55 protein-coding genes (1 of these 55 cut by a window edge) are annotated in these 55,984 nt (G+C 56.1%); 25 read left to right on the top strand and 30 right to left on the bottom strand.

Annotation, left to right across the window (positions count from 1 at the left end; genetic code table 11):
- Window positions 1–322, bottom strand: partial view of a hypothetical protein gene (locus VB780_RS06265; protein WP_323350287.1) — the 5' portion only. 50 nt of this gene lie to the left of the window's left edge; 322 of the gene's 372 nt are visible here — the first part of the coding sequence; the start codon lies at window positions 320–322; its stop codon lies off the left edge, out of view.
- Between the two features lie 136 nt (window positions 323–458).
- Window positions 459–3,128 (bottom strand): DEAD/DEAH box helicase, encoded by a 2,670-nt coding sequence (locus VB780_RS06260; protein WP_323350286.1) that lies wholly within the window; start codon window positions 3,126–3,128, stop codon window positions 459–461.
- Between the two features lie 440 nt (window positions 3,129–3,568).
- Between VB780_RS06260 and VB780_RS06255 the strand changes: the two genes are divergently transcribed.
- On the top strand, window positions 3,569–4,021 hold the full coding sequence (locus tag VB780_RS06255) for a hypothetical protein (protein WP_323350285.1): 453 nt from the start codon (window positions 3,569–3,571) through the stop codon (window positions 4,019–4,021).
- Between the two features lie 135 nt (window positions 4,022–4,156).
- On the opposite strand, the gene gloA is transcribed toward VB780_RS06255, so the two are convergent.
- The 3 genes from gloA to VB780_RS06240 form a co-directional block, all read right to left on the bottom strand.
- Entirely contained in the window at window positions 4,157–4,588 is a 432-nt protein-coding gene (gene gloA / locus VB780_RS06250; RefSeq protein ID WP_323350284.1) for a lactoylglutathione lyase, read from the bottom strand.
- Window positions 4,589–4,761: 173 nt separating this feature from the next.
- A complete protein-coding gene (gene pheT / locus VB780_RS06245) occupies window positions 4,762–6,402 on the bottom strand; it encodes a phenylalanine--tRNA ligase subunit beta (RefSeq protein WP_323350283.1) in 1,641 nt (546 codons plus the stop codon).
- A gap of 255 nt (window positions 6,403–6,657) precedes the next feature.
- Complete coding sequence (locus VB780_RS06240; protein WP_323350282.1) at window positions 6,658–7,185, bottom strand: Dps family protein; 528 nt, start codon at window positions 7,183–7,185, stop codon at window positions 6,658–6,660.
- Between the two features lie 205 nt (window positions 7,186–7,390).
- On the opposite strand from VB780_RS06240, the gene VB780_RS06235 reads away from it, so the two are divergent.
- Window positions 7,391–7,648: a hypothetical protein gene (locus VB780_RS06235; protein WP_323350281.1), complete on the top strand. Its 258-nt coding sequence runs from the start codon at window positions 7,391–7,393 to the stop codon at window positions 7,646–7,648.
- A gap of 307 nt (window positions 7,649–7,955) precedes the next feature.
- Here VB780_RS06235 and VB780_RS06230 read toward each other — a convergent pair whose 3' ends face one another.
- From VB780_RS06230 to VB780_RS06220, 3 genes are read right to left on the bottom strand one after another with little or no spacing between them, the layout of a single operon-like run.
- Complete coding sequence (locus VB780_RS06230; RefSeq protein WP_416349207.1) at window positions 7,956–9,416, bottom strand: AAA family ATPase; 1,461 nt, start codon at window positions 9,414–9,416, stop codon at window positions 7,956–7,958.
- Window positions 9,403–9,831 carry a VOC family protein gene (locus VB780_RS06225; RefSeq protein WP_323350279.1) on the bottom strand — a complete coding sequence of 143 codons (429 nt, stop codon included), beginning with the start codon at window positions 9,829–9,831 and terminating at the stop codon, window positions 9,403–9,405. Before VB780_RS06225 ends, VB780_RS06230 begins: the two co-directional genes overlap by 14 nt.
- An 8-nt stretch (window positions 9,832–9,839) precedes the next feature.
- Complete coding sequence (locus VB780_RS06220; RefSeq protein WP_323350278.1) at window positions 9,840–10,352, bottom strand: TIGR02652 family protein; 513 nt, start codon at window positions 10,350–10,352, stop codon at window positions 9,840–9,842.
- A gap of 161 nt (window positions 10,353–10,513) precedes the next feature.
- Here VB780_RS06220 and VB780_RS06215 point away from each other — a divergent pair, with 161 nt between their 5' ends.
- From VB780_RS06215 to VB780_RS06180, 8 genes are all read left to right on the top strand, one after another.
- Window positions 10,514–11,041, top strand: coding sequence for a gamma carbonic anhydrase family protein (locus VB780_RS06215; RefSeq protein ID WP_323350277.1), 528 nt, complete (start codon window positions 10,514–10,516; stop codon window positions 11,039–11,041).
- A gap of 62 nt (window positions 11,042–11,103) precedes the next feature.
- Window positions 11,104–11,487: a hypothetical protein gene (locus tag VB780_RS06210; protein ID WP_323350276.1), complete on the top strand. Its 384-nt coding sequence runs from the start codon at window positions 11,104–11,106 to the stop codon at window positions 11,485–11,487.
- 8 nt (window positions 11,488–11,495) lie between these two features.
- On the top strand, window positions 11,496–11,831 hold the full coding sequence (locus tag VB780_RS06205; protein ID WP_323350275.1) for a hypothetical protein: 336 nt from the start codon (window positions 11,496–11,498) through the stop codon (window positions 11,829–11,831).
- Between the two features lie 73 nt (window positions 11,832–11,904).
- A complete protein-coding gene (locus VB780_RS06200; protein WP_323350274.1) occupies window positions 11,905–12,645 on the top strand; it encodes a tetratricopeptide repeat protein in 741 nt (246 codons plus the stop codon).
- Between the two features lie 7 nt (window positions 12,646–12,652).
- The gene (locus VB780_RS06195; protein WP_323350273.1) at window positions 12,653–13,315 is read left to right on the top strand and encodes a type I restriction endonuclease subunit R; all 663 of its coding nucleotides are present in this window, start codon (window positions 12,653–12,655) and stop codon (window positions 13,313–13,315) included.
- A gap of 79 nt (window positions 13,316–13,394) precedes the next feature.
- Window positions 13,395–13,979 (top strand): TetR/AcrR family transcriptional regulator, encoded by a 585-nt coding sequence (locus tag VB780_RS06190; protein ID WP_323350272.1) that lies wholly within the window; start codon window positions 13,395–13,397, stop codon window positions 13,977–13,979.
- The gene (locus tag VB780_RS06185) at window positions 13,976–14,176 is read left to right on the top strand and encodes a hypothetical protein (protein ID WP_323350271.1); all 201 of its coding nucleotides are present in this window, start codon (window positions 13,976–13,978) and stop codon (window positions 14,174–14,176) included. The genes VB780_RS06190 and VB780_RS06185 overlap by 4 nt, the downstream gene beginning before the upstream one ends.
- A gap of 5 nt (window positions 14,177–14,181) precedes the next feature.
- A complete protein-coding gene (locus VB780_RS06180) occupies window positions 14,182–14,823 on the top strand; it encodes a GNAT family N-acetyltransferase (RefSeq protein ID WP_323350270.1) in 642 nt (213 codons plus the stop codon).
- Between the two features lie 135 nt (window positions 14,824–14,958).
- Here VB780_RS06180 and VB780_RS06175 read toward each other — a convergent pair whose 3' ends face one another.
- From VB780_RS06175 to VB780_RS06155, 5 genes are all read right to left on the bottom strand, one after another.
- Window positions 14,959–15,486 (bottom strand): DUF937 domain-containing protein, encoded by a 528-nt coding sequence (locus VB780_RS06175; protein WP_323350269.1) that lies wholly within the window; start codon window positions 15,484–15,486, stop codon window positions 14,959–14,961.
- 71 nt (window positions 15,487–15,557) lie between these two features.
- On the bottom strand, window positions 15,558–18,086 hold the full coding sequence (locus VB780_RS06170; protein ID WP_323350268.1) for a DUF4912 domain-containing protein: 2,529 nt from the start codon (window positions 18,084–18,086) through the stop codon (window positions 15,558–15,560).
- 347 nt (window positions 18,087–18,433) lie between these two features.
- Window positions 18,434–19,282, bottom strand: coding sequence for a neutral zinc metallopeptidase (locus tag VB780_RS06165; protein WP_323350267.1), 849 nt, complete (start codon window positions 19,280–19,282; stop codon window positions 18,434–18,436).
- Between the two features lie 342 nt (window positions 19,283–19,624).
- Entirely contained in the window at window positions 19,625–20,200 is a 576-nt protein-coding gene (rimM, locus tag VB780_RS06160; RefSeq protein WP_323350266.1) for a ribosome maturation factor RimM, read from the bottom strand.
- Window positions 20,200–21,507, bottom strand: coding sequence for a valine--pyruvate transaminase (locus VB780_RS06155; RefSeq protein WP_323350265.1), 1,308 nt, complete (start codon window positions 21,505–21,507; stop codon window positions 20,200–20,202). Before VB780_RS06155 ends, rimM begins: the two co-directional genes overlap by 1 nt.
- A 222-nt stretch (window positions 21,508–21,729) precedes the next feature.
- On the opposite strand from VB780_RS06155, the gene VB780_RS06150 reads away from it, so the two are divergent.
- A complete protein-coding gene (locus tag VB780_RS06150) occupies window positions 21,730–22,455 on the top strand; it encodes a ZIP family metal transporter (RefSeq protein ID WP_323350264.1) in 726 nt (241 codons plus the stop codon).
- Between the two features lie 114 nt (window positions 22,456–22,569).
- On the opposite strand, the gene VB780_RS06145 is transcribed toward VB780_RS06150, so the two are convergent.
- Together VB780_RS06145 and VB780_RS06140 are read right to left on the bottom strand one after the other, a co-directional pair.
- Window positions 22,570–23,328, bottom strand: coding sequence for a phycobilisome rod-core linker polypeptide (locus tag VB780_RS06145; protein WP_323350263.1), 759 nt, complete (start codon window positions 23,326–23,328; stop codon window positions 22,570–22,572).
- A 463-nt stretch (window positions 23,329–23,791) separates the two neighbouring features.
- Window positions 23,792–24,379 (bottom strand): phycobiliprotein lyase, encoded by a 588-nt coding sequence (locus VB780_RS06140; RefSeq protein WP_323350262.1) that lies wholly within the window; start codon window positions 24,377–24,379, stop codon window positions 23,792–23,794.
- 719 nt (window positions 24,380–25,098) lie between these two features.
- Between VB780_RS06140 and VB780_RS06135 the strand changes: the two genes are divergently transcribed.
- The 8 genes from VB780_RS06135 (at window position 25,099) to VB780_RS06100 (ending at window position 30,995) form a co-directional block, all read left to right on the top strand.
- The gene (locus VB780_RS06135) at window positions 25,099–25,617 is read left to right on the top strand and encodes a phycocyanin subunit beta (protein WP_073606857.1); all 519 of its coding nucleotides are present in this window, start codon (window positions 25,099–25,101) and stop codon (window positions 25,615–25,617) included.
- Between the two features lie 100 nt (window positions 25,618–25,717).
- Window positions 25,718–26,206, top strand: a complete 489-nt coding sequence (cpcA, locus tag VB780_RS06130) for a phycocyanin subunit alpha (RefSeq protein WP_323350261.1) — start codon at window positions 25,718–25,720, stop codon at window positions 26,204–26,206.
- A gap of 102 nt (window positions 26,207–26,308) precedes the next feature.
- Window positions 26,309–27,124: a phycobilisome linker polypeptide gene (locus VB780_RS06125; RefSeq protein ID WP_323350260.1), complete on the top strand. Its 816-nt coding sequence runs from the start codon at window positions 26,309–26,311 to the stop codon at window positions 27,122–27,124.
- A gap of 205 nt (window positions 27,125–27,329) precedes the next feature.
- Entirely contained in the window at window positions 27,330–28,205 is an 876-nt protein-coding gene (locus tag VB780_RS06120; RefSeq protein WP_323350259.1) for a phycobilisome linker polypeptide, read from the top strand.
- Between the two features lie 90 nt (window positions 28,206–28,295).
- Entirely contained in the window at window positions 28,296–28,526 is a 231-nt protein-coding gene (locus VB780_RS06115; RefSeq protein WP_323350258.1) for a phycobilisome linker polypeptide, read from the top strand.
- 41 nt (window positions 28,527–28,567) lie between these two features.
- Window positions 28,568–29,401, top strand: coding sequence for a HEAT repeat domain-containing protein (locus VB780_RS06110; RefSeq protein WP_323350257.1), 834 nt, complete (start codon window positions 28,568–28,570; stop codon window positions 29,399–29,401).
- A 64-nt stretch (window positions 29,402–29,465) separates the two neighbouring features.
- On the top strand, window positions 29,466–30,104 hold the full coding sequence (locus tag VB780_RS06105; protein ID WP_323350256.1) for a HEAT repeat domain-containing protein: 639 nt from the start codon (window positions 29,466–29,468) through the stop codon (window positions 30,102–30,104).
- 150 nt (window positions 30,105–30,254) lie between these two features.
- Window positions 30,255–30,995 carry a WecB/TagA/CpsF family glycosyltransferase gene (locus VB780_RS06100; RefSeq protein ID WP_323350255.1) on the top strand — a complete coding sequence of 247 codons (741 nt, stop codon included), beginning with the start codon at window positions 30,255–30,257 and terminating at the stop codon, window positions 30,993–30,995.
- Between the two features lie 63 nt (window positions 30,996–31,058).
- Here the strand turns inward: VB780_RS06100 and sfsA are convergent, their stop codons facing one another.
- Window positions 31,059–31,790: a DNA/RNA nuclease SfsA gene (gene sfsA, locus VB780_RS06095; RefSeq protein ID WP_323350254.1), complete on the bottom strand. Its 732-nt coding sequence runs from the start codon at window positions 31,788–31,790 to the stop codon at window positions 31,059–31,061.
- Window positions 31,791–31,819: 29 nt separating this feature from the next.
- Complete coding sequence (recJ, locus tag VB780_RS06090) at window positions 31,820–34,153, bottom strand: single-stranded-DNA-specific exonuclease RecJ (protein WP_323350253.1); 2,334 nt, start codon at window positions 34,151–34,153, stop codon at window positions 31,820–31,822.
- A gap of 329 nt (window positions 34,154–34,482) precedes the next feature.
- Between recJ and VB780_RS06085 the strand changes: the two genes are divergently transcribed.
- The 4 genes from VB780_RS06085 (at window position 34,483) to VB780_RS06070 (ending at window position 39,077) form a co-directional block, all read left to right on the top strand.
- On the top strand, window positions 34,483–35,571 hold the full coding sequence (locus VB780_RS06085; RefSeq protein ID WP_323350252.1) for a hypothetical protein: 1,089 nt from the start codon (window positions 34,483–34,485) through the stop codon (window positions 35,569–35,571).
- Between the two features lie 154 nt (window positions 35,572–35,725).
- Complete coding sequence (locus tag VB780_RS06080) at window positions 35,726–37,213, top strand: adenylate/guanylate cyclase domain-containing protein (protein ID WP_323350251.1); 1,488 nt, start codon at window positions 35,726–35,728, stop codon at window positions 37,211–37,213.
- A 19-nt stretch (window positions 37,214–37,232) separates the two neighbouring features.
- Complete coding sequence (dusB, locus tag VB780_RS06075; RefSeq protein WP_323350250.1) at window positions 37,233–38,285, top strand: tRNA dihydrouridine synthase DusB; 1,053 nt, start codon at window positions 37,233–37,235, stop codon at window positions 38,283–38,285.
- 138 nt (window positions 38,286–38,423) lie between these two features.
- On the top strand, window positions 38,424–39,077 hold the full coding sequence (locus VB780_RS06070; RefSeq protein ID WP_017300740.1) for a DUF3318 domain-containing protein: 654 nt from the start codon (window positions 38,424–38,426) through the stop codon (window positions 39,075–39,077).
- Between the two features lie 4 nt (window positions 39,078–39,081).
- Here VB780_RS06070 and VB780_RS06065 read toward each other — a convergent pair whose 3' ends face one another.
- A complete protein-coding gene (locus VB780_RS06065) occupies window positions 39,082–40,041 on the bottom strand; it encodes a CIA30 family protein (RefSeq protein WP_323350249.1) in 960 nt (319 codons plus the stop codon).
- A 521-nt stretch (window positions 40,042–40,562) separates the two neighbouring features.
- On the opposite strand from VB780_RS06065, the gene VB780_RS06060 reads away from it, so the two are divergent.
- Window positions 40,563–41,846: a glycosyltransferase family 4 protein gene (locus tag VB780_RS06060; protein WP_323350248.1), complete on the top strand. Its 1,284-nt coding sequence runs from the start codon at window positions 40,563–40,565 to the stop codon at window positions 41,844–41,846.
- A 59-nt stretch (window positions 41,847–41,905) separates the two neighbouring features.
- Here VB780_RS06060 and VB780_RS06055 read toward each other — a convergent pair whose 3' ends face one another.
- The 3 genes from VB780_RS06055 to VB780_RS06045 all read right to left on the bottom strand — a co-directional run bounded on the left by VB780_RS06055 (window position 41,906) and on the right by VB780_RS06045 (window position 43,928).
- Window positions 41,906–42,316: a biopolymer transporter ExbD gene (locus VB780_RS06055; RefSeq protein WP_323350247.1), complete on the bottom strand. Its 411-nt coding sequence runs from the start codon at window positions 42,314–42,316 to the stop codon at window positions 41,906–41,908.
- 6 nt (window positions 42,317–42,322) lie between these two features.
- The gene (locus tag VB780_RS06050) at window positions 42,323–43,015 is read right to left on the bottom strand and encodes a MotA/TolQ/ExbB proton channel family protein (RefSeq protein WP_323350246.1); all 693 of its coding nucleotides are present in this window, start codon (window positions 43,013–43,015) and stop codon (window positions 42,323–42,325) included.
- Between the two features lie 127 nt (window positions 43,016–43,142).
- Complete coding sequence (locus tag VB780_RS06045; protein ID WP_323350245.1) at window positions 43,143–43,928, bottom strand: DUF4333 domain-containing protein; 786 nt, start codon at window positions 43,926–43,928, stop codon at window positions 43,143–43,145.
- 100 nt (window positions 43,929–44,028) lie between these two features.
- Between VB780_RS06045 and VB780_RS06040 the strand changes: the two genes are divergently transcribed.
- Window positions 44,029–45,540, top strand: coding sequence for a UbiD family decarboxylase (locus tag VB780_RS06040; RefSeq protein WP_323350244.1), 1,512 nt, complete (start codon window positions 44,029–44,031; stop codon window positions 45,538–45,540).
- A 329-nt stretch (window positions 45,541–45,869) separates the two neighbouring features.
- Here the strand turns inward: VB780_RS06040 and VB780_RS06035 are convergent, their stop codons facing one another.
- The 9 genes from VB780_RS06035 to VB780_RS05995 form a co-directional block, all read right to left on the bottom strand.
- Window positions 45,870–47,063, bottom strand: a complete 1,194-nt coding sequence (locus VB780_RS06035) for a glycosyltransferase (protein ID WP_323350243.1) — start codon at window positions 47,061–47,063, stop codon at window positions 45,870–45,872.
- Window position 47,064: 1 nt separating this feature from the next.
- Window positions 47,065–48,243: a glycosyltransferase gene (locus VB780_RS06030; protein WP_323350242.1), complete on the bottom strand. Its 1,179-nt coding sequence runs from the start codon at window positions 48,241–48,243 to the stop codon at window positions 47,065–47,067.
- Window positions 48,244–48,403: 160 nt separating this feature from the next.
- The gene (locus VB780_RS06025; protein WP_323350241.1) at window positions 48,404–49,435 is read right to left on the bottom strand and encodes a glycosyltransferase family 4 protein; all 1,032 of its coding nucleotides are present in this window, start codon (window positions 49,433–49,435) and stop codon (window positions 48,404–48,406) included.
- 181 nt (window positions 49,436–49,616) lie between these two features.
- Window positions 49,617–51,035, bottom strand: a complete 1,419-nt coding sequence (locus tag VB780_RS06020; protein ID WP_323350240.1) for a hypothetical protein — start codon at window positions 51,033–51,035, stop codon at window positions 49,617–49,619.
- Complete coding sequence (locus tag VB780_RS06015; protein ID WP_323350239.1) at window positions 51,032–52,054, bottom strand: glycosyltransferase; 1,023 nt, start codon at window positions 52,052–52,054, stop codon at window positions 51,032–51,034. The genes VB780_RS06020 and VB780_RS06015 overlap by 4 nt, the downstream gene beginning before the upstream one ends.
- Before the next feature lie 33 nt (window positions 52,055–52,087).
- Window positions 52,088–52,996, bottom strand: coding sequence for an FkbM family methyltransferase (locus VB780_RS06010; RefSeq protein WP_323350238.1), 909 nt, complete (start codon window positions 52,994–52,996; stop codon window positions 52,088–52,090).
- Between the two features lie 72 nt (window positions 52,997–53,068).
- Entirely contained in the window at window positions 53,069–53,776 is a 708-nt protein-coding gene (locus VB780_RS06005) for a class I SAM-dependent methyltransferase (protein WP_323350237.1), read from the bottom strand.
- Window positions 53,773–54,843, bottom strand: a complete 1,071-nt coding sequence (locus VB780_RS06000; protein WP_323350236.1) for a hypothetical protein — start codon at window positions 54,841–54,843, stop codon at window positions 53,773–53,775. The genes VB780_RS06005 and VB780_RS06000 overlap by 4 nt, the downstream gene beginning before the upstream one ends.
- A 52-nt stretch (window positions 54,844–54,895) precedes the next feature.
- Window positions 54,896–55,807, bottom strand: a complete 912-nt coding sequence (locus VB780_RS05995) for a glycosyltransferase family 2 protein (RefSeq protein WP_323350235.1) — start codon at window positions 55,805–55,807, stop codon at window positions 54,896–54,898.
- Window positions 55,808–55,984 lie beyond the last annotated feature (177 nt).

The raw sequence follows: 55,984 nt of genomic DNA, 5'->3' as shown, positions 1-55,984 counted from the left end.
CATCGCGAACAACGATTACGTCGCCGTTGGCGCGGGTAATGCGGTAAGCGTCAAACTCGCCCTGGTCGTATTCGCCCACAACAGTGAGCTGCTCGCCTGGGATGACGGTAACTTCTTGGTACCAGCGGGGGCCAGCACCCACTATAATTTCGCCAGTATCATCGCTAAGGGTAAAGCTATTGCCAACTACGCTGCCAACGGTGCCCGTAAGGGTGATGCCCTCTTGCTGACGCAGCGACTCAATGGGCAAAGTCTGGGCCAATGCAGGAAACATGGCACCCAGCCCCAGAGTCAACAGGGCTGCTGTAGATATGAATTTCATAAACCTGGAAGATTGCTTGCAAAAATGTCTGCGCATTCTCATGCTTGTGCAGAGGCACTAAGCAGAGGCACTAACCCCTACAGATTGGAGGATTCTCAGCTCCATGCCATCTCTCATAGGGCTGAGAATTCCTACCCTAGCCGATTTCTTCGTTGACGGGGAAGCGGTTCATTAGGTCTTTGGCGTCGCGGGCCGCGGTGCGCAGGCCGTCGCTGATGTAGGGCACGTGGGGAATTTGCGATAGCACGTCCAGCGTGCGGCGCAGAATGCGAACAATGTCGCCCTCGTCGAGGCTGGTGTTGCTGCACAGAGTCACCCAATCGACTTGCAGCGCCCACTGCTCGACTAGGCCCACCAGGTCGTATTCCAGCCAGATGGGGGCGGCGATGTGGCGGCGGTGCTGCTGCTGGTAGAGCTGACGACGCAGGCTGTGCAGCCCGCCCAGTGCTTCTTCCACGGTGCCGGAGAGTTTGTAGCGGCACCAGCTGTCGGGGCGCGAGTTTTCGGTGACGAGGGCGGCGCAGGCGGCGGCCAGCTGGGCGGCATCGAGGTGGTTAAACTCGCCCGACTCTAGAGCTAAGGCCAACCACAGTTCGTTGTCGCCGCGAATGGCGGCGGCCATTTCGCCCAGCTCGGTGGGTTTGTTGTCTTCAAGGCCGCCGAAGTGCTTGAGCACATCCATAATGTGGAGAAACTCTTGCCAGTAGCGGCCGGTGTACTGGGAGAGTTTTTGCTGGCGATCGCGCCATTCATCTTCCAAATCGCGCAGCCGCCTCTGGCGCTTGAGCAATCCTTTGGCGTTCTCCCACTGGCTGGCAGGGTGGCTGGCCAGGGCCTGCTCGACCTCGCCCATGCGATCGAGCTGGTCTTGCACCTCGGGGGCCAGCATCTCAAGGGTGGGCGGGGTGGCCATGGCATTCACCAGGGCGGCGGTGTGGTCATCGCCCCGGCAGCGCTTACCGGGACTGGGCATCAGCTCCGAAGGGGGAGCCAGAGTATCGACCGACTGCAAGCGAGGAATATCGGCGTGGAGGCCGACCACATCGGCGGCGGTGACCACGCACCACTGGTTGGTTTTAGTCAGGCACACCAGGTAGGGAAACTGGCCCGACCCCTGCACCTTAGTGACCAGTACGGCGGGCACCGGCTCACTGACGGGAATATGCTTGCCCTTGAGGGAGAGCAGGGTGCCTGCGATCGCAAAGGGCACCATCTTGCCCACGTCGTCGGCCAGCACCTGGGCGGCCTGCTGCTGGAGGGTTTTAAGCAGACGGCGTTCTTCCTTCAGGCGTTCTTTGAGTTTGGCGTACTCGGCCAGTAGCCCCTCGTCGAAGGCAGCGAGCTGGGCCTGCTGATGGGCGATCGCCCCCTCCAGGCGATCGATTTCCTGCTGCTGGGGCACTAGGTGCAGGGTGGCCAGATATTGGCCAAAGCTGCGCTCGATCAGGTCTTTCGCTTCATCTAGCGTGTGGGTTTGCAGCAGGTTGAGCACCATGCCGTAGCCGGGGGTGAACTGGCTGACCAGCGGGTCTGCCCCCGAGGTAGCCAGATGCACCGCCTCCCGGAAGCCTTCAAAGGGGCTTTCGACTGTGACCACATGGCCCTGCTCATCCATGCCGCGCCGCCCGGCTCTCCCCGCCATTTGGAGGAACTCGGAGGAGGTGAGCAGGCGGTGGCCGCTGTCGGTGCGCTTCGAGAGGCTGGCGATCACAGTGGTGCGGGCGGGCATGTTGATGCCGGCAGCCAGGGTTTCGGTGGCAAATACCACCTTGATTAGCCCAGCCTGAAAGAGTTCCTCCACTAGCCCTTTCCACAGGGGCAAAATGCCCGCGTGGTGGGCGGCAATGCCCCGGTACAGCGGCCCCACCTGGCCCGCCCGGCCCGCGTCGGGGTTGTGGGCCAGAAAGGTGTCAATGCGGAGCTTGAGTTCTTGCGCTTCTTCGTCCGTTACCAGCGACAGGTGGCTGACCTCATCCACCGATTTGTCGCAGCCCCGGCGGCTAAAAATAAAGTAGATGGCGGGCAGCATATCGCGCTCTTGGAGCTGGCCCATGACAAAGGGTAAGCTCACCCGACCCCCGCCGCGCCGACCGGGCTGGCGCTGGGGAGCCCGCTGCTTTTTGAGTTGGGGGTTGACCGCTTTTTGAGACGCATCGAGCAACGGCACCAATCGCTTGCCGGTGCAGTAGTGAAACTGCAGCGGCACCGGGCGAAAGTCGGAATAGATCAGCTCGGTGGGGCCGTGGACTTTTTGTAGCCAGTCGGTGAGCTGGCCGCTGTTTTCGACTGTGGCGGAGAGGGCCAAGAGCTGAATTTCGGGCGGACAGTAGATGATCGATTCTTCCCAGACGGTGCCGCGCTGGCGATCGTTCATGTAGTGGCATTCGTCGAGCACCACGGCTTCTACCTGCTGCAGCGTGGTGCCGGTCTCGCCAATGCGGGTGCCGTAGAGCATGTTGCGGAAGATTTCGGTGGTCATCACCACGATGGGGGCGTCGCGGTTGATGGAGAGGTCGCCGGTCAGCAAACCCACATTTTCGTAGCCAAACTGGTCGCGAAAATCGCGCAGCTTTTGGTTTGAGAGCGCCTTCAGCGGGGTGGTATAAAACACCCGCTTGCCGTGGGCCATGGCCCGGTAGATGGCGTATTCACCGATTAACGTTTTGCCGGAACCGGTGGGGGCACAGACCACCACTGATTTATCGGCATCGAGAGCCGCCGCCGCCTGATACTGAAAATCGTCGAGGGGAAAGGGAAATAATTTGGCGAGGTCTAGCACGCGGTTGGCATTGAGGTACGTCACCATTCTAGTGTGCCAACAGATTGACGAAACGGATGACAATGCTGTCTTAAACTTAGCGACCTTCTAGGCAGAAAATACGGCATCTTTTGCGGGCTATTCTCAATACATTAAAGCCAGGGTTAGTGATTTTTTAGGTATGGTCAGGCTGGCGATGAAAGTACTTTTACATTTGCTGGGCCAGGTGCTGGGAGGGTAGGTCTCTATGGGCTGGAGCCAATTCCGCTGGCGGCGATCGCCCTACCTCATCTATTTGGGTCGCTCTAGGGCAATTGCCCGACTTAGCTCCTCCCAGTCGGCGAAACCTCACGGAACCTTCACCAAAGCCCCCTGCTCTATCCCAAAATTTGGCAGGATTTTGTCCTAAAGCAGCTGAAAATCAAACTAGTCAGGCGAGTTCGTTTGACTTAACCCGTTACCGGGCCCATTGTTGAGGAGGAGTGATGATGAAACTAAATGTAGCGCTGTTGTCTGCCGTGGTGGTGAGTGCGGCGGCGTCTCAAGCCCAGGCCCAGCAAGTTCCCGATTACTACGTAGGTGCAGGTGTGCGGGCCGGGTTCAACGACAGCACTTCGTTCGTGATTGACTCTAAGGCCAAAATTACCGAGTTGGGCCGTCGCACCACCCTCTCGGTGCGGCCCTCCCTCGTCTTTGACAACAGCACCGAACTGCGGCTGCCGATTTCTGTAGACTACGCCCTCGACCAGGCGCTTTATCCCTACGCCGGGGCCGGCGTGGCCTACAACGCCGACGGGCGCTCTGCCATTGACCCAATGATTACCGCTGGGCTCGACTGGGGCATTACCCGCAATGTGGTGGTCGATTTCAACGCCAGCATGTTGTTTAAGCCTAGCGATACCGATGCTGAGATCACGGCCACGGTTAACTACGCCTTTTAGGCCAGCCTAACCTCGGCTGGATGGGAGAGGGGGATCTCCATGCAGGCGGCCACGCTCTGGCGGCGGGGCGGATCCCCCAGATTATTTCGGGTCTAGAGGCTCGATTTGACCCCCTTGAAAAGGGGGGAGGTGCGTTTAGCTGACTGCCATTTCTGGCTCGGTGGCTTTGCGGTGCCCCTCGGAGCTACCCAGCTGAATCAGCTCGACTTTGTAGCCGTCGGGGTCTTGCACAAAGGCGATCACCGTCGAGCCGTGCTTCATCGGGCCGGGCTCGCGCACCACCTGGCCACCCTGGGCTTTGATGCGATCGCACGTCCCGTAAATATCATCTACCCCTAGGGCAATGTGGCCATACGCAGTGCCCAACTCGTAGGATTCTACGCCCCAGTTGTAGGTCAGCTCTAGCACTGTGTGGTCGGCCTCGTCGCCATAGCCTACAAAGGCCAGGGTAAACTCGCCGCCGGGGTAGTCTTTTTTGCGCAGCAGCGTCATGCCCAGCAGGTCGCAGTAAAACTTAAGGGAGCGATCCAAGTCGCCGACCCGCAGCATGGTGTGTAGTAGTCGCATGGTGAGTTCGCTTCCGTAGTTGACTTCTATTATTATGGCGACGCCGCTGCTAGGCGTGGCAGCGACCCCTGGCGGGTGACTGGTGACCCAGCTCTGGCGCTCGGGTTAGTGCTGTATTTCAATGAACTACTCTAACGCAGTGATAGCGCCAGTCAACTCTAAGACTTCTGCGGCTAACGCCGTAGGGCAACATTTGTCACCAGACTTGCGCTACAGTTCAATTCCCCGGCGCAGACCGGCTCAGGAAAGGAAAAATGCTCCAGTATCTGGGGATGAATCTCGCCAAATTCTCCTGCGGGTTGCCCGTCAATCAGTACCGTGGCAGCTCGTCCGGCAAGGTAGTAGGGGGCGTCGCAGCGGGCCAAGTCATAGCTAAGTTCCAGGGCTTTGAGCATGGTCTGCATGTAGGCTTTGGCGGTGGTAAACGAGGCGCGGGCGTCTAGACTGGCAAAGCTCCAGCACTGGCTTTCGTGGGGGGTGTTTGTCGCCGCGAACCGCAGCACTTCTCCGGTTTCATAGATATTGATGGGCTTGGGCGCGCTGATATTGCGGGCCAGAATATCTAGCAGGCCCGCTACCAGGGTGGTGCGGGTGGCGCTAAAGGTGCGGCTTTTAGCGTTGCCGGTCTGCACGTAGGTCGCCCCAAACAGATCGAGCATTTCAGGATCGGTGAGCACAAAGCTTTTCACCTCCATCAGCCCCATGCGCTGGGCCAGGTCGCCTACCTTAAACATCGCCTGGCGCAGGGGGGCGGCTTCCCCCAGGTGAAATTTAACGGTGAGGGGCTCGGCCTGCAAGCTGCCAATTCCCAGGGCCACCAGCAGGTCGCCCGCCAGGTCAACCTGGCTAAAAATATCGGTGCGGTAGGTGGGCACATGCACCACATCGGTGCCGCTCACGTCTAAATCCATGCGCGTCAGCACTTTCCCCAGGCTGGCTTTGGCGATCGCGGTGCCCATGATTTCGTTCAGATACTTGGCCGAAAATTGCACCGGGCGACGCGCCAGGCTGGGGGTGGCAGTGGTGCCCTGGGGCGTGACAATGGCTACGGTTTGCACCTCGGCCCCGGTGTCTAAAAAGTTGTGGGCCAGAATATTGGCCGTCTCCACCACCGTCTGAGCCAAAATGCCGGTGACATCAATTAATAGATTGCGAGTGTTGGCGGTCACTTCCCCCGCCCCAGCAGCATTGATAATCGGCGGGAGGGAGAGCACGGTGCCGTTGGCATCGCGCAAAACGGGCACTTGGCCATTCTCCGGTAGGGTGTGGCTGTAGGTCTTACCGGCAGGGTGCTCCTGCAAAATTTGCCTGGCAGTCATGGGCTCGGTGCTGTGCAACGGCACAAAGGCCAATTCATCCAGCGGTTCGGCTCCATAGGTCAAATTGCCGCCGATGCTGTCGAGGTCGTAGACGCCGATCGCAATTTTTTTGCGTTGACGACCAAAGGTTTGGGTGACTTTTTCTTGAAACTGCACCAGCACCTCTAGCCCGCCGTTCTGCAGGTCGGCCCCGCGCACTATTAAAGCGGCAATGTGGGGCCGCAGGGGCAACACCTCGGGCGACACCGCAATCTGACGACCCGAAGGTGCTAGCTGGTCGGGCACTACTCGGGCGAGGCCGTTGTAGATGTTGATGGCGCGGGTAAACCCCTCGGCGGCCAGCAGGTCGGGCCGCTCGGCGGTGACTTCAACCTCCAGGGTTTGGTCGCCCAGGGTGGCGTCTAGGCCGTAGTCAAAAGCTTGCTGGGCGAGCCGCTGGGGATCGGTGGGGGTGAGCCGTTGGAGGTAGGCGAGGGGGAAGGTGACGGTGGGCATGGGAGGGAGGGGCGTGATGGAGTGGGGGGTGGGGAAGATAGGTGAAGAGGTGGTTTATTGATCCTCCCATAGGTTGAGGGGCTTGGGGTGAGGGGCACAAAAAGCACCCCGCCCATAGGCTTCTTGAGAAGGCTACAGGCGGGGTGGTTTGCCAGATTGGGTTAGGCCTATCGGGGCATTGTTAGAGCAGTTCTAGGCAACTCATGGCTGAATCGACGCTGGCTGTCTAATGGCTGCGATAGGAGCCGCTTTATTCTATTTTTTGCCGGCTAGCTCTTTGTCGCGCTTGCCGCTGGGGGCAAACGATTCGCCGTCGAGGAAGGAGCGCAGCATCCAGGCCATTTCTTCGTGCTCTTCCATGAGGCCAGTCAGAAAATCTGAGGTGCCCTCGTCATGGAACTCTTCGGAAGTTTGGTCAACAAACTCGCGCAGATTGCGAATGATTTGCTCGTGGTCGGTGACAAGCCGCTTGACCATTTCTTCTGCACTGGGAAGATCGCCCGGATGCTCTTTGATGGAGGCATTCTTGAGAAATCCTTCAGCAGTGCCTAGGGGATAGCCGTTGAGCATGCGAACCCGCTCGGCGACGGCGTCGATGCTGATGGTGAGGGCTTCGTAGTGCTCTTTCCACAGTTCGTGAAGAGTGCGGAACTGGGGGCCAACGACATCCCAGTGATACTTCTTGGTTTTGATGAGTAGCAGATAGGCGTCGGACAAGACCTTGTTGAGGATTTCGGTAACGCCCTGGCGCTCTTGTTCAGAAAGGCCGATGTTGATGCTCATAGATGTAGTGTCTCTTTGGATTCGGTTCTCTATTTATCTAACCGCAGTAGTCCCATAGTCCCCTCTGCCCAATGCGGGAAATAGCGCAGCAAAAGTCCCTATCCTTAGGATGTTTTTTGGGCGTAAGTCTGCCGCAGGTTAGATGTGGGAGGCTGCTGACGCCCCTATTTTTGAAGAGCACCTGGACGTTTAGAGTCAATTTTTTATGGCTAGCTCATCTCCGCTGACGGGCGTAATTTTGGTGGATTGCGCAAAAGCGAATGCTACTGAGGGGCTTGCGATCGCCTCTGAACGCTGCGGCTACGGCGACGACACCGCCCAGTTTCAAGCGGCGCTGAGAGCAGCCTGTAGCGAAATGAATGTGACGCCCAGAGATCTGGCCGACCTAGTAGACGACGAACTGTCGCCGTGGAAACCGGAACCCGGCATTGAGGTTGCCCCAGACACCCTCAATGAGCTGTAAAAAGCATGGTCGCCTCGGCAATTCAGTGGCCGCATTAGCTGTTGCAGGCGTAGCATTAGCGATCTCGGGCCTGGCATCAACGATCGCGAGACTGCAACAGCGATCGCAGGCTTGACGCTAACGATCGCCGGAGCCGCATTAGCGATCGATGGAACTGCCATAGCGATCGCCGCCCCGCAATCCTGATTCCACTTGCGATAGTGCCAATCTACCGCCGCCGTCTAGCTATGCCGCCAGTGCTCCAGCCTTAGGTTGCCCGGCATGGCCAATGCGGTTTGCTCAATAGCGGCCTGGACAATTCCAGAATTCAAGAGTTCTTTGCTTTGGCTCGCTTAGTCCGTGCTGTCTTAGCCCTGGGCAACGTCATCTCTGGATGGTGCAGCGCTATTGCCTGCTGGAGGCAAGCCAGCGTTAGCAGGGGCGGCTCAGTTTGTTGGGCTAGAGCCACAGCCGTTTGGGCCAGGGTGCCAATTTCGCCGCCGGTCAGGGCGAGCTTTTGGGCGACGTGGGGCCAGGTCAGGGATCGCTCTTTCTTGACCCCCGGTGGAATGGCTCGCTTCCACAGCAGCTCGCGGGCGGCAGCATCGGGGCTGGGAAACTCGACGGTGCCCTTCATGGTCTGCCGCCAGGAGGGCTTGATGCTTTGCAGGTAGGGGCTGCTGAGCAGGGTCAGCCCCGGCTGGCGGCGGCGCTGGATCACCCATGACTGCACCAGGGCCGACTCAATAGTGGGGGTGCGGCCAAACCAGTGGGGCGCATTTTTGAGCAGCAGCACGCAGGGGGGCAGGTTGACCAAATCTTCGAGCTCGGGGATGTTGCCCTCGTCATCGGGGGCGATCGCCGCCAGGTCAACCATCACCAGCAGCAGCTCTAGCTCGGCGGCCAGCACTTTAGCGGCTAGGGTTTTGCCGGTGCCGCTGGGGCCAGCTAGCAGCACCATGGTGCCGTCAGTGGCGCGGGCGGCGGCGGCCACGGTTTTGAGCTGGGCCAGCTGGGGGTCGGGCAGCACCAGACTATTCCAGCTTTCGGCCGGGATTTCAGAGGATTCCCCGGCTGCGGCGGTGGGGGCAATGGCCCAGGCGTCGAGGGTGGCGGGGTCGGGTTCCTCCGAGAGCAGGTAGGTGGTGAGGTCTTCGGTGAGGCGCAGGTGGCGGCTGAGCAGGGTGGTGTCGTCAGCATTCAGCCATTCCACCAGGCCCAGGCTCGACAGGCGGCTGTTGGGGGCAATCAGGGGGCGCGATCGCCGCCACTCCCGGTCATTTCGGCACAGCAGCCGCAGGCACAGGTCAACCGTGGGCAAATCCCAGTCGGCCTCGTCGTGTTGGTAGTGCAGGTAGCTGTAGAGCCGCCCGAACCGCTGGTTGACCTCGGGGGCCAGGGCCAGCAGCAGCACGTTCTTTTCAAACATCGTCAGCTGGAGACGATCGCGCAGCTGGGGCAGGGCCAGCACCACCCCCTGCCGCTGGCTGGCCAAGATGCGGGCCTCAAGCTGCTGGGCGTAGCTGCCGCTGGGGCGCTGGGTCTTGGGCGGGCGGGCGTTGTCGTAGTTGGGCTGACCGCTGAGGCTGATAATGCCCTTCCACCAGTGGCGGGTGACTCGGTCTTCGCCGGAGATGGCAAAGTCGTCTAGCTCTTGCAGCTCGCGCTTTTGCCGCGACACGGCCACCATCAGCAGGCGATCGAGCCAGGCTAGCTCGGTTTTTAAATAGGCCCAGTTGTCGGTAAATGGAACCATTCTCTCGAAATCTGGCCCCTCAGGGTTGGACATAGCCCAGCACTCGAATAAATTCCAAAGGCAGCCCGTCGGCATCGGCAAGAAAGGCGACCTCATAGACGCGATCGCCGATGATTTGCTGATGGGGCTCTAGCAACACCGTCAGCCTCCCCGCCGCTGCCGCAAACCGCTCGCGCACCTCCCCTAGCCACGCGGGCAGGCTGACGGTCGCCTCGGTCAGATCAAAGGATAGATGATAGTAGCCGGTATAGTGCTCATCGCTAAAGGCATCGGCGGCGGGGCGCGGCTCGGGCACCTGGATCAGCTCAATGCGGCCCCCCAGCCCCTCCATCCAGCAGGCCAGGGTGATGCCAGTGGTAAAGCGCTCGTGGACGGTAAACCCCAGGGCTTCGTAGAACGCGATCGCGCGGTGAATATCCTGGGTGCGAATTGATGCGTGGTGGAGCATCGGGCGGGCTATTCAAATAAACGAAAGTAAGGGTAGCGCACCGGCACGCCGGGCTCTTTTTCAAGGCTAAAGTTGATCACCGCCCAGCGGGGGTCAACGTCGGCGGAGGGGCTAAACTCCACCGGCAGGCCGTAGAGCTTGGGCGCTGCGGAGGTTTCGACCTGGCCACGCCAGGGATTGTTGCGCTCTAGGTAGGCATTGACCAGCTCTTGGTAGCGCTCGGCGATAATTACCCGCGTGGCCCGGTAGCCCTGGGTATAGAGGCGATCGAGCGCCTCGTGAATCTCAAAGCGAATACCGTCGGGGTGGGTGTGCTGGCGATACCATTCGCCCTCCCACTGCCGCCAGTGGCGACCCGACTGCAGGTGTACCAATTCCTTTGAGTCGGGGTCAGCCTCAAAGGCACCGTGGCGCGTGCACAGATACGTGTCGGTTAGGGTCAAGGCCGGAATCGTTTGGCGGCAGTGAGGGCACTGGATTTCTGGGCCATAGATGGGGTACTGCAAGGCGGAGTTGACCATTGGGCTGAAACCAGACGTGTCCTCTTGAGGGCGACAAACAATAGGGCAATAGACTATAGCCGTATTATACCTGTGGGAACTCGGCTGTCTCCGTAACGGAGGCATCCCATTGCCTGAAACCGCCGATTTTTTTGAGAACTTCCCTGGAGACTCCCCTGGCTATGGCCTTTTCCCCTAGTTCTCTCTGGCCTCGACCCGACCTGTCCCAGGCTGCCTTTGTGGCCCCCAACGCCACGGTGATGGGGCAAATTACGCTCCACGAAGGCTGCAACATTTGGTACGGTGCCGTGCTGCGCGGCGATGTCGAACGCATTGAAGTCGGTGCCTACAGCAACGTGCAGGATGGCGCAATTCTCCACGGCGACCCCGGCCAACCGACGGTGCTCGAAGACTACGTTACCGTGGGTCACCGGGCCGTCATCCACAGCGCCCACATCGAGCGGGGCTGTCTGATCGGCATTGGGGCGATCGTGCTGGATGGGGTGCGGGTGGGCACCGGCAGCATTATCGGGGCCGGTGCGGTGGTGACGAAGGATGTGCCGAAGCGATCGCTCGTCATGGGCGTCCCCGGTAAAGTGGTGCGTAATATCTCCGACCAGCAGGCACTAGAACTGCTAGAACACGCCCAGAAATATCACCAACTCGCCCTGGCCCACGCCGGGCGCAGCAACGACCTGGGGTTTGTCTAAAACATTTGTTGTTATGCTTAAGGCTGAGAGTAGCGACCTAGTTCTGGTAGGCGGTATGCATAATGGATATTCTCATTGAGTCAACTAAAGGATTTGAAAAAGATCTTGACAGATTAAGCGATGATGAAAGGACTATAGCTGTCGAAACAATCAACGCATACGCTGCTCTTTTCTCTACTCAAAAAGCCTACGCCTATCGTAAACTTCACCGTCTTACTTTAGACGCTGAGTTGAACGGGTACGAATCTTCCCTCTACACCCTGAAAGTTTCGCAAAAATTAAGGGTGATTTTGACAGTTGACGAAGATCCTATTTTTAATCAAATCATTTTTACGCTTTTCCGGGTGGTCAACCTTGTTGACGTCCATATGACTTATCAAGCTGTAGCAGGATCCCTGTATCAGGAGATAGCCCATCATAATCAACAAGCCGTCCAAGCTTCATAAGTGCACCTATGGCACAAATTCTTGCTCTCTGCGATGAATATGGAGTCATCTATCAGGCCATGAAGATTCTACCTGATGACCAGTTGAAATCCAGTTTTCTCAGCGCTTTGGCCGAGCTTGAAGATGGCGAGTGTCACAGAACAAGAAAATTTCCAAAAACCAGGTTGCACAAAATAAAAGGGGTTAAACAGGCAATCTATAGAGCTGATATTGATAAAATATCGGGTTGGCGAATTCATATTCAATACGTCAATGGTCAAATTCACCTCAAGGACATTATTGAGGGTCAGAAACATGATGATGTCCTCGAAGTAATCAAATCAAAAAAGCTGCGTTATGAGTAGGCTATGTTTGCGCCAGTTTCTGTCTTTAGCTCTTCTTTGTCTGCTCTGCTTCGCAGGCTGGAGCTTGCCTGCATTGGCGCAATCTAGTCAACTTGACCTGTCGTCTCAAACAGTGCAGGAGATTGCTAACCTGCGCCAACAAGCGTTTATGGCGTCCCAAAAAGGACAATTCGCTGAGGCCGAAACCTACTGGAGCCAGCTGATCGACTACCTACCCAACGAAGCTGCCCTGTGGAGCAACCGGGGCAACGTGCGGGTGAGCCAAAAAAAGCTGACTGACGCGCTGGATGACTATAACCAGGCAGTGGCTTTGGCCCCGGAGCAGCCCGATCCTTACCTGAATCGGGGGGCGGCTCTGGAGGGACTGGGGCGGTGGGAGGATGCGATCGCCGACTACACCACTCTCCTCACCCTCAACCCCAACGATGCCGCCGCCTACAACAACCGGGGCAACGCCCAAGCTGGCCTCGGCAACTGGGAAACCGCCCTGGGCGACTACCAAAAAGCCGTCGATCTCGACCCCAAATTTGCCTTTGCCCGCGTCAATGCCGCCCTGGCTGAGTACCAACTGGGCAACGCCGATGAGGCCATTCGCCAGTTCCGCAGCCTCACCCGGCGCTACCCCAGCTTTGCCGATGCCCGTGCCGCCCTTACCGCCGCCCTCTGGGGCCAGGGCCAAAGCGGCGAAGCCGAAAGCAACTGGGTGGCCGTCATGGGCCTCGATCGCCGCTACAAAGACCTCGATTGGGTCACTAGCGTGCGCCGCTGGCCCCCGGCGATGGTCGCCGCCCTAGAGCGGTTCTTGCACCTATAGTGAGGATATGGCCAAAGTTATTGCCATTACAGAAGCATTCAAAACCCTGGCAGAAGTCGAAACTCGCCTAGGGCTAAGCCGCAGTGAAGATACGACATTTTTCTCGGAGTGGCGCGCACCGCTACCCAGCCTTAGTGCTGTGGAGAGCGACCGCCTGGAAGTCATGCGGCAGCGGCTGTTGTATCACCGGGCTGACGGAGATTTGCTAGAAGGCTCCGTCATGCTGCTGGTGGCATCTCCGCTCCTAGAGCTAGCGGGCTTCTATGACCCGCCTTTTAAGCTCAAAGCTGAAGCTGCGGTAGAAGTCGTCGTAGACGACGGAGAAGAGGTGCTGCGGGGGCGCATTGACGCGCTGATCTTGCAGCAAAGCGGGCAGCAAACCTTTTGGGTACTCGTGCTAGAGGCTAAGAAAACCACCATTTCTACCCGTTCTGCCCTACCCCAGGCCTTAGCCTACATGATGGCCAACACCCAGCCGGGCCTACCGACCTTTGGCCTGCTCACCAATGGCGACGACGTACTGTTTGTGAAGCTAGCCACTCAACCCATCAATCAATACAGCCTGTCGCGGGTGTTCTCTCTCTACACATTGCCCGAAGAATTGCAGGTAGCTTTACAGATTCTCAAGCGCATTGGTGGTGCAATTACTGCACCCGACCAAGCAGGTTAGTCAACCCACTCGTTAGCCCATACAGCGCAGCAGAAATTTCGTGCTATTTTTAAGATAACGAGCGCTCAGTTAAAAAAGAATGCCCAAGGTTGTCGATCACGATGAGTACCGCAAAGTACTGCTGGAGCAGTGCTTTGACCTGTTTGCCGACCACGGCTATGCCAGCCTGACCACGCGGCAAATCGCCAAGGCTTTGGGGGTTTCCACCGGCACGCTGTACTACTACTTCCCCAGTAAAGAAGACTTGTTTATGCAGCTGATCGAAGAGCTGACCACTCAGGATTTACTGCGGGCGACCGCTCAGATTGAAGGGCTGAGTACTCTAAGGGAGCGCATTTTGGCCCTAGGAGATTTTTTGGCCGCCAACGAAGACTATTTCATCAAGCAGACGTTGCTGATGATGGATTTTTATCAGCAGGCGGGGGTGGGGCAGTCGCGGGTGAATGAGGCTGTGCAGCGGGTGAGTATGCGATCGCGCGACGAAATTATGACCGCCCTCCAGCTCGACAATCCCCTGCTTGCCACCCACGTTCTTTGCCTAATCGACGGGCTGATCTCCGAGCGCATGGTGAACACAGAAATGGTGTCCTACCGCCAGCAGGCCGAGCTTTTGGCCGACTTGCTCACCGCCTACTTTGAAAAAAGCCCTGGAGGAGAGCGATGACTCTGCGTTCGCCCTGGGTGTGGCTGCGCTATGGTCGCCGTCGTCTCTATCCCTGGCTGGTGTTAACAGTTGCCGGGTGGCAACTGCTAGTGCAGTGCGGCGTCGATCGCGATCGTGCCGCCATTCGCTGGATGGCCACTCTGGCCAAAATCGATGGCGTCAAGCTGACGGCGTTTTTCAATGACCTGATCTGGTGAACCCTATGGAAACGTCAGCTCTGACGTCCCTGCAACCGACTCAGTTTGACGCGGCTACTGAGCTGCTGTGTGCTGCCTTTGCCGATGACCCACTGTTTAACTACCTGGTACCCGCCGATGTGGGCGATCGCAGCAAGCTGATGACCTATCTGTTTCGCCTGCTGCTGATCTGCGGGGCCGGGGGTAACCACAGCTATTGCCTCACCGATGACCGGGCAAACACCCTCAAAGGCGTAGTGATTTGGATGCCCCCAGGACAGTCTGTGGGATTGGTCGATATGCTGCGGGCTGGGCTATATGAGTTGCCCTTTCGCCTACCGCTGCCCTATTTGCCCCGCTGGCAGGCTGCCCTGGCCCTCGACCACTATCGCCACCAGTCAATGCCCCAGCCCCACTGGTACCTCATGCTGCTAGCAGTCGGCCCCAGCTACCAGGGCCAGGGCGTGGGCCACCAGCTCATGCAGCCCGGATTACAGGCAAGTGCACGTACTCAGCACCCCTGCTACGTCGAAACCTCCACTGAGGGTGCAGTGCGCTTTTACCAACGCCACGGCTTTGAGATTGTCAAAACCGGCCCCTTTGCTGAGCAAGCCCCGCCGTTTTGGACGCTACAGCGACGGGGAGGGGGTGGATGGGTAGGTGAGTGAGTGGGCGGATGAGTGGGGCAATGAATTTTGTTGCTTACTTCTTCCCTCGCATCCACACACCCACACAAAAGCGCCACCCCAGGGGCAGCGCTCAGGAGAGGTTGTAACCAACGGCGAAGCGATCGCCTCAAAACCCTACTGGGGCGGGTTCAAAAAGCGACCGGCAAACTTCATAACAGTGCCCAGGTCAGTGGTGTTAGGACTGTTGGAATCCAGGAATGCTTTGAGCAGCGGGTTGCCGCTGCTGGCTGCCCCAGGCTTAGCGGCCCCCATGCCCAGCAGCCCAGTCACCACGGGCAATAGCTTAGGCAGCAGGGTTTGAATTGTGCCTGCATTGAGGCCGCTTTTTTGGGTCATGGCGTCAATCAGCTGCTGCTGCATGTCAGGCGGAATAGCGGAGGCCAGCGCCGCTGCGCCGCCGTTTCCGGCCAGTTTGCCGAGCATGCCTTCGAGCTGGCCGGTGCCCATAGTGGCGGCCTGCTGCTTGAGGGTGGGCTGTAGTGCGCCCCCCAAGGCGTTGAGAATAGTCCCCAGTTGATCGGTGTTCAGGCCCTGGCTACCGGCGAGCTGCTGGACGGAGGCCATGACCGAGCTGAGCTGGTCGATGCTGCCCTGCTGGTTGGGGTTGTTGATCGAGCTAAGCACATCAAAAAACAGAGACATGGTGGTTCCTTTCGATTAAATGCGGTCAATAAATATGGTCAAGAGACAAGGGGAAATGTTAGGCACAGAGCCTAGGCAGCAGGCACACGCACGTGGAGCGATCGCACCAGTTGCAGCCACTGGCCATCGTCGGTGAGGTAGCCCAGCTCGGCCACATAGTCGCGATCGGGCGTCCAGATCGCCACGTGGTGGTCTGGGTCGCTTTCCTCCAGAATGTATTCCTGGGTGGCGTGGGGGGGCTGGTAGTCTAGCTCCAGGTTGGTGGCATCGTGAATTCGCAAGGCCATGACTCGCCCCCCCTCTTGCCGCAGAGCCTCTTTGTGGGCTTGGGCGGCTTCCCAGTAGGCGTAGGCGGCATCGGCCCCGCGCGGCACCAAAATAATCTTGCTCTCGACTCCCATGTCGGTGCGGCGGCCAATTCCAACGGCGGTTTCCTGCACTGGGGCTGCTGTGGGGTCGGCGGTCTGGCTCCACAGGCTGGCCCCCAACCCGGCGGCGGCCACCCCGCCAGCCACCCCGGCGAGGGAGGTTTCGGCGATCGAGCTGACTTCAGCCGGTTCAGGCTGTCGGTCATCCACTAAACCTGCGGCCCTACCCAGGGGAGCCCCGAAGGTAGTGCCATTGACGGCAGCGGCGGCGGCTCCGTTGGCAGGGCAGGCGGGTACACGCACCGACTCGGATTTGGCTAGGGCTTGCCACTGGTAGTTGCTGTCGACGTAACCCACCTCTACTAGGTAGTCGCGATCGTCGACGGCAATGGGCAGTGGCAGGTCGCCCTGGGGCAACAGCTCGGCGTTAAATTCTTGCAGACTGTTGAGGCGATTGTTGCTGCCGGGCATTTCGGTGACATCGTACAGTCGAGCCTTAAGGCTGCGAGAGCCCGCCTTGAGGTCATCTATGGTTGAGAGGGGCAGTTCCCAATAGGCGTGGGCATGTCTGCAATCGCGGGGGGTGAGAATCACCCGTGCTGGGGCGGCGGTGTCTGCCGGGCGGGCGATCGCGGCTGCACCAACTCCTAAGGCACCCAAACCCGCAGCGGCGGCGGCAGCGGCCCCAACCCCAGCAGCGCTGGGGGCGACACTGCTGGGGCAGGCGGGCACCCGCACGTGGGCCGATCGCGCTAGGGCGTGCCAGGTATTGTCGGTGCCCACATAGCCCAGTTCGACTAAATAGTCGCGGTCGTCTACCGAGACGGGCAGGTGGCGATCGCCCACGGCCACCGTGTCGCAGTCAAACTGGTAGGTGTTGTGGGGCGCCTGCCGGTCAACATCGGCAATGTCGGTGACATCGTGCAGCTTGAGCGCCAGGGAGCAGTTTTGCTGGCGCAGCGCCTCAACTTCACCCTCGGGCAGTTCCCAGTAGGCGTAGGCATCGCGGCAGTTGCGGGGTGTGAGGATAATGCGGCGATCGGTAGTAGCGGCCGCCGCCAGGGGCGCGGCTACCGGGGCACCGTCTTTGAGTAGCCACCAGAGTAGGCCACCCAAGACGGGCAGCGCTAGCAGCCAGGGCCACCAGGGCAGCCCTCGCGCTGGCACAGGAGCTGTGGTAACTGGTGCCGTTTCGTCGAGAGTGGTTTCTGGGCTAGTTGCTGGGGCGGTCTCAGTCTCGGCTCCGGTTGCCTCGGTGGCGGGGTCGGTTGCTGCCGCTTCGCCAGAGGCGGTTTCTGCATCGGTGGTTTCGCTGCCCGCGATCGCCGCGCTGCGGGCCGCTTCAATCAGCGCCTCGCTGTCGGGGTTGACGGCAAACCCCAGAAAGGCGAGCACGGCTGGGCTGGCGCTCTCGGGACTGTAGACGTAGGACAGGGGCTGCGAGAAGGGGTAGCGCTCGTCATCGGGCAGGGTGTCGTGCATGGGCACAATTTTCACCGCCGGGTTGTTGAGCGCCTGCTCGGCCACAACGTAGCTAATGCTGTTTTCGTCGAGGTTCTCGGCAATGGTTGCAGCGCTGGCCTCTGACAGCACGGTGGCCCCTGGGGCCGACTCAAAAACCCCGCTCTCAAACACCGGATAGTTGCGAAAGGCCTGGCGGGTGTCGCTGTCGGCGGGCTGGTCAACCAGTACGATAGGGGCGTCTTGGCCACCGACCTCAGCCCAGTTGGTGATTTCGCCGCGAAAGATTTGGGCAAACTGCTCGACGGTGAGGCTGCCCGCAAAGGGGTTGCTGGGGCTCACCAGAATGGCGATTTTGTTGCGTGACACCGGCACTTCTCGCAGCCCGGCGCTGGCTTCTTCAACGGTGAGACTGCGGCCAATGGCGGCCAGGTCGGCGTCGCCATCGGTGAGCGCCTGCAGGGCATTGTTGGCGCTGTCGTACTCGACCTCTACCTGGGCATCGCCGTACTGGCTAGAGAAGCGCGATCGCAGCGCTTCGTTTACCAGGCGCATGGTTTCAGAGCTCTCAATCGTCAGCTCGCTGCCGGGTTCGAGGGAGGTGGGAATTTCGACCCCCTCCAGCGGATTAGGAGTCTGAGCCCAGAGCAGGCGATCGCGCTCTAGCCCAACGGTGGCGGCTACGAGCAGGGGGGCTGCGGTCATCCAAAGCAGCGATCGCCCTCGAAAGGTAGTAGCGCTTTGGGAGTTAGCACTGTGGCGGTTAAACATAAGCAGGCACCAGGATATTGCAGAACGTAAATTCAGAGGGTTGCTGAACCCTTAGAGCAGTAATTTGGGTAGCTAAAGACCCTACAGCAAGGCAGCTTGAGCTGATTTAAACCTGAGTTAAGCCGCTTTAAAAAGATTTCAAAAGCCGGAGCGCAACTACTCCTTAACGGTAAAAAAACTGGGGCTGGCCTAGGTCATTTACCAGTCAAAATCCTGGAGATAAATTGACCGATGCCTAACTTAAAACAGCCCGTGAATTTGCACGCTAAACCCAACTGTTTTTAGCATCAAAAGCTTAGATCACAAACATAAGAAATTCATAAAAGCGCCTGGCGCAGGCGATCGCCCTACGGTTGGGCCACATCAAAGGTATTGCACTGGTTGATGTCGCCCGTCTCAATGCCGCGATAAAACCATTCGGCCCGCTGCTGCGACGACCCGTGGGTAAACGAATCAGGGGTGACGTAGCCCCGGGACTCCATCTGTAGGCGATCGTCGCCGATTTGGCTGGCGGCGTTGAGCGCTTCTTCAATGTCGCCTTCCTCTAGAATTTCGCGCGACCGCTGCGCCCGGTTGGCCCACACCCCAGCAAAACAGTCGGCCTGTAGCTCTAGGCGCACCGACAGGTCGTTGGCCTGAGCGGTACTAATTCGCTGCTGGGCTCGCTGTACCTGGCTAGACACCCCCAGCAGGTTTTGCACGTGGTGCCCCACCTCGTGGGCAATCACGTAGGCCTGGGCAAAATCGCCCGGCGCTCCCAGGTTCACCTGCAAGTCGCGGAAAAAGCTGGTGTCGAGATACACCTTTTGGTCTGCCGGGCAGTAAAACGGCCCCATGGCCGATCGCCCCGTACCGCAGGCCGACTGGGTGACCCCAGAGTACAGCACTAGGCTGGGCTCCTGATATTGGGCACCAAACTCAGATTGAAAGATGCTGTTCCACGTGTCTTCGGTTTCGCCCAGTACGGCGGCGACAAAATCTGCTGTGCGATCGCTCTCCTCTGAGGAGGCCTGAGGTGCGCTGTCATAGGGGTTACCCTCTCCCCCACGCTCAAGCACCACCGATGGATCGCCGCCCAACAGGGCTACCACCAGTGCCAGAAGGAGTGACCCCAGCCCCCCTATGGCCGCACTGCCACCGGGCATACCTCGGCGATCGTCAATGTTGATGCTGCGCCGACTCGATTGCCACTTCATCCCTTCACCTCGTTTTGCTAGGCTATGGCGGCTATGACTAAGAATACCGAATTACAACGCTTGTTTCGTTATGAATGCGGTGGGGAATAGTTTGCTGCTAACCCTTGAGAGAAACCCCTCGGCCGAGTTTATAACTTCAGATTTGTGAGGTCTATCTTTGGAGAGAGGTGCGGGCGTCTGCGCTAAAAATAAAATAGCGCTGCGGATAGGGATAGCCCAACCCTGAGATGACCCGTCTCCATAAGCAAACCCCAGCTCTCGAGGGAGAGCTGGGGCGAATTGGTCGTTCCATTTATGGTCGTTAAATGAACAATAGACCTTAAAGATAAGAAAGTCATAAGATTAAGCCTCTAAAAGCCCCGCTGGAGGGTCAATTTCGAGGTATTTTTCGGCTAAATTTACCACTGGCACAATGGCGGTAACAAAGGGCACCAGCACCTTGCGAGGCTTCGGGAGTGTCGGCTTATCTCCCTCAGGAGAATAATAAGTAATTTCTAAGAGGTCGTTGCCAGCGGCAAAGATATCAGTCACGGTGCCGATTTCGTCGCCCGTAGCCCGCACAATTACCCGCAGCCCCACCAGGTCGGCCACATAGAACTCGTCGGGGTCAAGCTGGGGGCGATCGCCCGCTGGCACCAGCAGCACCGCATCCCGCAGGGCTTCGGCAGCATCGCGGCTGTTAACCCCGGCAATCTGCACCACATACAGTCCCTTGCCGTCGATATGCCGCCCCCGCACTAATTCTACGGTCTCTGGCGTGAGGCTGCGGGGGCGCTTGAGCCAGCGGGCGCCCGGTTCTAAAAACCGCTCTGGAAAGTCGCTGCTGGGGTAGACGCGTACTTCGCCCTTCACCCCCTGGGGGGCAACGATGCGGCCAATTTCAACCCAGTCTTCGGGAGTTGCGCTATTAGTAGCCATTAAGCCGTCACCGCCATGGGGCTGCGCTGGGTTTGGTATACCTCGCTCACCAGGGCACCCAGTCGGGTGGCAGCTTCCACTAAATCTTCGCGGCTAGCGGTCAGGCTCAGGCGTAGGCACTGGCGAGTGTGGGGCCAGGGCCCTCCCTGATCTGGGCGCAGGCCAGGGAAGAAGGGATTGCCCGGCACCACAATCACCCCAACTTGTTTAAGCTGCTCGTACAACTTCTGGTCGGTGATGGGCAGCTGATCAAACCACAGCCAGGCAAAGATCGCCCCCTCACCGTTGTGCAGGTACCAGGGCAGGTCGTTGGGCATGGCCTGGTCAAGGGCGGCTTCGAGCACGGCAAACTTGTCTTGGTAGTAGGGCCGAATCACCTGTTCCGCCAGGCGGGCCAGTTCGCCGGAGGCAATGGCGCGGGCCGCGATCGCCTGCCCATACCGCGACGAGTGAATGCAAAAATTCGTCTGAAAACATTCCAGCACATTGATCAGGGCCGGGTCGCCAATCGCCACCCCCAGCCGCTCGCCGGGCAGCCCCGCCTTCGACAGACTCATGCAGTGGAGAATGTTCTCTCCAAACACCGGCTCCATATCCGTAAAGTTGAGCGCCGGGTAGGGCGGGGCGTAGGCCGAATCCACCAGTACCGGCACATTGTGGACGGCAGCCAGGCCAGCAATCTGCTGCACATCCTCGCTGCTCAGCACGTTGCCCGTGGGGTTGCAGGGGCGCGAAAACAGCACAAAACCGGTGTCGGCGGTAATGCTGAGCTGGCTAAAGTCGGGCCGATAGCGAAACCGATGGGTGGCCTCATCCACATCAATTGTGGGTCGATAGGCCCGCACCGCCTCAGGCACCAGGGAAATGCCGCCGTAGCCGGTGTAGTCGGGGCTGAGGGGCAGCACAATATCTTTTATACGTCCGTTGGCCTGGTAGCCGCCCAGGGCGTTGGCCGCTAAGAAATAGAGCGCCTGGCTGCCGGGGGTGATCAGAATGTGGCGATCGCTCAGCTCCAGCCCGTAGCGCTGGTTAAAGTCGGTTTTAATGGCCTCAATCAGCGGCTCATAGCCCTGGCTGGTGCCGTAGCGGCAGACTACATTGCCGTATTCGGGGCTGGCCAACAGCTCCTGGGTGCAGTCGCGCCAGAGCTGCTCAATTTCAGGCAAAATCACCGGATTACCGGCGCTGAGATTGATGAAATGCTTCCCCTGACCCGCGTGCAGCGTCTCAATGATGTCTTTCATGATGGCGCGCACGCCAGTGAGGTGAGACATTTCCTCGCCAAAGCGGGTGAGTTCAGGGGTCATGGTTGAAGAGTGGGTGAGTGGGTGCGTAGCGGGTGGATGAGTGGGTAAACCGTTGCCCTCGGCTGAGTGAGCGTAGATTTAGAAGGGTCAGACTAGTATAGTAGCCTCGCCAGAGTAGTTACCCACAGTCGTCCCCCTGTCGGGCCGCATCCACCCACTCACCCATTCACCCCCTCCATGAATCCCCTAGCCTCTGGATTTCTCGCGAGTCTCTTCGCCGGCATGAGTACCAGTATTGGCGCCCTGCCGGTGCTGCTGCCCTTTGACCCATCGGAGCGCACCCAGGGCGTTTTGCTGGGTATCGGCGGCGGCATGATGCTGGCGGCCACGTCCTTTTCGCTGATTTTGCCCGGCACCGATGCGGCGATCGCCCTGGGCTACTCCGGCCCGATTGCAGCGCTGGTGATGGTGACCGGGGTGCTGCTCGGCGGCGCGTTTTTGTGGGGAGCCCACAATATGTTTCCCCACGAGCATTTTTTTAAGGGGCCAGAGGGGCCAGAGGCCCAAAATATCAAGCGCCTCTGGTTGTTTGTGATCGCGATCGCCCTGCACAATTTCCCCGAAGGCCTGGCGGTGGGCGTGGGCTTTGGCGGTGACGAACAGGCCGGGGCGATCGCGCTGGCCCTGGGCATTGCACTACAGAATATCCCGGAGGGGCTGGTGGTGGCGATCGCCCTGCGCAATATCGGCTATGCCCCCCGCAAGGCCTTTGCGGTTTCGTCGCTGACGGGCTTAATCGAGCCGGTTGGGGGCCTGCTTGGGGCGGCGGTGGTGACCTTTGCCCAGACCGCCCTACCCTGGGCCATGGGCTTTGCCGCTGGAGCCATGCTGTTTGTGATTGTCGATGAAATCATCCCCGACATCGATCAAAAGGCCTTTGGCCAGCGGGGCACCCTCGGCCTCATGGGTGGCTTTGTGATCATGATGTTCTTGGATATTGCCCTGTGATCGGCGGTTTGGGCTGGCTGTGGTAATCACCCGGCCAAAAAAAGCCCCCTGACAGTTGCGGAGGGCTTTAGATACAGGCGCGGACAAACTTATTAGCCCATCAGAGCCGACGGGTTAGAGAGAAATCCAGCCAAACCACGACAGGATAGTTGCGATCGCCACCAAACTCAGGAAGATGGCCAGCCCAGCGGTAATGGCCCCAGCAGCTTTGCGCACCCCGTCAGAAGTCTCCATCCAGTCGCCCTGGGTCAGGCGGCGATCGGCTGAGAAGTCGTAGCCCAGCGACTCTAGCTGAGTCAGATGGTCGTGGGTGTAGCGGGGTACCCGCTCAAAGGGTAGGTCGCCCTGGGCGTGCTGGGGCAAGACCCGTCGCCGCTGGTAGGGCACCGTCGCATCACCAAAACTTGTCATGTACTCGTCGCTGCCCATCAGGGCAGCCACTAGCCCCTCAACGCCCTTAGTGGCCAACACAATTGACCAGGCCAGCGTTTCTTTCTCGTCGTAGACATTGCGCCCCAGCAATCGCTGTACGCACAATTCTACAAAGCGGTAGTTGTTGTTGACCTCGTAGTTCCAGGTGCGAAATGCGTCTGAGGTTGCCAAGCCCCGCACAAAATCTTTGACTGAAATCAAACCGCCGCGCAGCTGAGATTCCAGCAGGGTTTGGCGATTGCTTTTCAGCATTTGCTGCTCATGAAATACCTGCCGATAGGCCGCCGAAATCAGGGCATCCATATCGAGTACATCCACATCTGTGGTGGAGAAGGTTTTATCCAGGCTAAAAATCCCAGAATGCTCATCTCCTGGCACCTCATAGCCCTCGACGCGCTGGTTCTGGCTGCTGGGGGCGTAGGCTAGTAGTGGCAAAGTCACAACTATTTTTCCTCCACTTGTAAAATAAAAAGGGATTTATTTCTCAATTTGAAGACGTAGTAAACAAGCGTCCTCACTATCGTTTTCGTTGCTTAAAAGTCTTTGAACTTGAGTTGGGTAAAGACCAGCAACAGCTAAGGCTTAGCCTACGAGATAGGTGGATTAACTATTCTTGATTCGACAGGGAGAGTAACAAACGGTCACGTTTCTTCAAACAAGCAAGACCCAATTATTTTCTTTTCAATAAAGAATTGAATGCTGCACTGGGGTGATGGCGTGAATGTTTGATCGAAATTTCCGGCCTGAATGGAAGCTGGATACAGCGTCGGATCTGGCAAAGATAGGACTAGGGGAGTAGTCCCTGCCAACCTCAGGTACCTACACAAAACCCCTCTTCATAGGTGAAAAGGGGTTTGCCATTCGAGCTGTAGGTGCTGCTTAACTAGGTGACTGACTCAGTCTCTTACCAACCAAAGGCTGACACAGGCGCTAGCGCTGGTTCACTTTTGCCTTCGGCCTCAGCGGCGGGTGCGGCCAGCCGCGATTCGGCACAGAACGAGGCGGTGCTAAAGCCGCCAAACCGCTTCACCACGCTGGTGCGCAGGCGCAGGTTGGGGTTGGCGAACCAGAAGCGCTCCACCGAGCTCATGGTTTCGTACTCGGTAATCAGCAGCAGCCCTTCGTCACCGTCGATTTCGTAGCGGCCAATCACCGGCACAATTTCGGCGTAGCCCCGCTCGCGCAGCAGCTGGCCGCGGCTGGGGTCTGCCGCATCGGGTACCAGGGCAAATACGGTGCTGCCTTCGTGGTTTTCATCCTCTTTATCCCAGGCCATCGCTCCTTGCCAGGTGACCAGTGCCCCACCGACGGCGAGGGCGGGGTCAACCTCATGCAGGTTACAGATTTCCACCACGCTGGGGTGAGCGGCATCTAAGGCTTCCACCGCGATGGTCGACCCCCCCAGCTCAGCCCGGCGAAAGGGGAGGTGGTGGGTGGTGCGCTGGGAGTTCCACTGGCCCGCACTCATGCGGAAAAAGTCCATTACGTCCATGGGTGAGGTCTCTATTGCTTACGGGTGCTTACTGGCGTTCTCAGAATTACAAATTTAGTGCAGCCGAGCCCAGGTTGGCATAGTTGAATTTTACCGCTGTCTGGGGGGCGTTGCCGCGCCTATGCAGCAGATGGCCTAGGTTAGCTGCCCCAGCCAGAATTGGACTGAGTCTCGGCTAGGGCTGGACAATGGCGCGATCGCCCTCTAGCGCTAGAGGACTTACCCCCAATGATCCAGAGGCTATCCACCGCTCCAATATTGCGAAATGTTACTTTACCTGAGAAGTCTTGGAACCCAACCCAAAGCCCCTAGAGTGCCTGGAATAGCAGAATTCTTTCGCTTTGTCCCCGCTGCAAAGGTCACGTTTCCTTAATAACTTGTAAAAGATAAAGGCACACCAGCGGTGTATAAACATCTTTGGAGGGTTAATTGAATTAGCGAAAGCCAATTCAGGCAACGGTTTCGAGGAATGTTGCGGATCCCTTACAGAGACGCCTCTCCTCCATCTCATCTGCCTTCCCTTTAAGACTGTTGAGCTGACTGTGTAGAAGCTTGAACAACCTTGAAGAAATGTAAACTAGATGAGAAAACTGAACCCGCTGATCTTTAAGATCCTTCCTATAGATTGGTTAGACAGCTCCGGCTGAACTAATGATTAACTTGGTCTCCGTGACCACTTTCAAGCAAACTCAGCGACAAAAATTAGGAGATTTGAGTCGATGTTTGACGCATACACTAAGGTTGTTTCTCAGGCCGATGCACGTGGAGATTTTCTGTCTAGCGATCAGCTAGATGCTCTGTCCCGTGTTACTGGCGACGGTCTCAAGCGGATCGATGCTGTTAACCGCATGACCGGTAGCGCTTCTAAGATCGTATCCGACGCCGCTCGCGCTCTGTTTGCTGAGCAGCCTCAGCTAATCGCTCCTGGCGGCAACGCTTACACCAACCGTCGTATGGCTGCCTGCCTGCGCGACATGGAAATCATCCTGCGCTACGTGACCTACGCCACCTTCACTGGCGATGCTAGCGTTCTCAACGATCGCTGCCTGAACGGCCTGCGCGAAACCTACGTTGCCCTGGGTACCCCCGGTGCTTCTGTAGCCGCTGGTGTTGAGAAAATGAAGGCCGCTGCTATTGGTATCGTCTCTGACACCAACGGCATCACCCAAGGCGATTGCAGCTCCCTCTATTCTGAGATCGGTAGCTACTTCGACCTAGCTGCTGCAGCTGTTGCCTAGGTTCAGCCTAAATTGAACCTCACTTGAGTTAAGCCAGTTTGGCTTGATTCGCCTTGCCTGTTCATTTGCTGTGAAGACAATTTAAGGAGAATCCTAGACTATGAAAACCCCATTAACCGAAGCTGTTGCAGCAGCTGATTCTCAAGGTCGCTTTCTGAGCGCTTCTGAGCTACAAGTTGCTTTTGGTCGTCTGCGTCAAGCCACCGCTGGTCTAGAAGCTGCTAAAGCTCTGACCAACAAATCTGATTCTCTAGTCAGTGGCGCTGCTCAAGCTGTGTACAACAAGTTCCCCTACACCACCCAAATGCAGGGGGCTAACTATGCTTCTGACGAGCGTGGCAAAGGCAAGTGCGCCCGCGACATCGGCTACTACCTCCGCATGGTCACCTACTGCTGCGTAGCTGGCGGTACTGGCCCTATGGATGAGTACCTGGTTGCTGGTCTCGACGAAATCAACAGCACCTTCGAACTGTCCCCCAGCTGGTACGTGGAAGCTCTGAAGTACGTCAAAGCTAACCACGGTCTCTCTGGTGATGCAGCTACCGAAGCTAACTCCTACATCGACTACGCCATCAACGCTCTAAGCTAGGTTGGCCATTTGCCCGGAGGGGCAGACAGTTGTTAGCGCATTGTTAGCGATTGTTTGCTGCTCCGGGCATTGTTGTATCTATGCACGCCCAAGGAGGCAACCATGGCAGTAACCACTGCGGCGGGACGCCTTGGCGTTTCGCCCTACGATGAGTCGATGCGGGTAGAGCTGCGGCCCAACTGGATCGAAGGCGATGTGGAGGCAGTCATTCGAGCTGCTTACCGTCAGGTCTTTGGCAACCAGTACATCATGGCCAGCGAGCGCAATACCAGCGCCGAGTCTTTGCTTCGGCAGGGAGATATTTCAGTTCGAGATTTTGTGCGGGCTTTGGCTCTGTCTGACCTCTATCGGGATAAGTTTTTCCTGAGCGGGCCGCAGAATCGCTTTATTGAACTGAATTACAAGCACCTGCTGGGCCGGGCGCCCTACGGCCAGGACGAAATCGCCTTTCATACCGACCTTTATAACACTGACGGCTACGCAGCGGAAATCAGCTCCTATATTGATTCCCAAGAGTACCGCGATAGCTTTGGGGACAATGTAGTGCCCTACTATCGTGGTCACCTGACCCAGCGGAGCCAGAAGACGGTTGGGTTTACCCGCTTCTTTCAGCTCTATCGGGGCTATGGCACCAGCGATCGCGCCCAGGGGGGCGTTCGTTCGCAGCTCGTGTCTGAAATCGCTCGTAACTCTGCATCGCCCGTGGGCAGCGGAGCTACCGGAGCCGCCATTGTCGGTGGTTCTGGAGGCGATCGCGAGAAGCTCTACCGGGTGCGAGTTACCCAGGCCACCGCGCCAGGTAGCCCCCAGGTACGCCGTACCTGCACCGAGTTTTTGGTGCCCTACGAGCAGCTGTCTCGCAAACTTCAACAAGTTAACCGCTCCGGCGGTCGGGTAACTAAAGTCGACCTGGCCTAGGCTGCGGCTTTAATACCTCTCTGGCGGAGTGCTTGGTCTTGCTTTGGCAGGGCTGTGTTGGTCATCTCCTTAGGGTGGGGTTGGTTGGGGTTTAGGCCTCAGCTCGCTCAACTCTAGGGAGATCTAACCTAAGCACTGCGCCATTTTTTTATTCTGCTGTGTGGATTGAGCTCGCGCTCACTGTGTTGATAAGGAGGATAATCCTGTGCCTATTACAACGGCAGCATCCCGGTTGGGAACCGCTGCATTCGATGAAACTTTGCCCGTAGAGCTACGCGCCAACTGGACCCCCGACGATGCTGAGGTGGTGATCCGGGCCGTGTATCGCCAGCTGCTGGGCAACGATTACCTGATGAAATCGGAGCGCTTGGTCGGTGCCGAGTCGCTGCTCAAGAATGGCTACATCAGCGTGCGCGATTTTGTGCGGGCGGTGGCCAAGTCTGAGCTGTATAAAGAGAAGTTTTTCTACGGTAACTTCCAGACCCGCGTGATTGAGCTGCACACCAAGCACCTGCTGGGCCGCGCCGTCTACGTCGAGTCTGAAGTGGTCGAGCACCTCGATCGCTACGAGACCCAGGGCTACGACGCTGACGTTGACTCGTTCATCGACAGCGAAGAGTACCAGGCCAACTTTGGCGACAACGTCGTGCCCTACTACCGCAGCTTTGTCTATCAAGCGGGGCAGCGTTCGGTGGGCTTCACCCGCATGTTCCAAATGTACCGGGGCTACGCCACTAGCGATCGCGCCCAGGCTGGCGGCAAAAAGTCTCGCCTAGCCGGGGAGCTGGGTCGCAACACCTCCTCTTCGATCATTAGCCCCACCAGTGCCGCTGCTGGCTGGTCGGCTCAGGCCAACAAGCTGACCACCCCCAGCCAAGCCCTAGGTGGGTCTACCCCCTACGGTGCCGGTGCTGGCAAGGTCTACCGGATTGAGGTGGTTGGGGCTAACCTGCCCCGCTATCCCAAGGTACGGCGCATCAACACCGCCTATCTGGTGCCCTATGAGCAGCTGTCGGCCAAGCTCCAGCAGATTCATAAGCAGGGTGGCCGGGTAACCAGCGTTACCGCTGCCAGCCTCTAGGTTAGTCATACGCTAGGTGAATTCTCGGATTTGCCTAGCGTGGTTTCTATCGCCGTATTCGAGATCTCGCAACGACCAGGAGAGTTTCCTATGCTCGCTCAAAACGCCTTTGGCAGCCAATCCGCCGCCGGCAATCGTGTTTTTCTCTACGAAGTTGAGGGGCTGCGTCAAAATGACGCGACCGACCAAAACAGCTATCCCATCCGCCAAAGCGGCAGCACCTTCATCAAGGTGCCCTACAGCCGCATGAATGAAGAAATGCAGCGTATTGTCCGCATGGGCGGCAAAATCGTCAGCATTCAACCCCTATCTGCCGACTAAACCCCGAGCAGATTTAGCGAACGCTGGAGACACACTGAGGTATGGCACAGGATCCGCAACCGCTGGTCAACGCTGAGGGAGAATCCCTAACGGTCGATCAGGCCCTTGAGAACCTGCGCCAAACCGCCGATACGGGACTGCGCTACTATGCCGCCTGGTGGCTAGGGCGCTTTCGCGTGGCTACACCCGAGGCCATCGCAGGTTTGGTGCTGGCGCTCGAGGATGAGGGCGATCGCGCCCCTGACGGAGGATATCCCCTACGCCGCAATGCGGCCCGGGCACTGGGCAAACTGGGCGATCGCACCGTTGTCCCAGCGCTGATCCAATGTCTAGATTGTAACGACTACTACGTGCGTGAGTCCGCCGCCCAGGCGCTGGAATCGCTGGGCGATCCCCAGGCGATTCCAGCGCTGCGATCGCTGCTGGCGGGCGGGGTTGCCGCTGCGGTGGCGGTGCCCGACAAGCCCCACCTGGTGCAGCCCTACAACGCGGTGCTAGAGGCTCTGGGTACCTTGGGTGCCACCGATGCGATCGATGAAATCAGCTCGTTTTTAGAGCATGAAGTCGCTCAGGTGCAAAATGCCGCCACCCGTGCCCTCTATCAGCTGACGGGGGAGGCGGCCTACTGCGATCGCCTGGTGCAGCGCCTGCAAGAGCCCAACCTGCAACTGCGGCGATCGGCGATGATGGATTTGGGTGCGATCGGCTACCTGCCCGCCGCCCAGCCCATTGCCGCCACCCTAGCCGAAAACAGCCTTAAGCTGATCGCTCTCCAGGGCGTTTTAGAATCTCACCTGCGGCAGACCGGCTTCCCAAAGGCGGGGCTAACGGATGATGCTCGGCAGGTACTAGCATTAATGGATGAGCTGCTTTAGTACTAAGGGCATTGCAGCTCAAATAAATCAATTGGATATCAACAGGGCTGGAGAACGGTTAGGCGTGGGTGCGACAGTAGCAGAGCTAATTCGAGCGGTCGAAACCGCTGATTCTAAGGGCGCAATGATTGTTGCGGTCAATCAGCTAGCAGCCGCTCAAGATGTTGCCGCCATCCCTACCCTGATCACCGTGCTGGGCTACAACAATCCCGGTGCGGCGGTGGCTGCTGTGGATGGGCTGGTGGCGCTGGGCCACGAGGCTGTGCCCGCCCTGCTGGAACAAATTGACGGCTATAACTACGGGGCCAGGGCCTGGGCCATTCGTGCTGTGGCCCTGATTGGTGACCCGCGCGCCCTGCCCGTGCTGCTAGAAACCACAAAAGAAGATTTTGCCCTCAGCGTACGCCGCGCGGCGGCCCGAGGGTTAGGCACCATCGATTGGGCTAAGCTGACCTCTGACCAGGCGGTTTCATCTCAGCGGGAGGTGCTTGCTGTACTAATTGGCGCGGCCCAAGATCAAGAATGGGTAGTGCGCTATGCAGCGATCGCCGCCTTGGAGGGATTAGCAAGGGCTCTAGTGAAGCCTGAAACTCAAAAACCACCGATTCTTGCCTGCCTCGATCAAGTCTTTCACCGTGACGAAACGCCTGCTGTTCAGGCGCGGGCCTGTAGGGCCTTAGAAGTCTTGGGTGAGCCCAGTTAAAGCCTCTGCCTTGACGTTGAGAAATGCAACACATTGATTCAATTTCGAGGTATGGTCTCTATGGTTAATGCGCACAGGGGGTAAGCCCGGGTGCTGGAGTCAGCTGCTCAGCGGTTTAGCGCCCACACTTGAGGTTGGGGAGGGTTGTTCATGGTGTTGGTAGATCGATCAAATACACCAGAGGTTTTACAGGTGATGGGGCTGCCGGTTCACTGGCGAGCCGACTACGCAGGCTGGCTCGTCGATCAGTATCGCCGGGGGCACGGGGCTCATGTGGTCACCCTAAATGCCGAAATGGCCATGCAGGCTGACCAAAACCCCGACCTACGCCGGGTCATTCTCAATGCTGAACTGGTAATCCCCGACGGGGCTGGAGTAGTGCTGTACTTTCGCACCAAGGGGCAGCGGATTGAGCGAGCCCCAGGGATTGAACTTGCCGCCACGGTGCTCAAGCGCCTGTCGCCCCAAGAAACCGTCTTTATGTATGGGGGCGTCCCCGGCGTGGCCGATCGCGCCGCGATGTACTGGCAGCGCCAGGTAGCCGGGCTCAGGGTAGTAGGCACCCAGCACGGCTATCTGGGGCCAACCGATCAGCCCGAGTTTCTGCGCCATTTAGAAGAGCTTCAGCCCAGTGTGATTTTGGTAGGCATGGGCGTACCCCGCCAAGAACTGTGGATTCGCGACCACCGCTACCTCTGCCCCAACAGCCTGTGGATTGGTGTGGGCGGCAGCTTCGACATCTGGGCCGGGGTTAAATCTCGCGCCCCCGAGTGGATGTGCAACAACCACCTGGAGTGGCTCTACCGCCTCTATAAAGAACCCTGGCGCTGGCGACGTATGCTGGCATTGCCCCATTTCGCATGGCGATCGCTCACCTATTCAGCCCGTTAGAGGTCTAAAGCATCGGGCTCACGAAAAAATCTTGAACTCGATACCCTCTGCCCCAAACCCTTCTCAATCCAGCCTCAGGTTCGCTAGACCTAGATATCGCAGACCGTCCGGCGTTACCTCAAAGCGGCAGGGCAGCACTTTAACGCCCTTGCCCATGGCTTCCCTCAGCAGCAGGCCGTAGGTTGGGTCGGCCTCGTCGCCAGGGGAAAAGTCGGTGCAGTCACCCCGATTAATGAAGTACAGCATCGCCGCCTGAGTTGGGGGAATCAGCGCCGCTAGCTCCCTGAGGTGTTTTTGGCCGCGAGTGGTCACCGTGTCGGGAAACAGGGCCAGGGTGCCCTTGGCCCAGGTGGTGTTTTTGACTTCGACATAGGTGACAGGAGCCGCATCTCCTCCAGAGATGACAAAATCGATGCGGCTCTTGCCGTCGCTGCCGTAGCGCACCTCGGGGCGAATGGCGGTGTAGTCACCCAGCTCAGGAATTTGTTTGGCCTCCAGCAGCGACTTCACCACGCGGTTGGGCAGCGCCGTGTTGACCCCGGCCCAGGTGGGTACGGTGTCGCGCACCTCTGCCAGTTCCCAGGTATAGGCCAGCTTACGCTTGGGGTCAGGATTGTAGGAGACCAGGGCACGGCCACCGATATGGTACACCCCGGTCATTGGCCCGGTATTGGGGCAGTGGGCGATGATCACCTCGCCAGTCTCAAGCTCAATATCGACAAAGAATCGCTTGTAGCGCTTGAGCACTGTGCCTTCAATTAGGGGCGGAAAGGGATAGAACCAGTCGGCGGGCATGGCGGCGGGGGATGGTGGGCAGTGCCACCCTACCAGGAAAGGGCGGTCACCGGCACCTGGGCAAAGTAGCGGCGACGAAATTGCTCCTCTTGCAGGGCTTCGAGGAACTGCTGGATTGCTGCGGGGGCAGGCGTCACAGGGTCGGGATCAAACTGAATGGTGAGGATGTCTTCATCTGGATCAGCAACCGACAAGGAGTGTAAATCTGGCGTGATTTCAAAGCCAGCGGTTTCTAAGGCGGCTAAGCCCAGGGCCAGACTGGTGGGCGAGAGGCGCAGGCGATCGCTGAGCTGCGATCGCGTCACCCCGGTCTGAGTGCGGGCCAGATACTTGGCCAGACCCACTAACTCTTGCCACACCTCCCCCGGCGATAGATCATCCATCTCTGAAGAAAATGCCAGGGCTAAGGGTAGCCCAGCCTGAGCGGCCTGCCGCTGCCACGTCTGCCAGTCGCTCCACTGCATCGGTATCTGATTGACTACTAGGGCGGGCTCCCGCTCCCCAGGGCTGTGCTGCCGCCAGTCGAGGATGGGGGCAGATTGCCCCGGTACAGGCCCCGGTGCCTCCACGGCGGTCGGTCGCAGGTCCACGAGCTTGACGTGGTAGCCGGTATTGCTGTTGAAGTCGAGTTCGACCACTACATCGCAGCGGTCAGTGGGCAACTCGTCGCGGTAGTGGCCCCACCACTCCCCAGGGAAGCCTGTCTCAGCCCCGTCATCCCACAGCTCAAACTCGGTTTTGATGAAGCTTACGGCCTTGTTTTGGCGATCGCGCAGCTTCTTGTGAAAGACATTCTGAAACCAGACGTTGCGCAGCAGCAGCTTGGGCACCGGATTCCCCATGCCACAGGGTTCTAGCCACTTCAGCTCGCGAAATAACGGTTGTCCCAGCTCCGCCACCGTCACCGTTAGATCAATCTGGATTGTCGGCTGGGGCGCGCCGTCGCCCCCAAACTGCTCACGCACCATGCGGTTGAGCGCCGCCGCCAGCACCTCAATATGTTCCACAGGCAGCGTCAGCCCCGCCGCCAGGGGATGGCCACCAAAGCCGGTCAGTAACGCTGACTGGGCCTGAAACAGCTGGTAGAGATCGAGCCCCGCTACCGATCGCGCTGACCCCCGCGCCAGCCGAGGGCTACCGTCCTCTGTGGGCGGATCGATGCGCAGCAGAATCGTCGGGCGACCGAGGGCCTGGGTCACTTGCCCGGCCACTAATCCTAAAATGCCGGTGGGCCAAGACTCGTCAGCCAGCACCAGGCAGCGGGTGGTAGCCAAATCGACCTGGGCCACTCGCGCCATCACCTGGCCGTAGAGATCTCGCTGGAGCGCTTTGCGGCGGGTGTTGGCCAGCTCGGCCTCGTAGGCCAGGGTTTTGGTGCGATCGCGATCGCGACTCGTCAGCAGCTCCACGCAAAAGCTGGCGTCACCGTGGATGCGGCTGACGGCATTGATGCGCGGCCCCAGCCCAAAGGAAATATCGGTGGGGCGATCGCCCGTGCGCTTGCACAACGCCAGCAGCTCGGCCAGCCCCGGTCGCGGGTAGGGCGGATGGGGCTGAGTCTGGGTTTGCAGCCGCGCTAGCCCGATCTGAGCCAGGTAGCGGCAGTCGCCCCGCAGCTCCACCAGGTCGGCAATCAGACCGATAGCGACCAGATCGAGCAGGTGCTCTAGGGGTTGCGGCGGCGGCGAATCTAGCGCACCGTACAGCCTCTCCAGCAGCTTGTAGGCCACCGCCACCCCCGACAGCGTGGCCAGGGGATGATCGGGCGGCAGGCGGCGGGGGTTGATCAGGGCGATCGCACCAATATCGTCCTCTGGCAGGGTGTGGTGGTCGGTGACAATCACCTCTAGGCCCAGGGTCTTGGCGTAGGCGATTTCAGCGCCGCTGGTGCTGCCGGTGTCGCAGGTCACCAGCAGGGTCGCCCCCCAGTCGGCCAGCTGATCCAGCCCCCGCTGCGACAGCCCGTGGGATTCGCTCAGGCGGTTAGGGATGAAATAGGCGAGGCGATCGCCCTTCGGAATTAGCTGCCCCAGCCCATCCCACAGTACGGCGGTAGAGGTTACACCATCGGCGTCAAAATCGCCCCAAATCGCGACTTTTTCCTCGGTGGCGATCGCCTGCTGGAGGCGGCTGACGGCGATCGCTAGGTCTGAGCCAAAGGCGCTGGCGGGGGTGGGCTGATACTGGGCTGGGTTCAGCCAGCCGCCCAGATCGCTGGCAGAGCCTAGCTGTCGCTGCCACAGCACCTGGGCCAGCCAGCGAGGAGATGTGATTCCTGGAATGGCCTGGGCTACGGTCTCTACCCAGCTGTCGGGTGCGGCATCCGCCCCTGGCAGATCCCAACGCAGCGGGAGTGCATCCATAGGTTGGTCAAGAAATAGTGAGGTGGAGATGGTGGGAGATGGGCGCGGACGGGCAAGTTAAAGAAGCTTCCGTAAACTAAAGAAAGCCTAAAATCATAGTCCAGTTTTGTGAGATAACCTGGGCGAGAGCAAAATATTCCTCCATTTGGCTGAATATATCTATATTAGGTCTTCGCTCTCTAGCGTTATCCTGCGGCTTTGTTCTGTCCTAATCCTATTTTCTGTTTATCCCCTTAGGTTTGAATCTTTAACGGAAGCTCCAGACGAGCGCTGCGGTGGCCCTTGGCTCGCAGACTGGTACTGGAGTTGTTCACTCCTCACTAATCCCTATGACTAAACGTAGCCACCCCGAACTAGATGGGCAAAATCCCCAAACCCTATACAGTTTTGAACTCAAGCGACCGGGGCAAACTCTGCGAGAACGGCTGACCTGGAGCGCGATTGGTCTATCGGTGGGCCTCGGGGTCGCCGCCGGGTTTGTGTTTCTCAATCCCCAAGAGCGCACCTGGTCGTGGCTCCCCGAGCGCGCTACCTTAGCCGCCAGCGACGACCCATTTCGCCAGGGGTCTGAGCAGGCTATGAAGGCCGCAGAACTCACCCAAAGCGCCGAATTCAGCGAAGAATGGGCGGAGGTGGTGATTCTCTGGCAGCAGGCGATCGCCCACATGCGATCGGTGCCCAACGCCAGCGCCAATGGGGCTCTGGCCAAGGAAAAGGTGGCTGAGTACGAGCGCAATTTGCAGTACGCCCAGAGCAATGTGGGCACCCGCACCCGCCGCGCTCCCAACCTCAAAACCTATTGGACCCTAGGCTCCGATCGCGACCTGGTGATGGCGATTCAGGGAGCGCCCTCTCAAACCATGCAGTACCAGAGCGCCTGCCAGCAAACCCTGCGCTACGGCAACAGCATTGTGGAACTGCACAACGGCTACGTAAAGCAGTACGACAACCCCGATGGCAATCTTCAAGTGCTGGCCGAAGGGGACGTAGTGGTTGCGGTCAGCGCTCCCCAAGGACGCTGGACCCTAGGATCCAGCGAAACCGATGTGGTGCAGCTCCAGGGCACGCCCACTAGGCAAGAGCAGTACACCTCAGACCAGTTTAGAACTTTGTACTACGGCAAAAGCTCGGTGCTGTTCGAAAACGGCCAGGTGATTGGCTACCTTAACTCCGACCAAAACCTCAAGGTTTCGACGCTGCCCCCCGCGCCGCTGCCCGGCCAGACCGCCCCCGAGTTTTGGACGATGGGCTCCAGCCGTACTGAGGTGCTGCGGGCCGAAGGGCAGACCCCGGTGGCCATCAGCCGCAACGACAACAGCTGCGAAGAGGTGTTTCACTTTGACGACGGTGAAGTCACCTTTCGCCAGGGGTTGGTGACGGGCTATCGCGATCGCGGTAACGCGCTCAAGGTGCGTTAGCCGGTCATCAATCTGCTCCCCGAGCGCAGTCCCTTAGGCACATTCTCTGGCGTAACGGCGTTACCCTAGAGCTTGAGGGTGTAGATCCGGTGCATCGTTTCGGCTCAATGCTCGTATGCTTAAACCAATCCCCTAGTCTGCCTGCCCTCGTGCTGTGGATGATGCCCCCATCGCCATTGATTTAGTCATCGTCGATGACGATGCTGAGACAGCGTGCCTGCTGCAGCGGCTCTTGAGCCAGCAGGGGTACCGAATTCAGGTGGCTGATAGTGGTGAGCAGGCGATCGCGCTAATTTTGGAAAGCCGTCCCGGCCTGGTGCTGCTCGATATTTTGCTGCCCGATATGGACGGCTATTCCCTCTGTCAGCAGATCAAGCACAACCCCCTCACCGCCGAGATCCCGGTGATTGTCCTGAGTTCGCTGGTAGATTCCCTCGACAAGGTCAAGGCGTTTCAGGCCGGAGCCACCGACTACATCACCAAACCCTTTGCGGTGCAAGAGGTGCTAGTGCGGGTGCAAAATCAGCTGCGGCTGGCCCAGCAGCGACAGCAACTCAGCCAGCAAAACGCCTTGCTGACCCAGGAGGTGCAGGAGCGCACCCAGATGGAGCAGGCGCTGGTCGCCGCCGAGATGAACTACCGCAGCATTTTTGAGAATGCGACGGTGGGCATTTTTAAGGCCTCGGCCACCGGGCAGCTGCTCAGCGTCAACCCCTCCATGGCCCGCCTCTACGGCTACGGGTCGGCGGAGGAAATGGTAGCGACCGTCGAAGACATCAGCCGCCAAATCTATCTTCAGCCCAAGCGCCGCGATGAGCTGTCGGTGTACCTCGATCGCTTTGACAAAATTACCGACGCCGAGTCGGAGGTGTTTCGCAAGGACGGCACTACCTTTTGGGTGAGCGAAGATCTTTGGAAGGTGTGGGATAAAGCGGGCACCTTTCTGCACTACGAAGGCATCGTCCACGACATCAGCGAACGCCGCCAGATGGAGACTGAGCTGCGCCAGCAGCGCCAGCAGGCCGATCGTTTGCTGGTGAACATTCTGCCCTACCGCATTGCCCAGCGCCTCAAGGGCGGGGCGCGCACTATTGCCGAAAGCCTCGACCAGGTGAGTGTACTGTTTGCCGACCTGGTTGACTTTACCGCTGCCTCTAGCGAGATGACGCCGCGCCAGTTGGTCAAGCTGCTGAATGAAGTGTTTTCCATGTTCGATCAGCTGGCCGAGTTTCACCGGCTAGAAAAAATTAAAACCATCGGCGATGCCTACATGGTGGCGGGCGGCTTGCCCAGTCCTAACGATGACCATGCTGCTGCGATCGCCCAGTTTGCCCTCGATATCTGCGATGCCATCAAGCAGTTTCCTCGCCCCGACGGCCAGACCTTTCAGATTCGGGTGGGCATCAACACCGGCCCAGTGGTGGCCGGGGTAATTGGCCGACGCAAATTTGCCTACGACCTGTGGGGCGACACCGTCAACATTGCCAGCCGCATGGAAGCCACCGGAGAGGCCCAGCGCATTCAGGTGACTCCAGACCTGTACGAAAGGCTGAAGGACACCTTTCAGTTTGAGAAGCGTGGCTACGTGGCGGTTAAGGGGCGCGGCCAAATGCTCACCTACTGGCTGGTGGGCAAGCTCTAGTCAAATATTGGGTATGGCTATGGTTTCTCTCTCTTCTGCGCTCAAGCTACGGCTGCGATCGCCCCTAGTGATCGGCTCAGTAACCATTGAAAGCCGGGTGTTGCAGGCACCCCTCTCAGGGGTGACCGATCGCGCCTTTCGCCAACTAGTGCGCCGATACGCGCCGGTCTCTATGCTCTACACCGAGATGGTGCAGGCCACCGGGGTCTGCCACGCCCAGCAGCTCGAAAAAATTATGGACATCGGCGATCGCGAGCAGCCAATCTCCATTCAGCTGTTTGACTGTCGCCCCGACTTTATGGCCGCCGCCGCCCGCAAAGCCGTTGCCGAAGGGGCCAAAACCATCGACATCAACATGGGCTGCCCGGTGAATAAAATTACCAAAAAAGGCGGCGGCTCGTCGCTGCTGCGCCAGCCCGAGGTGGCTGAGGCGATCGTGCGCACGGTGGCGGCGGCGGTGCCCATTCCCGTCACCGTTAAAACCCGAATTGGCTGGGATGACGACCACATTAATGCCGTGGAGTTTGCCCGTCGCATGGAGGCTGCCGGAGCGCAGATGCTTACCCTTCACGGCCGCACCCGCAGCCAGGGCTACCACGGCCCCGCCCGCTGGGAGTGGATTGCTAGGGTCAAGGCGGCCCTCTCAATTCCGGTGATTGCCAACGGCGACATTGTCTCGGTCGAGTCAGCGGTGCGCTGCCTGGAGGAAACCGGGGCCGATGGGGTGATGTGTTCACGGGGCACCTTGGGCTACCCGTTTCTGGTGGGCGAAATCGATAGCTTCTTAAAGACCGGCATCGTCCCTGCCGCACCTACGCCAGTCGATCGGCTGCGCTGCGCCCGCGAGCATCTGGGGCTGCTGTGGCAGCACAAAGGTCAAAAGGGCATTCACCAGGCCCGCAAGCACATGGCCTGGTACGTTAAGGGTTTTGAGGGGGCTGCCCCCCTGCGCCAGCAGCTCTGCCAGATCGATACGGTAGAGGCTGGCTACGGTCTGCTGGATGGGGCGATCGCCGAGCTAGAAAATGCCGCTGACCCCCAGGACGCGATCGCCGCCTGCGCCTTGGCCTGAGTACTGCGACATTCTGGTGTAATTCCTATCGTTTGAGCTCGACTAGGCTCAAGAGCGGATAACCGTCCCTTGACTAAAAAGGTTTAAGGTAGGATCTATGAATAAATTTGATTTGCAATTTTCACCCCCGTAATCTCCATGACCTCGTACGCCACCGCCACTGCCCGCGCCGATATGGGTGAGCTTCGCCGTCTGAGAAGCCTGCTGCCGCCAGAACTTCAGAGCTGGGTGACGGTGGAATCGGCCATTGATGTCACCCCGCCGCTAGTCACCTGCGAAGAGCTGGGCAAAGATCAGGTCGAAATCCAGATTGATCTAATCAAGTGGGAGCAGCTGGCCCTCGACCAGCGCAACCTGCTGTTCTGGCACGAGGTCGGCCGCATTCAAAACGACACCATCCCCCGCGACGGCTGGGAAATGGCGGCTCTAGCCATTGGCCTCGGCGGTGCCGTGGGTGAACTGTGGGTGCAGGATGGTCTGCTGCTCATGCTGGCCCTGGGGCTGTGCGGGTTTTCGAGCTGGCGGCTTTACAAGCGCAACAACAACCAAAAAACCCTGCAAGAGAGCATTAGCGCCGACGAGCGGGCGATCGCCATTGCCACCCGCTTTGGCTACACCCTGCCCAACGCCTACAAGAGCCTGGGCAGCGCCCTCAAGACCCTGATTGAGCAAACCCCCAAAAAGCGCCAGCGCGATCGCTACATCAAGCGTCTCGAAGCCCTTAAAAAGAGTGCCGCTAAAGCCAAAGAGAGCGCCCGCGCCGAACGCGGCGACATGCGATCGGCCTATTGACCCCTCAACCGAGGATCTCAAAAATCGTATTTATTGCCGCTGGATTAACCTCCGGCGGCAGGTTTTTATTGGCCCCAATCACCGCAAACTCCTGTCCCTGAGGAATCACCCCAGTCAGCCCCGCCTCCGCCAGAGGCTGGCTCAAGTCTTCTGTACCCTGGAGAATTACCACCACAGGCTTTGGCCCTTGGCGGTAAACCCCGAGACTCTGCACCGTTAGCCCAAAGGATCCGGCATTAAAGGCTGGGTTCAGCTCACCGTCGTACTCAAACTTGCTCAGCATCAGCTGCATCGAATACAGCTGCGTCGGGTTCAGCGGGCTGGCATCGGGTACGGTGCGGGCGCGGCGGGTCGCCACCATCTCTCGAAATGATGTTCTAATCAGGCTTGGTAAAGTGGTATCCGTATCGAAGGATCGACAATAGGCCAAGCTATCCCAGCCGGAGTCGTCGCGCAAAATCCACTTATAGCGCTGGCCATCGCCCTGGACTTGAAGTACTGTGCCCTGCCACTGACCTAGATTCAGCGGTGGCTCAATGTTGCGGGTGCGTATAGAGGCGAAGCCACCGCTGTTGGCTGTAGAGACCTTTCCCACAAACCGTAGCCCTTCCTGCCACTGCACCTGGCTGGTGCTGACTCCCCCCATTACCCCATCGTCTAAGCTGCCCCACAGAGCCTCTACCGCTGGGTCAGGCTGGCGAAATTCTATCAGGATCGCCTGTTGATAGATCATCCTGTGCTGCAACTGCTCAAGTAGGGACTTAATGCCCAATTCATCGCAAACCACCAGGGGTATATTGACCAGGGCTTGATCGGGTTCTAAGGTCTCGGTAGTAACTCCGTAGCCCAAAGCAGCCAACCCTTGAATCAGAGCAGGTGATTTCTCTGCTGCCTCTGCCAGGAGCCATAGCCGCTGCTTTGGGGGTGCTGGTACTAAACTGCTGGTGTCTAAAGTTTCTGTCATTGCGATACCTGAGTCGGTCATGCCGGGCAACCAGCGCAACCCCTGACTAAGAGGGCCGGCGACTTCGAAGTGAACTAGGGTTTTTAGCAGCCTTATAGGATTCCAAACCATGGTAGAAATTGGCAAAATAACGTTTGCAAAGCACTAAATGTGACAGAACGGGTCGCATTTAGCGGCCATTTTTCTGTGAATTTACCCATTAACCCATCTGGCTTCCCTGGGTATGCTGAACTTATTGATGACTAGGCTATTAAACGAGCGATTGACCTGTGGTTTTGACCATCGTTAATCGATGGGGGGTAGACTTACAAGCTAAAGCTTTTTTGAGGTGAGATGGGCAATACATCAATATTTGATGAATGTGGCCCCAATGCTTCCGGATACCGGCACTCACTCTCAGTCTAGTAGAAGCAAGCCACCGAGGGTTAGGGCACAAACCGGCCTTGACCCAGCCTTAACCCTAGTCATTTTTTGCCCAACACAGCTGTTGTGTACGTGGTTTTCTGGAGCAGGCGCGGTTCATGCGAATTCTAATTTATTCTTATAATTACTACCCTGAGCCCATCGGCATTGCGCCACTGATGACCGAGCTAGCAGAAGGGCTAGTCGCCAGAGGGCACCAGGTGCGAGTGGTAACCGCCATGCCCAACTACCCAGAGCGCACTATTTATCCTGATTATCGCGGGCAACTCTACGCCACCGAGGAGCGCAATGGCGTCATGATTCAGCGCTGCTTTGTGCTGACTAATGCCAGGCGGGGTCTGGTGAGTCGGCTGCTGCTAGAGTCGAGCTTTATTGCCCTCAGCCTCTGGCCCGCCCTGCGGGGGTGGCGACCCGATATCATTCTCAACGCCAGCCCGTCTTTGCCGGCTTGCCTGCCGGTGGCTGCCCTCAAGCTGCTGTTTCAGTGCCCCAGCGTGCTAAACCTGCAAGATATTTTGCCGGAGGCTGCGGTTCAGACGGGGCTGCTGACCAACCCCTGGGCGATTCGCCTGTTTGAGGTGCTAGAGAAGTTTGCCTACCAGAATGCTACGCGCATCACTGTCATTGCCCAGGGCTTTCGGGACAACCTGTTGGCTAAAGGGGTCGCTGACACCAAAATGGTACCCATTTCCAACTGGGTAGATGTCGAATTTATTGCACCTCGGCCCCAGGGCAGCAGTGAGTTTCGCCGCCGCCACGGGCTGCAAAACAAATTCGTGGTGCTCTATACCGGCAATATTGCTGAGACCCAGGGAGTCCGGACGGCGGTTCGATCGGCTCAGGCGCTCAGCGCTTACCCCGATATTCAAATGGTGATTGTGGGCGAAGGTAAGCAGCTAGAGGCGTTAGATCGCTTTCGCCAGCAGCTGGGGTTGACGAATGTGTCGCTGCTGCCCTTTGTGCCCCGCGCTGAACTGCCCGATATGCTGGCTGCGGCCGATGTGGGGCTGATCTTGCAGAAGCACGGCGTGGTGGGCTTTAACATGCCCTCTAAAACCCAGGTACTGCTGGCTAGCGGACGGCCAATTCTCGCTTCTGTGCCAGCCCACGGCACGGCGGCCCAGGCGGTGTTGGCCAGCGGTGGCGGCCTAGTCGTGGAACCCGAAAACCCTACGGCCCTCGCCAAGGGGATTCTTGAACTGTACCATCATCCCGAAATGGCGCAGCTGCTGGCTCGTCGCGGGCGGCAGTATGCTCTGGAGCACTACTCGGCTAAGCGGGCAATCGATCGCTACGAGGCGCTGTTCTATGCCCTAGTGGCACCCCAGCGGTGGCCATTAGAAGGTGAGGCGGTGCTGGCGCTACAGTCGGCGCGCGAGTAGGTAAATGGCGGGGACGGATGGGCTTGGCTAAACCAATCGATTGCTCTCCGCTGGGATGGCTATTCTTCGATCGCTAGGGAAACTCGGTTGCCCCCGACGGCGCGCATTTCGCCTAGAAACTGCATCACCTGCTCGTAGGGCAGGTCTTGAGCGGGCAGCAGAAAAACGATGTTTTCGGGGTTGCGGGCCAGGTAGGCGGTCATCTGCCCCTTGAGTGTTTCAACATCGGTGGGCTGGCCGTTGAGCTGCACTTGCCCCTCAGCCAGAAGCTCTACGATAAATGGGTCGGCGGGTAGAGCGGCGGGAGAGTTATCGGGCTGCTCGGCAGGCAATTGGACATCAATTAGTGTCTCACTGCCTAGGGTCATGGTAATCATGACGAAGAAGGCCAAAATTCCCATCATGACCGTCAGCATCGGCACGAGGTCGACCTGAGGTGGCGGTGGGCTGAACCGAGATTTAAAGCGCATATAGGGTTAGAGGCGATCGCCGCTGCCGATAAATTCTCCTCGGTGGGCAGGGTCGGTTGCCAAGAGGGTGGGCTCATACCAATACTGGCGGTAGATGAGTTCTAGCTCATTGCCAGCGTCGGAAAAGTAGTCAACTTGCTGGGCTTGGAGGGTCACCAAGACGCGAAAAATCAGCAGCGCCAGAATGGCAACGATCATGCCTGCTGCGGTGGTAATCAGCGCTTCGCCGATACCGGCGGCGGCGGCGGTGGCCTGCTCCCCCGTGCCGCCGCCGCCAATGTTGAGGTTGCCGAAGGTGGCAATCAGGCCGGTGACCGTTCCTAACAGGCCCAGCAGCGGGGCGACGGCCACGACGGTTTCTAGGAGCTTATCGCCCTTGCGCATTTTGACAAATTCGCGATCGCCTGCGGTTTCCATCGCCAGCCGAAAGGTGTCGGGGGAGGGCTGCTTGAGCCGCAGGGGGGCCAGCAAAAACCGGCCGATGGGCAGGTCTTGGGATTGGGCTGCGATCGCGGCAGCCTGACTCAAATCGCGGCGCGAGGCATCGAGCACCTCAGCTACGACCTGGTCTTCGCGGCGCAGGAGTTTGGTCCAAAACAGGGTGCGCTCTAGGGCTGTAGCAATGGTGAGCACCGAGCACCCCATAATGGGCACCATTACTGGCCCACCCTTGGCCAAAAAGTCGAGAACAGTCGTCATAGCCCAGCCCTAACCTCGATTTGGTTTGCTCGTTGGTCTCTCTTTTACGATAAGCCTACCGAAAGCGGTTGTCCCAGAAATTAAAGAATGGGAATTGCCGCCTTAAGGAAATATTAAGTGGCCTGACCTAGTCGTCGCGAACGTAGGGACGGGTGATGGATCGTCCTGTAGGCCCGGTCACCGCAGCGGATGTGGTCGTGGCGGCTGCCCCTGGAGCATTGGCCTGGGGTGCGGCGGCGGCACCAGGGGCAGATGGGCTGCCTGGGGCCGAGGTCTGCATCTCCTGCCAGCTGAGATTGCCGTCGGCGTCGATGCTGACCAAGACCGCGGTGATGGTGCTGGTGTCGGTAGTCACGTCCCCTACGACCTGGCACTCAAAGCGATCGCCGGGCTGATTCACCCGGTAGGTGGCGCTGCCGCAGTCAATCTGGGCGCGCTTGCCGTAGGCCTGGGAGAGCCCCTGCTGAATGCTGTCTTCGACCTTAGGCAAATTGAGCAGCGCTTTAGAATTGGGCACCTCCCAGGTGACATTGCCCTGGGAGTCTTGCTGGGTGACGTTAATCGTAAACGTACCTTCAGGGTCTACCTCGCCGACGCAGCGAAAGTAGGCCTCTGCCTGGCGCTTCACATCCCCTGGGCAGAGCACGGTCTTGAGCGAGAGGCGGCGGCCCTGCCGTTCAATATCAGCCTTAATCGCGCCCTCGACCGCAGCGGTGTCGAGCCGACTGCCGCAGGCCGCCAAACCCAGCGCTAGGGGCCAGATTAAATACTGAGACAATCGCGGAATGCGCCTTTGCATTGGGCCACAGAATCCTTTGAGCAGTTGCAGTTGCCAGGGGCAATACCCCGATTGTGCCAGGAAGCTGGTGCGATCGCATGCTGTCTCCACTACCTCCTTCACGATCTCCGTCATGACCTCAGTGACCCAAAGAATCAGGCGAGCCTCTCCAGACTGGTCCCCCGCTCTACCATAATGAAGGTGGCCTTAACACTCGTTCACAAACCCTTTTCCTATGGCAAACGATCTACAGCAGTTTCTCACTCTTCTGGAACAGCGAGGCCAGCTGCGCCGCATTACAGCCCCCGTTAGCCCAGAGCTAGAGATTGCCGAGATCGCCAACCGGCTGCTGCTGGGGGGCGGCCCGGCCCTGCTGTTTGAGAATGTGCAGGGTGCGACTATGCCTTTGGCCATCAATGTGCTGGGCACCGTCGAGCGAGTGTGCTGGGCCATGGGCATGGAGCACCCCGCCGAACTCGAAACCCTGGGCGAAAAGCTGGCGCTGCTCTACCAGCCCCGCCCGCCCAAGCAGTTTTCCCAGGCCATCGATCTCGGAAAAGCGCTGTTTGACGTGGTCAAAGCCAAGCCCATGCGCGATCTGCTCCCCCCCTGCCAGCAGGTGGTGCTTAAAGACGACGCGGTTGACCTCAACCAAATTCCCCTGCTGCGGGTCTACCCCGGCGACGCCGACAAGGTGATTACCCTGGGGCTAATGATTACCAAAGACCCGGAAACCCACATCCCCAATGTGGGGGTCTATCGACTTCAGCTGCAGTCGAAAAATACGGCGACGGTGCAGTGGCTCTCGGTGCGGGGCTGTAGTCGCCACCTGCGCAAAGCCGCTGAGCTGGGCAAAAATCTGGAGGTGGCGATCGCGATCGGCGTCCACCCCCTAGTCATTCTCGCGGCGGCGACTCCGCTGCCCATCGACCTTTCGGAGTGGCTGTTTGCTGGGCTCTACGCTGGCAAAGGGCTCAGCCTGGCCAAGTGCAAAACCGTTGATTTGGAAGTCCCCGCCCAGTCTGAAATTGTGCTGGAGGGCACCATCACCCCCGGTGAAACCGCCGTCGATGGCCCTGCGGGCGACCACATCGGCTACTACGGCGGCGTCAACGAAGCCGCGCCGCTGCTGCGCTTCCACTGCCTCACCCACCGCAAAAATCCGATCTACATGACCACCTTTAGCGGCAGGCCACCGAAGGAAGACGCCATGATGGCGATCGCCCTCAACCGCATCTACAACCCGATCCTGCGCCAGCAGGTGCCCGAAATTCAGGATTTCTTCTTACCGATGGAAGGGCTGAGCTACAAGGCCGCCGTGCTCTCTATCGAAAAGTCGTACCCTGGCCAGGCCAAGCGCGCCGCCCTCGCCTTTTGGTCGGCCCTGCCCCAATTCAGCTACACCAAATTTGTCATCGTTGTCGATAAGTCAATTAACATTCGCGACCCCCGCCAGGTGATGTGGGCCGTGACTTCAAAGGTAGACCCGGTGCGCGACGTGTTTATTTTGCCTAACAATCCCTTTGATAAGCTCGACTTTGCCACCGAAAAGCCCGGACTCGGCAGCCGTATGGGTATCGACGCCACCACTAAGGTCTACCCCGAAACCGATCGCCCCTGGAGCGAAGAGCTGACCCCGGATCCTGACACCGCAGCGCTGGTGGATCGTCGGTGGACTGAGTACGGTCTCAGCGATCTAAATCTGGGCGATGTCGATCCAAATTTGTTTGGCTATGACCTGCACTGACGGACGAAAAAGTAATAGTATGGTGCGCGCTTCGATTGCGGTGCTGTTTGGGCTTGGGCTTTGGGGAGTTTTGTTAGTCTGGAGCCCTAATTCCTTGGCCAGTATTCTTTGTCGGAATTTAGAGGGGCAGCAAGTCTGTATTGAAACGATCAAGCGCAGTGCTAAATACGTCTGGGAGTATCGAGTGGTTGTTAGCGTTGATGGCAAAAGCCGACCCGTTAAACGCTACGATTGCCGACCGAGTACCGACTCTGACCGAGAGCCAGCGATGCCCTATTCCGAAGCCGCTCTACGACAATTTATTTGCGATCGCGTTATCCACTGAGACCTCAAGATCGAGAGGCAAATGATAGCGGCTGGCCCGTCAGAATTTCATCGTAGGACTGGCTCAGCTTGTGTGCGATCGCAGGCCAACTGTACTTCGCTGCGGCCAACTGTTGACCGTTATGACCTAGCTGGGTGCTTAAATCAGGATCGCAAAGCAGCTGAGATAGAGCATTGCTCCACGCATCTAAATCATCAGAAATTACTAATCCCGCTTGGGCGGCTGAGATGTCGGTGGCGATTTGGACCTCGGGGGTAACCACAACGGGTAGACCAGCGCCTAGGGCCTCCGCTACAGCGATGCCGAAGTTTTCTGAATAGGACGGCAGAGCAAAGAGATTAGATCCTTGCAACAGCAAGTCTTTGTCTGAACCAGAGACAAAACCAGTAAACGTAACGCTGTGGGCAATATTTAGGGTGTTGGTTAACGTCTTTAGGCGATCGCAGTAGTTTGCATCCCCAGAACCGGCTAGCAAAAGATGATAGCCGTGAGATTGGGGGGCAAGTTGAGCAAAGGCACGCAGCAGAAAATCGGGACGTTTTTTTTCGTGCAGGCGCGATAGAAATAAAATGATTTTGCAGTTGGTTGGAAGGGAGTAGCGATCGCGTAACTTAGCTGCTGCATCAGCGATAATAAGTGCAGGATTAACCCCCAGGGGTAAAATCAGAGTAGGTGAACTGATCCCAAATCGTCGAGCGTCCTCAGCTTCTGCAGGGGTAGTGCAGTGAATAGCGGCTGCTCGATTGAGAATAGATCGTTCTATAAAACGACCATAAATCTGTTTTTTAAACCTGCTTTGCTGAAGCGCCCAGGGAGTTAATTGGCCAATTGTGCTTGAAATATAGGGAATTTGACGGTGCTGGGCTAGTCTTCCAGCCACAGTAGGCGCGTAGCAAAACAAATAGTGGTTGTGAACGATGTCGTATTTGTCTAAATGGTTAACCATCCACCGAGTCAACCCCATGGATGGAATAAACGCTTTGAGCCGAGCTAAACGCGGAAAAAACCAGACTGGCACGCCCTCGTAGTCAACTCGTTGCGCGATTGGCACGTCTAGCAACCCGGCTTCATCGTCATTGGTAGTAGCTATTTCGGCATCAATCCCCACATCTCGTAGCGCACGAACAATATTGAGGGCAACCTGAGTCGGTCCACCTAGCTTGTAGCTCAAAGACGGCAGTACATGAAGAACTCTCATGTTAAAGCGTCACTAAATTAGATTCTTTAAGTAGGGCTAGGAGATTAGCCTGAAAACGCCTAAAGCCGTAAATTTCATCGACCCTTTGCCGTAGAGCTTCAGCCTGATAAAGAATAGGGTGTGACGATTTACCCTGGAGTATTTCGATTAGCACGTAGGCGATTTCATCCACATTATCAGGATCGACTAGAATTCCCAACTCGCCATGGCAAAGGGCGTCAATAGCACCATCTTGGTTGCCCCCCATGACGGGCTTGCCACAGGCAAGAGCCTCAAGGTAAACGATGCCAAAACCTTCACCTTTACTCGGCATCGCGAAGACATCACAAAGGTTGTAGTAATCGCAGATTTCTTGATCGGAAACAAATCCTGCCAGCGTCACATAATTTTTCAGTCCAAGGGAATCAATTAACGCCTCAACTCGAGGCCGATCACTTCCCTTCCCAACCAAAACATAGTGGATGTTAGGTATTTTTTGCCGCATCAAAGGAATAGCCCTGATTACTTGATCATAGCCTTTGTACTGTTCGTCATCAGCCAGACGGGCAACCGTCAGAATTATGGGTTGACTAGCCTTGAGGCTATATTTAGTAAGTAAATAACTAGGCTTCGGTTTAATTTGGAAACGATCAGTATCAAACGTGACTGGCAAAAGCGAAATATTCTTAAACGGTAAGCCCTGTTCTTTTATGAGGCGATCGCGAGTATATCCACTGATGGAGATCACTTTTTCCGCTGCCTGTAAAGCTCGACGTCGAAGAGAATCTTCAATATTCCAAGCATCGACACCATATACTAAAATCCAGTACGGAACTCCTAAGAGGCGATGCAGCAAGTATGCAACGGGAGCAAAATTGAGATGTCCGCATACAATTAATTCAGGTCGCTGTTGCCAAGAAGTCGTCAAAGCGTTTAGTGTAAAAGCCGGTGTTTGAAATACCTTAGGCAATTGACCATTAAACTTAAATGAGAAGTAGCTTGCCTTAAACAAATCCTGTGGCTTTTTGGAGTCAAGCTTATTCAAGACAACTACATCATCTAAAGTAATATCCTTTTGTTCATGCAAATCATCAAGTGCAGCTAGAACATCGCATAAGTAAGCCTGGATTCCACCCTTGAATTCAAAAAGATTAGGCACCCAAATTTGAATTGAGCTGCTAGAACTTGAATCTTTAGTCATATGATTTTATTGATTTTTGCTGCTGGGAAGCTGATTGACTGACAAAAGTTCTAATGTATGTTGGCGTTGAGCGAAGCGAAACCCAACACCAGTAATAGTTTTGTTGGGTTTCGCTAACGCTGACCTAACCTACGGCAGAACAAGGGTTTCAGGAGTTTTGTCAGTCAACCAGGGGAAGTAGCTTTTTGATTTTATCGGTTAGTTTTTGCTGATAGGCGATCCAAGTGAAAGCCTCGGCTTTTTTTCGAGCAGCTAGCCCCATTTTTGCTAGTTCTTTAGGATGTTGATGACACCACGCTAATTTCTCCTGAAGTGTATTGGAGTCACGAATAGGTACAATGAACCCGTCAACTCCCTCGGTGATCAGATCAAGGCCAGCAGCGTTAGGAGTAGTTATTACAGGAATTCCACAGGCCATGGCTTCAAGCTGGACAAGCCCAAACCCCTCCACTAGAGACGGAAACACAAAAATATTGGCGCTGCAATAATATTGATTCAGACTGGCATGAGGTACGCTAGTTTGGTAATTGATATAATCCTGGTGTGATCTCAACCAGCCTAGTGGAAATTCATCAATGCCTACTAGTTTTAACTCAGAATCGTTAAGTCTAAGCTTTTTCCATGCCTCCAATAAATAGTGAACACCTTTGCGAGGGCCAACTCGACCCACAAACAAGGCTCGAAACTTTTTATCACGCTTAGGCTGGGGCTTAAAGTAGTCAATGGGTGCACCGTAGGGCACGACTGAAATGCGCTCTGAAGCTATTCCTGCATCTAGTAGTGATTGACGCGTTGTAGTAGAGGGTACAAAAATATGATCGGCCAAAGCAACTTCCTGGTCTTTTCGCTCTAACTTCCACTTAGGCTCACTGATAGCCTGCAAAGAAGACGCAAACTCAGGAAATCGATCGGCCTCATCTTGCTGAATCTGCCGACTGGTGCGGTGAAAAGCGATGGGTAACTCATAAAAGCAGCGTATACCTCTTTGCTTAGCCGCTTGAAACGTAGTCGCTGCACCATCTTCATAAGCGTAAATCGCATCAAGTTTGTTAAGATGCTGCTGCGCAACGTGGCGATCGAGGGAAGCGTATACTGCGTCTATGGGGCCCTGTTGTCCTAATCCTAATTTAGAGCTTAATCCCGACTTGACTAAACAGACTCTAAGGGCCTCTCTCCATGGATGAGTTCTCATAATGGAGCCCCTTGGTGCCATCCACGTACGCCGTTCGAGTTCTTGACTCAGGGGGAATGCAAGGGAACGAGGTAGTCGTTGAACAGTTTGAGCTAGACTGCCCTTGGGATTATAGGCGACGGTTGTAATAATTTCGTGGAGCAGATTTGCCTCGGCTAGTGCGATCGCCGCATTGCGAGAATTAGGATTGCTGGTTGGATGTACCAGGGAAATACGTCGGTTGACCATAAAGAAGATTAGGTGTTTGCGCCTGCTGCCATTGGTTTACCCGCTCTAAATAGGGAAGCAAAAAGATAAAACCGTAGAAAAACCAGTGATAGACGTTAGCGGTATGGTTATAGACCATCTGAGCAATAAAAGTCACGCCCTGATAGACAAATACACTCAGGGCAAGCTGGCGCAAAAATGGATGAGTAAGCTGGAGAGAAACTCTAAATAGGGTGAAAAGCAGTACTAGCCGCAGGCCGTACCAAAGGACGAAACCTAGAGGCCCAACCTCTAGGCCAATGCGACCCATTTCATTTTCAAAATAGACTGGAATAAGTTCCCCTGGAGGAAGCTGAAACGCCCGACGAAGAATGCCGTTAGCCTGAAATGTAGCCCCTAAACCATAGCCATCTAAACCTTTAAGATAAAAATTATCAAAAGGCTGAGTAAAAGGGCTTAAGATGCGATTAGTGACGCTGTCATTAGCATTTTCGACCCGGTTCCAAAATGAATCAAAGGCCAGTCGTCCACCTTGGGAAACTGCCAAAAAACTTATTATGCCCGGCAGAACCAACTTACGTGCGCTAACGGAGAAGCTAGAGAAACTGGTTAGAGCTAACAGTATCCCATAGCCACCGATCAGCAGCACAGAACCAAAAACAAGGCCGCGAGAACCGGTCATAAATGAAGTGACTGCAATCAGGCCTCCTTCAGTTAAAGTTAAAAGCTGCCACAGGCGGGGCTGAGGACGGGAGATTACGGGCAGCAACAGACATAGACAGGTTAATAGATAAGTTGCATAACCTGCCAAATAAGAAAAAGTACCCGTTACTCTGACTGTGTTTAATCCAGAACTTACTACCGCCGGCCCATCCTCGCCCCAGGCATAGACGTTGAGAGGGCTAGTAGGAGGGCTAAAGAATTGAGCAATGGCTAAAATACCCACTGGAATCAGTAATAGTAGATAATTGCGAATAAATCGATATAGCTCTTCCTCAGTGCTAAACATCTGAGGCACCATCCAAATAAGAGGTACGTAGAGAAAATAGCTTTTGAAGCCAAATAGACCAATCACTGGTGAGCCCAAGCTTGGGTTAAAAGCTTGTATCCCTCCCCAAACTGCCATACAACTGACCAGTATCAAAATAAAAGGCTTCTGGGTAAACAGTCGGGTCTGAACTGGAGACAGCAAAAAATATCGTAAATAAGCGCCAATTAAAACAAAATCCTTGAGGAAATAGATAAACTGACTCGCTTGGGGAAGCACCCACTTTCTCAATGCCCCTTCGAGCACCACTAAGATCAGAACCGCTCTTACAGACCGCTGCCAGTTTTGGGCAGAAAGCAGCACTATAAAACTAGTGGCCAATAAGGCTATAAGAAGATTACTCATTGGTAAGCAGCCGCTAAAACTTGAAGATAGGCCTGAGCCACGGTCGTCGGTTGGTGCTTTGCTAAGTGACTAGGCGCATTAGCTCTGTAGTGAATTAGTAATTCGGGCTGAGTAAGCAGTTGGTAAAGCACTTGCCTCAGAGAAGCTTCATCACCATTAGGAAATGTAGTCCCGCAATTGCCAATGGCGTCTTTTAGCCCGCCTCCCGACGACCCAATGACGACGCAGCCACAGGCAATGCCTTCTAACGCTACAACCCCAAACGGCTCGTGCCAACGGGAGGGAACAACCAAAATTTGGTGTTCATTAAGTAGCTGAACTAACTCATTGCCAACTTTTGCCCCGACAAAATGAATCTGTTCATTGATCTGGAGCTTTTTGGCTTGTTGGCGTAAGACTTCATCATCTTCACCAGTGCCAATTATAGTTAGCTGAGGGTATAGATTGTTGTTCTTAAGGTTCGCTATGGCACTTAGCAGTAAATCTAAGCCTTTATCAGAGACCAAACGCCCTAGAAACACCAACTCTTTAAAGCGTGGAATTTCTGGAAGGTGGCGAAATAAGTCTTCACGATAAGGATTGGGAATTAGGGTAGATGGATAATTGAGGTGATCAGCAATAGATTGACTAATACTAATTGATGTGGCGAGCCTAACCATGCGGAGTTTTAGCCGAATCAACCAAGTAGGATGCTGTCCAGGATGCTGAATCCAGGTTTGGTGACGAATAACCCAGGGTGTTTGGGTGAGCCACAGTGCCCATACTTGTTTGAGAATAATGCCATTCTGGAAGCAAACATCGCTCCAGTGCATGAGTCTAAGCAACTGTGAGGCACTGGGCTGGCGCACAACTTCGAAAGGAAAGGCTTTTCCCCTGTCGTCGAAATTATTTCCTATAGTTTGGGTTATAACTTTGACGGTATGACCTAGTTTGACAAACTCCCGGGCAAAGATCTCAGCGTCAGTTTCACTGCCGCCTAAGCTTGGATAAAAATAAGTCGTGGATAGAAGAATTTTCACGGAAACATGCTTTACCAAAATAGCCGTATCAAATCAAAGTGCCGTATTTTTGAGACATTTCCAACCCAATGACTTGAATCGATCAAACACACGCTCAACGTTTTTTGTGGCTAGGTAACAAGGAGGCTCCCATGGATGAAAGCCTGCTGCCTGAGGTAGTACTAAACTAGGCTTGAGAAAATCTTTTGTAACCCTATATATGAAATATCCTTTTTCTTTCAAAAACTCAGAAACAGGATTTGGATAGGGTCGGTGCTCTTCGAAAAGAATGTCACGAATTCGATTTTCTTTCAGCAATTCTTCTGCACCCGATAGCACGCTTATTTCATGCCCCTCCACATCAATTTTTAAAAGCCCTATCGCGCGATTACTGAATAGTTTGTCTAAGGTATTAGTCTCAACTATAAGTTGCTGAACCGAGGAATAAGCAATCTCATCTGAGGAAGGCATAAGAGAAGCTGTGCCCTGGTTTAAGCCGAAGTTTATAGGTTCAAACAGCTGTGCTTGACCCAGCTTGTCAGAAATAGCCAGAGTGCTAGTTTCGATCTGAGTCCAGTTCTTTTCTGTAATCCAGCTTTGAACATTATTAGAAAGTCGTTGGTAGATGCTTGGATGAGGTTCAAAAGCAACAACTTTTCCTTCCAGGCCAACGCGATGGGCCATCAAACTGGTCATGTAGCCAATGTTTGCTCCCACATCAACGCAGGTTTCACCCTCGTCAATAATCCGCCAAAGTGTTTCTGAGACGCATAAATCATAGACTCCCATAGCGGAGATAGATCGTCCAATAACTTCTCCAGGAAAAGCGCTAATTTTAACTCCCCAGGGCAATTTGAAAGTTTCGGAGGCAGGAGATGCCTTAAATTTTAGTTTAAACCGTTTAACGATTTGATTGGGTTGAAAGAAGTATTCTGGACGATTGATTAAACTAATGATTCCCATACTTTAAAGTGTCTAGTATTTGTAATTTGGTTTTTATTAGAACTGCTTTCGGCAATGTGATTTCTATGGTATTTAAAGTTTGTTGGGTTTGTAAGTAACAGTCAGAATGTTATCGCTAAAGCGTAGTCCCCCCAAATAACCTAACGATAGACTCTGCCAGTGATGGCGAGTAAGTTTGGGGATTTTTCCAACATTAGTAAATGCAAATTTGGGCAAGCAAAAGCCTGCTTCACTCAATATGTGAGTGATGTCTTTTCGCACCAGGGCGGTGATGTGTGCAGGGTAGGATGAATCACCGAAGTCAACAAAATGTCCTTGCAGAATCAAGGCTAGGATTGCCCGCCAGCTCTCGTTGTTGGGGGTGCTAAATATTAGAAGACCACCGGGCTTAAGCAGTCGAAACCACTCTCGCACAGTGCCTCTAGGATTTTCGAGATGCTCAATAACTTCTGCGGAAACAATCACATCAAAGGTCTCGACTTCCAGGCTCAGCGGGTTATTGAGATCAGCCTGAATCCATTGAATGGCAGCATCAACAGTTTCAGGCCGGGGCTGTATATCGGCAGCGGTAATGGATTGGAATTGCTCTAAATTCAGCAGCCGTTGGGTTAGTAAGCCCTGTCCAGATCCCCAGTCCAGCACAGCTCCACTAGCTGAACAGTGCAGTAGTTCCCTCTCAAAGCAGGTATGGATGGTTTTGCTGCTGATGCCAGCGCTTGCTTCGGCAGCCTGTTGGCGATGTCGGTGCAGCGCTTCAGGCGTTAAGGCTGTCTGACTCATGGTTGTGCAAGTTCCAAATCTGATAGGAGCGTGTAGTAGGCTTTGGCTTGTGCCGATAAGTTGTGCAATTTATACCAGGCGTAGGCATGGTCTGCGATCGCCTGCATCAGTGCCATATTCTTTTTCTCAGTATTGTATTGATCTGGAAGTGCGTAATGCTTGCCAGGTTGTAACCCTTCTTCGGTAAGAAAAGCCATAGTAGCGCTGATTGGTATGACTCGGTGGGCACAGTACGCCGCGAAAATCCCGGATTTGCCAAGAAATGCAGGATGGTAGTTGAAGAAACCTGCGATCGAGTCGGAGAGAATGGCAGAAATCTCTTCACTGGAAAGGCAACCCGCAGCGGTAATTGGTACGTTACTTATCTCTGCTGGGAGCGAGTCGAGGGCTGGTCCAATATCGAAAATCTGTTGAATATTCAGGTGTCGGCAAATTTTTTGAATTTGTTCCAGTGAATCTTTGTAGACTTGGGAGCGTTTGCTACTACCCCCAAAAATGACGAGGCGACGGGTACGTTCAGATAAGCTGGAAGGATTCTGTAGTTCGCCTACATTTGAAAAGACAGGAAGTGACGGAATAGTCGCCAACCTTTCTGGAGCATAGCTTTGAAGCAACTCCGCATAGGAACGCCTGTTTGTAAGGATGCGATTGCTTAGACCAACTAATCTGATCGCTAGATTTCTTTGCGATGTAGAAAGCCAAAAAGCGCTAGTCCAAACTGGGCCAGAAGCAGAAACCTCATGAAACATTGTAATCAAATTTATCTCTGAATGCTGCCTTATCCAACTCTTTAAACCCTCGACTAACCAGAAAGGGCATCCACGCTTAGCATAGCCATAGCCTACGTAGTGCAATAGTATAATCTTCACAGAATGAACTCGGGCTAACTGATCAAATAACGCCTTTGCTGAGCATGTTGTAACTTTAGCGACGTTAAATCCTTCTAATTTATTATTGCCAACCCAAGTAGGATCTCCAATTATAAAATGAGTTTCAATATCAAAATCCGATCGAAGCTGACGAGATAAGCTAAGAGCATAATCACCCAAACCATCAACAGCAGGCAATAGGCGAGGAACAATAGAAATAATACATCTCAAACTATTTACCTTGGTAGGGCTATGATGCATATTTTGAGAGTTTATAAGATAAATATGGAAGTCCTACAGTTATGGGATTAAGCATGAGGCTTTTCAATAAAGTTGCTTTACTTGGGGTGTTTTTGCCAACCACGAACTGGGTTCCAAACAGGCTCTTCCATTCTCTGATGGATTCCTCTAGCCCCACATGGGCCATTGTCGAGCTTTTGTTTTGGCTGTAGCATCGAAAATAGCCTAGATAGTCATCTAACTTTAAAAAATGGCCATGCAAATATAATCGGCCAAAAAACTCTAAATCCATCGCGAACTGCAAGCTTTCTTTCAAAAGACCAATCTGCTCCATAGCTTCTCTTCGCCAAAAAGCAGTTTCTGATGAAATGTTGTAAGAGTTTGTCTTTGGCTCAAAGGATGACAAAGGCGAAAACCCTGTTACCTGGCTATTTTCGTTTAACAAAATTCGATTGCCATGCACTAAAGTACATGTTTTATTATGCCTAAAAGCCTGAGCTATTTTATTAAGTGCACCTCGTGCGTATAGATCGTCACTATTAACCCAACCAAGAATAGACCCAGTGCTTATTTTTAAGCCTTTATTGATCGCGTGTGCTTGTCCTTTATCTATCTCGCTTGCCCAGTAAGCAAGGTAGGGCTGATATTTTTTAATTATTTCGACGGAGTTGTCAGTGCTACCTCCATCAAGAATTATATATTCCAGATTTGGATACCCCTGAAGCAGCACGGATCTAATGGTCTCCTCTAAAAACTTTCCTTGGTTGTAGCTTGGAGTGACTATACTAATGCGCGGCCATTCTGAGGAATCAGACATGTAATTTGGTAGAGGCTTGCTGGCTTTAGACCACGGCCACCCTAATTTGTCGATTGGGGTCTTAGGCAGATCTTCTAATGTTAGACTGCGAGATCCAACGTTCATTTTGACTCGTTTATAAAGTATTGAACAGCTATCTCTACACAGAATAAATCTTAGAGGGTGTTTGAAAAGTTAGGGCTTGAGTAAAAAAGCTCACTCCGTATAAGTTGCAGATGAATGTCAGCAATGCCGGAGTGAGACGATGAGTAAAGACTACCCCAGCAACCTAACCCGAGACCA

Origin of the sequence: Leptolyngbya sp. CCNP1308, from assembly GCF_034932455.1 — a bacterium.
GTDB lineage: Bacteria > Cyanobacteriota > Cyanobacteriia > Phormidesmidales > Phormidesmidaceae > Nodosilinea.
Note: the sequence above shows the minus strand (reverse complement) of the source record. Positions and strands in the feature narration are given on the sequence as shown.

Bases quoted from the DNA above. Each gene is read 5' to 3' on its own strand.
- VB780_RS06035 (WP_323350243.1), bottom strand. From the start codon at position 47,063: ATGAGAGTTCTTCATGTACTGCCGTCTTTGAGCTACAAGCTAGGTGGA.
- VB780_RS06010 (WP_323350238.1), bottom strand. From the start codon at position 52,996: ATGGGAATCATTAGTTTAATCAATCGTCCAGAATACTTCTTTCAACCC.
- recJ (WP_323350253.1), bottom strand. From the start codon at position 34,153: ATGGATGCACTCCCGCTGCGTTGGGATCTGCCAGGGGCGGATGCCGCA.
- VB780_RS06135 (WP_073606857.1), top strand. From the start codon at position 25,099: ATGTTTGACGCATACACTAAGGTTGTTTCTCAGGCCGATGCACGTGGA.
- VB780_RS06025 (WP_323350241.1), bottom strand. From the start codon at position 49,435: ATGAGAACTCATCCATGGAGAGAGGCCCTTAGAGTCTGTTTAGTCAAG.
- VB780_RS06240 (WP_323350282.1), bottom strand. From the start codon at position 7,185: ATGAGCATCAACATCGGCCTTTCTGAACAAGAGCGCCAGGGCGTTACC.
- sfsA (WP_323350254.1), bottom strand. From the start codon at position 31,790: ATGCCCGCCGACTGGTTCTATCCCTTTCCGCCCCTAATTGAAGGCACA.
- VB780_RS06185 (WP_323350271.1), top strand. From the start codon at position 13,976: ATGACTCTGCGTTCGCCCTGGGTGTGGCTGCGCTATGGTCGCCGTCGT.
- rimM (WP_323350266.1), bottom strand. From the start codon at position 20,200: ATGGCTACTAATAGCGCAACTCCCGAAGACTGGGTTGAAATTGGCCGC.
- VB780_RS06040 (WP_323350244.1), top strand. From the start codon at position 44,029: ATGGCAAACGATCTACAGCAGTTTCTCACTCTTCTGGAACAGCGAGGC.
- VB780_RS06065 (WP_323350249.1), bottom strand. From the start codon at position 40,041: ATGACAGAAACTTTAGACACCAGCAGTTTAGTACCAGCACCCCCAAAG.
- VB780_RS06180 (WP_323350270.1), top strand. From the start codon at position 14,182: ATGGAAACGTCAGCTCTGACGTCCCTGCAACCGACTCAGTTTGACGCG.
- VB780_RS06050 (WP_323350246.1), bottom strand. From the start codon at position 43,015: ATGACGACTGTTCTCGACTTTTTGGCCAAGGGTGGGCCAGTAATGGTG.
- VB780_RS06210 (WP_323350276.1), top strand. From the start codon at position 11,104: ATGGATATTCTCATTGAGTCAACTAAAGGATTTGAAAAAGATCTTGAC.
- VB780_RS06205 (WP_323350275.1), top strand. From the start codon at position 11,496: ATGGCACAAATTCTTGCTCTCTGCGATGAATATGGAGTCATCTATCAG.
- VB780_RS06125 (WP_323350260.1), top strand. From the start codon at position 26,309: ATGGCAGTAACCACTGCGGCGGGACGCCTTGGCGTTTCGCCCTACGAT.
- VB780_RS06140 (WP_323350262.1), bottom strand. From the start codon at position 24,379: ATGGACGTAATGGACTTTTTCCGCATGAGTGCGGGCCAGTGGAACTCC.
- VB780_RS06215 (WP_323350277.1), top strand. From the start codon at position 10,514: ATGGCCTTTTCCCCTAGTTCTCTCTGGCCTCGACCCGACCTGTCCCAG.
- pheT (WP_323350283.1), bottom strand. From the start codon at position 6,402: ATGCCCACCGTCACCTTCCCCCTCGCCTACCTCCAACGGCTCACCCCC.
- VB780_RS06255 (WP_323350285.1), top strand. From the start codon at position 3,569: ATGAAACTAAATGTAGCGCTGTTGTCTGCCGTGGTGGTGAGTGCGGCG.
- VB780_RS06100 (WP_323350255.1), top strand. From the start codon at position 30,255: ATGGTGTTGGTAGATCGATCAAATACACCAGAGGTTTTACAGGTGATG.
- VB780_RS06070 (WP_017300740.1), top strand. From the start codon at position 38,424: ATGACCTCGTACGCCACCGCCACTGCCCGCGCCGATATGGGTGAGCTT.
- VB780_RS06175 (WP_323350269.1), bottom strand. From the start codon at position 15,486: ATGTCTCTGTTTTTTGATGTGCTTAGCTCGATCAACAACCCCAACCAG.
- VB780_RS06030 (WP_323350242.1), bottom strand. From the start codon at position 48,243: ATGACTAAAGATTCAAGTTCTAGCAGCTCAATTCAAATTTGGGTGCCT.
- VB780_RS06060 (WP_323350248.1), top strand. From the start codon at position 40,563: ATGCGAATTCTAATTTATTCTTATAATTACTACCCTGAGCCCATCGGC.
- VB780_RS06110 (WP_323350257.1), top strand. From the start codon at position 28,568: ATGGCACAGGATCCGCAACCGCTGGTCAACGCTGAGGGAGAATCCCTA.
- VB780_RS06115 (WP_323350258.1), top strand. From the start codon at position 28,296: ATGCTCGCTCAAAACGCCTTTGGCAGCCAATCCGCCGCCGGCAATCGT.
- VB780_RS06045 (WP_323350245.1), bottom strand. From the start codon at position 43,928: ATGACGGAGATCGTGAAGGAGGTAGTGGAGACAGCATGCGATCGCACC.
- VB780_RS06220 (WP_323350278.1), bottom strand. From the start codon at position 10,352: ATGGTCAACTCCGCCTTGCAGTACCCCATCTATGGCCCAGAAATCCAG.
- VB780_RS06190 (WP_323350272.1), top strand. From the start codon at position 13,395: ATGCCCAAGGTTGTCGATCACGATGAGTACCGCAAAGTACTGCTGGAG.
- VB780_RS06085 (WP_323350252.1), top strand. From the start codon at position 34,483: ATGACTAAACGTAGCCACCCCGAACTAGATGGGCAAAATCCCCAAACC.
- VB780_RS06150 (WP_323350264.1), top strand. From the start codon at position 21,730: ATGAGTACCAGTATTGGCGCCCTGCCGGTGCTGCTGCCCTTTGACCCA.
- dusB (WP_323350250.1), top strand. From the start codon at position 37,233: ATGGTTTCTCTCTCTTCTGCGCTCAAGCTACGGCTGCGATCGCCCCTA.
- VB780_RS06165 (WP_323350267.1), bottom strand. From the start codon at position 19,282: ATGAAGTGGCAATCGAGTCGGCGCAGCATCAACATTGACGATCGCCGA.
- VB780_RS06055 (WP_323350247.1), bottom strand. From the start codon at position 42,316: ATGCGCTTTAAATCTCGGTTCAGCCCACCGCCACCTCAGGTCGACCTC.
- VB780_RS06155 (WP_323350265.1), bottom strand. From the start codon at position 21,507: ATGACCCCTGAACTCACCCGCTTTGGCGAGGAAATGTCTCACCTCACT.
- cpcA (WP_323350261.1), top strand. From the start codon at position 25,718: ATGAAAACCCCATTAACCGAAGCTGTTGCAGCAGCTGATTCTCAAGGT.
- VB780_RS06230 (WP_416349207.1), bottom strand. From the start codon at position 9,416: ATGTCCAACCCTGAGGGGCCAGATTTCGAGAGAATGGTTCCATTTACC.
- VB780_RS05995 (WP_323350235.1), bottom strand. From the start codon at position 55,807: ATGAACGTTGGATCTCGCAGTCTAACATTAGAAGATCTGCCTAAGACC.
- gloA (WP_323350284.1), bottom strand. From the start codon at position 4,588: ATGCGACTACTACACACCATGCTGCGGGTCGGCGACTTGGATCGCTCC.
- VB780_RS06235 (WP_323350281.1), top strand. From the start codon at position 7,391: ATGGCTAGCTCATCTCCGCTGACGGGCGTAATTTTGGTGGATTGCGCA.
- VB780_RS06170 (WP_323350268.1), bottom strand. From the start codon at position 18,086: ATGTTTAACCGCCACAGTGCTAACTCCCAAAGCGCTACTACCTTTCGA.
- VB780_RS06005 (WP_323350237.1), bottom strand. From the start codon at position 53,776: ATGAGTCAGACAGCCTTAACGCCTGAAGCGCTGCACCGACATCGCCAA.
- VB780_RS06225 (WP_323350279.1), bottom strand. From the start codon at position 9,831: ATGCTCCACCACGCATCAATTCGCACCCAGGATATTCACCGCGCGATC.
- VB780_RS06260 (WP_323350286.1), bottom strand. From the start codon at position 3,128: ATGGTGACGTACCTCAATGCCAACCGCGTGCTAGACCTCGCCAAATTA.
- VB780_RS06020 (WP_323350240.1), bottom strand. From the start codon at position 51,035: ATGAGTAATCTTCTTATAGCCTTATTGGCCACTAGTTTTATAGTGCTG.
- VB780_RS06195 (WP_323350273.1), top strand. From the start codon at position 12,653: ATGGCCAAAGTTATTGCCATTACAGAAGCATTCAAAACCCTGGCAGAA.